This window comes from Candidatus Ruminimicrobiellum ovillum (genome assembly GCF_002392975.1).
GTDB classification, from domain to species: domain Bacteria; phylum Elusimicrobiota; class Endomicrobiia; order Endomicrobiales; family Endomicrobiaceae; genus Ruminimicrobiellum; species Ruminimicrobiellum ovillum.
Window position 1 is genome coordinate 57672 of the sequence record NZ_DGIC01000012.1, and the last position, 44599, is coordinate 102270.

General features: G+C 32.9%; 24 protein-coding genes and 1 other RNA gene (1 of these 25 running past the window's edge). 6 read left to right on the forward strand and 19 right to left on the reverse strand.

Going from position 1 to position 44599, the window contains the following annotated elements; genetic code table 11:
* The 5 genes from B2Y85_RS06980 to B2Y85_RS07000 all read right to left on the reverse strand — a co-directional run.
* Positions 1–13973: the start of a hypothetical protein gene (locus B2Y85_RS06980; RefSeq protein ID WP_372519763.1), read on the reverse strand. Its footprint begins 17620 nt before the window's first position; the window shows 13973 of its 31593 coding nt (coding positions 1–13973); the start codon lies at positions 13971–13973; its stop codon lies beyond the left edge, outside the window.
* 48 nt (positions 13974–14021) lie between these two features.
* A complete protein-coding gene (locus tag B2Y85_RS06985; protein ID WP_372519764.1) occupies positions 14022–14600 on the reverse strand; it encodes a hypothetical protein in 579 nt (192 codons plus the stop codon).
* A 22-nt stretch (positions 14601–14622) separates the two neighbouring features.
* The gene (locus B2Y85_RS06990) at positions 14623–16332 is read right to left on the reverse strand and encodes a hypothetical protein (protein ID WP_372519765.1); all 1710 of its coding nucleotides are present in this window, start codon (positions 16330–16332) and stop codon (positions 14623–14625) included.
* Positions 16333–16416: 84 nt separating this feature from the next.
* The gene (locus tag B2Y85_RS06995) at positions 16417–17193 is read right to left on the reverse strand and encodes a hypothetical protein (protein WP_372519766.1); all 777 of its coding nucleotides are present in this window, start codon (positions 17191–17193) and stop codon (positions 16417–16419) included.
* Positions 17194–17549: 356 nt separating this feature from the next.
* Complete coding sequence (locus tag B2Y85_RS07000; protein WP_372519767.1) at positions 17550–19859, reverse strand: hypothetical protein; 2310 nt, start codon at positions 19857–19859, stop codon at positions 17550–17552.
* A 182-nt stretch (positions 19860–20041) separates the two neighbouring features.
* Between B2Y85_RS07000 and B2Y85_RS07005 the strand changes: the two genes are divergently transcribed.
* From B2Y85_RS07005 to B2Y85_RS07030, 6 genes are all read left to right on the forward strand, one after another.
* Entirely contained in the window at positions 20042–21286 is a 1245-nt protein-coding gene (locus B2Y85_RS07005; protein WP_372519768.1) for a hypothetical protein, read from the forward strand.
* Between the two features lie 218 nt (positions 21287–21504).
* Positions 21505–22803, forward strand: a complete 1299-nt coding sequence (locus B2Y85_RS07010) for a hypothetical protein (protein ID WP_372519769.1) — start codon at positions 21505–21507, stop codon at positions 22801–22803.
* Positions 22804–22851: 48 nt separating this feature from the next.
* Complete coding sequence (locus B2Y85_RS07015) at positions 22852–23256, forward strand: acyl-CoA thioesterase (RefSeq protein ID WP_372519770.1); 405 nt, start codon at positions 22852–22854, stop codon at positions 23254–23256.
* Positions 23257–23317: 61 nt separating this feature from the next.
* Positions 23318–23797 carry a tRNA adenosine(34) deaminase TadA gene (gene tadA, locus B2Y85_RS07020; RefSeq protein ID WP_372519771.1) on the forward strand — a complete coding sequence of 160 codons (480 nt, stop codon included), beginning with the start codon at positions 23318–23320 and terminating at the stop codon, positions 23795–23797.
* A gap of 5 nt (positions 23798–23802) precedes the next feature.
* Positions 23803–24194: a transfer-messenger RNA gene (gene ssrA / locus B2Y85_RS07025) on the forward strand.
* Positions 24195–24424: 230 nt separating this feature from the next.
* Positions 24425–26809, forward strand: coding sequence for a sodium-translocating pyrophosphatase (locus tag B2Y85_RS07030; RefSeq protein WP_372519772.1), 2385 nt, complete (start codon positions 24425–24427; stop codon positions 26807–26809).
* Between the two features lie 159 nt (positions 26810–26968).
* Here B2Y85_RS07030 and mutL read toward each other — a convergent pair whose 3' ends face one another.
* The 14 genes from mutL to B2Y85_RS07100 all read right to left on the reverse strand — a co-directional run bounded on the left by mutL (position 26969) and on the right by B2Y85_RS07100 (position 44578).
* Entirely contained in the window at positions 26969–28771 is a 1803-nt protein-coding gene (mutL, locus tag B2Y85_RS07035) for a DNA mismatch repair endonuclease MutL (RefSeq protein WP_372519773.1), read from the reverse strand.
* 1 nt (position 28772) lies between these two features.
* Complete coding sequence (locus tag B2Y85_RS07040; RefSeq protein WP_372519774.1) at positions 28773–29195, reverse strand: PilZ domain-containing protein; 423 nt, start codon at positions 29193–29195, stop codon at positions 28773–28775.
* A 13-nt stretch (positions 29196–29208) separates the two neighbouring features.
* Positions 29209–31797, reverse strand: coding sequence for a DNA mismatch repair protein MutS (gene mutS, locus B2Y85_RS07045; RefSeq protein WP_372519775.1), 2589 nt, complete (start codon positions 31795–31797; stop codon positions 29209–29211).
* A 3-nt stretch (positions 31798–31800) separates the two neighbouring features.
* Positions 31801–32343, reverse strand: coding sequence for a lytic transglycosylase domain-containing protein (locus B2Y85_RS07050; protein ID WP_372519776.1), 543 nt, complete (start codon positions 32341–32343; stop codon positions 31801–31803).
* Entirely contained in the window at positions 32343–33605 is a 1263-nt protein-coding gene (gene miaB, locus B2Y85_RS07055; RefSeq protein WP_372519777.1) for a tRNA (N6-isopentenyl adenosine(37)-C2)-methylthiotransferase MiaB, read from the reverse strand. Before miaB ends, B2Y85_RS07050 begins: the two co-directional genes overlap by 1 nt.
* Positions 33592–34467, reverse strand: a complete 876-nt coding sequence (rfbA, locus tag B2Y85_RS07060) for a glucose-1-phosphate thymidylyltransferase RfbA (RefSeq protein ID WP_372519778.1) — start codon at positions 34465–34467, stop codon at positions 33592–33594. Before rfbA ends, miaB begins: the two co-directional genes overlap by 14 nt.
* Entirely contained in the window at positions 34464–35396 is a 933-nt protein-coding gene (locus B2Y85_RS07065; protein WP_372519779.1) for a UDP-glucuronic acid decarboxylase family protein, read from the reverse strand. Before B2Y85_RS07065 ends, rfbA begins: the two co-directional genes overlap by 4 nt.
* Positions 35397–35477: 81 nt before the next feature.
* The gene (locus B2Y85_RS07070) at positions 35478–37502 is read right to left on the reverse strand and encodes a Na/Pi symporter (RefSeq protein WP_372519780.1); all 2025 of its coding nucleotides are present in this window, start codon (positions 37500–37502) and stop codon (positions 35478–35480) included.
* Positions 37499–37903: a cytidine deaminase gene (cdd, locus tag B2Y85_RS07075; RefSeq protein WP_372519781.1), complete on the reverse strand. Its 405-nt coding sequence runs from the start codon at positions 37901–37903 to the stop codon at positions 37499–37501. Before cdd ends, B2Y85_RS07070 begins: the two co-directional genes overlap by 4 nt.
* A 15-nt stretch (positions 37904–37918) precedes the next feature.
* Positions 37919–38803: an S-methyl-5'-thioadenosine phosphorylase gene (gene mtnP, locus B2Y85_RS07080; RefSeq protein WP_372519782.1), complete on the reverse strand. Its 885-nt coding sequence runs from the start codon at positions 38801–38803 to the stop codon at positions 37919–37921.
* A gap of 66 nt (positions 38804–38869) precedes the next feature.
* The gene (recJ, locus tag B2Y85_RS07085) at positions 38870–40843 is read right to left on the reverse strand and encodes a single-stranded-DNA-specific exonuclease RecJ (protein ID WP_372519783.1); all 1974 of its coding nucleotides are present in this window, start codon (positions 40841–40843) and stop codon (positions 38870–38872) included.
* A gap of 11 nt (positions 40844–40854) precedes the next feature.
* Positions 40855–42156, reverse strand: coding sequence for a thymidine phosphorylase (locus B2Y85_RS07090; RefSeq protein WP_372519784.1), 1302 nt, complete (start codon positions 42154–42156; stop codon positions 40855–40857).
* Entirely contained in the window at positions 42156–42971 is an 816-nt protein-coding gene (locus B2Y85_RS07095; RefSeq protein WP_372519785.1) for a purine-nucleoside phosphorylase, read from the reverse strand. Before B2Y85_RS07095 ends, B2Y85_RS07090 begins: the two co-directional genes overlap by 1 nt.
* A gap of 389 nt (positions 42972–43360) precedes the next feature.
* Positions 43361–44578, reverse strand: coding sequence for a phosphopentomutase (locus B2Y85_RS07100; protein WP_372519786.1), 1218 nt, complete (start codon positions 44576–44578; stop codon positions 43361–43363).
* Between the last annotated feature and the right edge of the window lie 21 nt (positions 44579–44599).

The window sequence follows — 44599 nt, forward strand, 5'->3', positions numbered from 1 at the left end:
TCATAGAAAAGTCTGTTTAATGCTTTTGTTGCCCAAGTTTTTTGTGTGTCCGAAGCACTAACGGTAACTTCGGCAATCATTTGATCTATAGCTTCATCACTTAAAATTTGTTCGGAAGAAATACCGAGAAGAGTTTCAAGTTGTTTGCGAACTTCAACTCTAAGATTTTGTTGTACGGTAGCTTCCAAATTATTTTCTGCTATATAATTATTTATTCTCGTAATGTAAGGATCTGCGGATTCCAATACACCGGTTTCTCTGTTAACTTTCGGATAATCGCCCGCATCTCTCATTTCAAGCATTGCTGTTTTTGTAATAACACCGTTATAAGCCACACCTTTTCTTACATAACTTCCGTTTGAAATATCCAAAGAAAATACTCTTGTTTCAATAGCATCAAACAAATCATTTAACATCTCTTGCGTCAAAATTTCTACACCCAAATTAGTGTTTTGTTTATTTTTTGAAGCATCGAACATCTCTTTGCTAAGACTTCTGATGTTTGCTCTATTTGTTTCTTTGTTCATTCTTGTAATATATATTTCTTTTAATCTGTTCTGGGCGGCAGTAATCAAAGTTTCTTTTGTTGCGTCGCTCAAATTTGAATCTTGTATATCTCTTACTCTTCCGTATATATTATCAAAAGTTGTTGATACTTCTATTTCTTTCAAATATGCTTGCTCCAACAAAGAAGCTTTTGTTTGTTCATCCAAAGTTGATTTATTTATATTGGAAATTATATCTTTCAACTGATTAATTGTTGTTGAAATCGATATTTCTTTTTCATAAGATTGTCTTAACAAATCCGACTTTTGAGAATCTGTCAATATACTTGAATCCGTATTGTTTATATATCTTATTATTTTATCTACATCAGTTAAGGAACCGGCCAAACTTATTTGCTTTTCGTATGCCAAGTTTAATAATTCTTGTTTTTGTGCATCATCCAAATCCTTTGAATTTTTAATATTATTTATCAAGTTTGCAATAGTATTTGTATTTGCAAAATTTATAAGTTTTGTCAATAATTCCGTCTGCTGTTCTTTGTTCATATCGGAAAGACCGGCAAAAATATCATCAAAGTTTTTAGCCGTTGAGAAATAGTTTTTAACCGCTCTTGTAGACCAAGTGGAAATATCATCTGTTTTTTGATATGCTTCGTTTCCGATAATTTTATTTACCAATTTTCCTACAAGGTCTCCGGTTAAGAAGTTTACTCCCAACAATTTATTAAGCTCGTCAACAATGGCATCAAACATCTTCTGTGCTACCGATTCTTGGAAAGTTGTATCCGTAGCTAAAGCATTAACTCTACCCAAATATGAACTTTTATCTGATGTAGAACCTGTTTTTTCTAACTCAAATTTTCCGTCGGTTATGGTATATTGTCTATATCCTACTTCTCTTATTGCCTCCTGAGTTCTTACCGCATTAGCATTTACAGGCTGTCTTACACTGCTTCCCGCATACAAATCTATATCCATGGCTTTCTGTTGAACAAAGCCGTACAATTGATCTCTTTGAGCTTCCGTCAAATTCCCCGCTTCATAATAGTCGTATATAGTTTGTCCGACAGCTTCTACCTCTAACAAAGCATCTTCGGTAGCTTTCTTAGCATCAATCGATGTATTTATCGTTATACCGTTCAATGTAGTTACTATAGAATCTATTGTTTCTATGTTTTGAGCATTTATTGTTCCGACATTTCCATTATTTGCTATTGTAAAGATATTGGTTGAACCGCCATTAAGGTTAGACTGAAGTTCTTCCATACCAAATTTCATCCAAGCTGTTGCGGCTGCCGATCTGTCAGCATAAACAGGATAATTTTCGTTGTCTCTTGTTTTTCCGCTGTCGGCATCCGTTGTATATTTAACATATACATTCCCGTCTTCCATTACAACTAAACCGGATTTTATAGCAGATTGCAATACTGCATTTGCATCATCTTCTCTTCCGGCTGCAGCCAATGCGGCATAAGCTTGCATTGTAAATTCGCCGCTTACCACACCGTTTTGTATATTTGAAAAACCGAATGTACCATCTGCTTTTTGGTAAGACATCATTTTATCCAGTAAACCATCTACGAAATTTTCACCAAACATTGAATCAATGTCAACACCTTCCAAGTTCATATCTTTTATTGAAGACAACATCATATATCCCCAAGTATACGTATCTAAAGCTTGGTTGTTGTTGTTTAATCCTTGTTTCAAACTTCCGTCAGGATTTACTAAATTTGTTTTTATGTATTTTAAAACTTTATTTAATGAAGCCGTATCTCCTTTCAATGCATAATACATTGCCGCATCCAACATATGTTCCGTAGAAACCCAATGAGTTTGATCTTCATTAAATTTCATACCTTCAAATCCGAGTGTTCCGTTTTTATCTATATCTACTGTTCCCAAATAACTATCAACATCGCTCAATATTGTATCTATAGCATCATTAGCTCTTGCATTTGCTTCATCACTGCCGAAATCAATTCCGGAATTTCTGCAGTACATAGCAAATATTCCCGCCCATAATGCTTCACCGGTCTTAACATAATTTTCGTCATCTCTATCTGACAATCTTAGATGTTGCGAAGCAACCTTTTCCAACAAAGTTAGAACTTCTTCAGAAGATTCCGTATCACCTCTAAGCACAGCTTCCTGTAAGATTTCTATTCCTACCAAAGAATTATCGTATAACTGTGTTGTGTCTCCGTTTTGTTTAGGATCCAAGAAGGAGAAATACGGATAAAGTGTATCCGAATTTGTTGCAAAAGAAGACATTGATGTTGATAAATTTCCGACACCTAAAGATTTGTATATCTGCTCTGCTTCTGTTACGTCAATTGTTTCTTTGTATACTTTATTTCCTTTCTTGTCATAAGTTGTTTTTGTATATACTTGTTCCGTGGAATCCGCACATTCAACCACACTATCTAAAACACCGTTTTCATCGTAACTTGTAACGGTATAACTTACAGGCAAACCTTCTTCGGAAGAAGAAGTAACTGTTATTTCGGCAACCATATTACCGTTAGCGGCTTTGATTGTTTTAGTATAAGTATATGAAACAATTCCCGCTTTATTTTTTGTAGCTTTTCCGGTAATTACAACAGTATAATCACCATCTTGAACTTCTGTGTAAGAACGTGCTTCCGTTCTCTTAGTTACAACTTCTTCTTGTTTTGCTTGGAATAAAGGAAGTGACACTGATGGATTTTGAGATGCAACATAAACATATATTCCGCCAAGTGCCGCACCTGCAACAAGTCCTCCCAATACAACAAAAGCAGAAAACGTAAGAGCCGGCACTGCAAGAAATACCACTGTTGCAATAGCTGCAACTGCAAGAGCGGCAGCTACTATCGTACCTATAACAACATTATCATTCCAAAACTGTTTGAAAGCAGATAATTGTTCCGTTCTTGTTTCTACGGAATCCGTATTCATTTGTTCGGTTAAGTTTGCAACCATTGTATTAAATTGCCCTTCTTCCGAAGTGAAGAAGTTATGTGCTCTGTATAAATCGGAATCATATTTTTCAAAATCAAAATTATATTTATATGAATATGTCTCTCCGGGTCTTAAAACATCCGATGCTCTGAATTTTGTTCCGGATATCGGTGCTGCTTGTTCTTCTACACCGGTTTGCTGACCTTGTTGTTCCTGACTTACTTGTTGTGTCCAACCTGAAGCACCGGTATATCCTGAATAATCTCCACTTTGACCGCTTTGACTGCTTTGAGATATTATACTTTCTATTAAAGCTCTTTCGTCTTCCGTAAAGTAGGCATTCTTTTGTTCCTTAGTTAGCTGGTTATACCAATATGCCAAGTCTCCGGCAGCAGAAGAATTTCCGCTTTGATATTGTTCCAACCAATATTTTACGGTACCGATAGTATCATTTATTTTTCCTTGTTCTATTGCTTTGTTAACCGCATCCATATAGTTATCTTTCAAAGTACCGTCTTCGTTCAATATTAACGAATATATATAATCATCACTCCAATCTTTTGCTGCTTCCAATCCTTTTACTTCAGATAAAGCCGATGCTATTCTTGCTTGTTCTCTTACATTGTTTAATATACCCTCTACATACGATAAATAATTTTCTTTTAAAATTCCTTTTCCGTCGGCTACTAAAGAATAAATATATTCATCACTCCAACTTTCCGTTCCCGGCATATTTCTTACTTGATTAAATGCTTCTTGCACTTTTACCGCATTATCTATAGCATCTTTATAATCATCTCTTAATTTTCCGTCTTCAAATAACAATTCATCTATTTGGTCATCAGTAAAACCGTATTTGGATAAAGCTTCCATTGCCTCGGATCTTGCTGTATCTGCTGCTTGCTCCGCTGCTGCTTCTGCCGCGGTTCTTGCTTCTTCTTGAGCTATTTTTTCCTTTGCTGCATTTATTGCCGCTTGTTCCGCTTCGGTAAATTCATATCCGTTTTCTTCCAACTGTTTTAACCAGAATAAAATATCCCCATAAGAATTTTTACTTACTGCATCTGCCAATGATCCTAATGCATCTTGTTTCTGTCCTTCCTTTATTGCCGCTGCTTGCTCTGCTGCTAATCTTGCTTCTTCTTGAGCCAATTTTTCTCTTGCTGCATTTATTGCCGCTTGTTCCGCTTCGGTAAATTCATATCCGCTCTCTTCCAATTGTTTTAACCAGAATGCTATATCTCCGTAAGAATCTTTGCTTACTGCATCCGCTAATGATCCTAATGCATCTTGCTTTTTGCCGTCTTCCGTTGCTTCCGCTTGTTCCGCGGCTATTCTTGCTTCTTCCTGAGCCAATTTTTCTCTTGCTGCACTTATTGCTGCTTGTTCTGCTTCGGTAAATTCATATCCGTTTTCTTCCAACTGTTTTAACCAGAATGCTATATCTCCGTAAGAATCTTTGCTTACTGCATCCGCTAATGATCCTAATGCGTCTTGTTTCTGTCCCTCTTTTATTGCCTCTTCCTGTTCCGCAGCTAACCTTGCTTCTTCTTGAGCCAATTTCTCTCTTGCTGCATCTATTGCCGCTTGCTCCTCGGAACTGAATTTATATCCGCTTTCTTCCAATTTTTTCAACCAGAATGCTATATCTCCATAAGAATCCGTGTTTACTGCTTCCGCCAATGCTCCCAATACATCTTGTTTTTGGCCTTCTTCTACTGCTGCCGCTTGCTCTGCTGCTAATCTTGCTTCTTCTTGAGCTAATTTTTCTCTTGCCGCATTTATTGCCGCTTGTTCCGCTTCGGTAAATTCATATCCGTTTTCTTCTAATTGCTGTAATAAAAATGCTATATCTCCGTAAGAATCTTTGCTTACTGCATCTGCCAATGATCCTAATACATCTTGTTTTTGACCTTCTTTTGTTGCTGCTTCCTGTTCCGCGGCTATTCTTGCTTCTTCTTGAGCCAATTTTTCTCTTGCTGCACTTATTGCTGCTTGTTCCGCTTCGGTAAATTCATATCCGTTATCTTCCAATTGTTTCAACCAGAATGCTATATCTCCGTAAGAATCTTTGCTTACTGCATCCGCTAAAGACCCTAATGCGTCTTGTTTTTTACCTTCTTCCGTTGCCTCTGCCTGTTCCGCGGCTATTCTTGCTTCTTCTTGAGCCAATTTTTCTCTTGCCGCATTTATTGCCGCTTGCTCCTCGGAACTAAATTCATATCCGCTTTCTTCCAATTGTTTTAACCAAAATGCTATATCTCCGTAAGAATCTGTGCTTACTGCATCCGCTAACGATCCTAATGTATCTTGTTTCTGCCCTTCTTTTATTGCTGTATCCTGCTCTGCAGCTATTCTTGCTTCTTCTTGAGCAATTTTTTCTTTCGCTGCATCTATTGCTGCTTGTTCCTCAGAACTAAATTCATATCCGCTTTCTTCCAATTGTTGTAACCAGAATGCTATATCTCCGTAAGAATCTTTGCCTACTGCATCCGCTAAAGACCCTAATGCATCCTGTTTCTGACCTTCTTTTACAGCTTCTGCATCTTCTCCTTGCGCAGGTGTTTCTGCCTGTTCTTCTGCAGGAGTTTCTGCTTGTTCTTCTGCAGGAGTTTCTGCTTGTTCTTCTGTAGGAGTTTCTACTTGACCTTCTTGTGTAGCAGGTTCAGTTTCCTCTCCAGCAATAGTTTCACCCAATTCTGTTGAAATATCCTTTAATGCATCAACTCCCGGGAGTGCAGCATCTATAGCTGCATCTGCACCTGTTGATACCGCATCCTCAAGTGTTCCGGCTTGTTCTTCTGTTGCAGGAGTTTCTGCTTGTTCTTGCGCAGGTGTTTCTGCCTGTTCTTCCGTTGCAGACTGGTCTTCTGTTACTGCTTGTTCTTCTGTTTGAGAAACTTCTTCTGTTCCTGCTACTATTTCTACAGCTGTATCTGTTAAATTCAAAGGTTCTATAACATCCTGAACATCTGATTGAGGTGCAGTTTCTTCTTCTTTAACTTCAGCTACCGGTGCCACAGCAGGCTCTGCCTCTTGAGCTACCTCTTGTCCCTCGGTTCCACCACTACCACCATCTCCACCGGCGGCAACTTCCTCTGCAGGGGCTTCTGCCGGTGCTTCTGCAGGAGCTTCTTGTGCAGGAGTTTCCTCCTGTACAGGTGCTGCCTCTTCTACAGGTGCTTCTTGTGCAGGAGCTTCCTCTTGTACAGGTGCTGCCTCTTGTGCAGGTGCTTCTTGCACAGGAGCTTCCTCTTGTACGGGTGCTGCCTCTTGTACAGGTGCTTCTTGTGCAGGAGCTTCCTCCTGTATAGGTGCCGCTTCTTGTGCAGGTGCTTCTTGTGCAGGTGCTTCTGCTACTGCTTCCTCTGTTGCAGAAGTTTCTTCTTGTACATTATTTTCAATAACCGTTTCTGCTTCATTTTCTGCTGCAGAAGCAACAGTTGTTACTCCAAACATCGAAAATATAGCTGTTATTATAATTAATGTTGTTTTTTCAAGTGCCTTATTATCTGATCTTGAAACCAAAGCAATTACTATTACCGATACAATAGCAAGCGGTAATATAAGAGCTAAACTGCCGGAAAATAAACCGCCGGCTATCAATCCCAATGCAGAAAATAACACCATAGGATTTTCTGTAAACAAAGATTTTAATACCATAGCCGGAGCTTTTCTAATTAATCTTCTGTCACCATTGGCATTTCTTATTTCATCTCTAACTCTAAGTATTGCTCCATAAGAAGTAAACACAAACATTATTCCCATTATAGCAGTACCAAATGTACCTATAGATAAAGCAGCCGCAGCCATAGATGCAAATATTCCCACTGCTGCGCCAAAACCTATAAAAGATGGAGCTAAAGATCTAAACATTCCCTTTGTTTTCTGTTCTACCATTACCTTTCTCGAATATTTTGCAGGAAGAACATTATTAAAAAGATAAAACAATCCATACACTAATAAAGAGACGCCAACAAAAACAGCTATAGTTAATGGTGCAAAAATAGCTAAAGGAGCACCTATTAATGAAAGAATTCCGGCTGTAACAATTGTTGAAAGTCCTGCTACAACCAAACCGCTTAATATACCATCGGCCGTCTTTGTAGGAACATCTTTCATATCGGAAACAGCTTTAGAATCGATATCTATACCGCTTTTCTTTGCGCCTGCCTCTACTACTCTTATAACAAGTGCACTTGTTACAAGGCTTACAACAGACATTAAAAGTCCGGCTGCAAAAACTCCTGCAATAACAGGAGCGGCAAAACCACCTGTGATAAACATAGCAACACCTGCAATAAATGCAAATGCAGGAGCATAAATACCTATCTTACCCATTGTGGATGATAACTTGTATAATGAACCTTCTAAAACATTTCCTGCTAATTTAAAGTTTCCGGTATTTACAAATTCTGCAGAAACATCTTCAAATCCACCCATCTGCTGTTTATATGCTTCGTATCTGTCAACTTTAGATCTTCTTAAAAACATATTAAACAAGATAACACCCAAACTGATAACTGCCATAGCAATCAAACCTACAGGTGTTATACTTGCTATACCGAGCAAAGATACTAAACCTACGGCTCCCGCACCGACAAGAGTCGTGGTTACAATAACAGCCCCTTTATTGAGCATCAAATCAAAAACTCTTGCTAATATTTTTGATATTGAATTCTTTTCTTTATATAATTTTGTATCAACAACAACATCTTCTATACCTGCTTCTTTAAATAGCGCAGCTAAATCTCTTCTTATTTGTTGATCTCTTCCGGGAATATTATTAGTATATTTTGATGATATTCTGGCTATTGCCGCTTTTTGAGAAGATACCATAGATCTGAATCTTGATAATATTTTGTTGGAGTACATATCATTTATGGCTCTTTTCTCTGCTTCTATGGAATATTGAACAAAGGAATATTCATCATTAATAGCATCTATACTTTCGCCTCTTAATTTTTCTAAATATTCTCTACCGAGCTGTATATATTGTGCATTCGAAAGTTTTGCGGATTGTCCTTGTTTCTTTTGATACAATTTACCCAATTTTATAAAATCTTCATCCGAAAGAGTTCTGTTACCTCTTAACATATTTGAAATCCAATTATATTTATCCATATATCTGTCTTTAGTAATAACTCTTTGGGAATCTATACCGTTATAAACAGATGAAGATCTTTTTTCTCTATCAACACCCATATCTCTGTCATTTGCCTGAGAATCATCGTTTTGCGCTTTTTCATCTTCTATGAGAGACAATAAATTTACTAAACCGCTTGTTTCCGTATTGGAATTTCTGTCTCTTCTATAAAAACCTTTATTACTTCTTTTTGCTTCAACATCATTATATAAGTTAGATTGATTCAAATAAGATAAAATTTGCAGTACTTGTAAATCTTCCGAAGAATATTCAGATATATCTTCGAAATCTATTTTAAATGTTGCTTTATGTTGTTTTCTTTCACTCATTGCTCTGCTAACAAGAGCTTTCTTATAACTTTCTCTTTGTCCGGCTTCTAAATGCCTTACAAAATTCATAACATCAACTTCATCAGCAATATTTTCTATACTATCTTTTAATTCCTGCGTTTCCGGTATCTTTGCATCTTCCAAAAGATCTCTAACCAATTCCTGGAAGAATTTTTTTGTTGCATCCTTTCTTCCTTGTTGGAATTTAACATAAGATCTTAAATCTCTGTCATATTCACTAATTTTGTCTGCATCTAAATAATCAACATCCATGATTTGTTCTCTTGAACAAATTTTATCCGATGTTGACGGATTTTTAACGGATCTTGTTCCTCTACCTGCCGTTTGATAATCATTTTCTTTTGTTCTTTGATCATTTGCATCTATTGTAAATACACCTTTTATTCCTTTATACTTCACATCCATACCGGTAGAAGCAATATTTGTTGCTATAGCCAATAACGGTGCATCTGCCAATTTATCTTTTATCTCTTCAGCATATTCCGCAACATTTATAAGGTCTGCTACACTTACTCCGTTTGCAGCTACCAAATTTTTCGAAGAAGAAACGATTCTTACTATTTTTTCAGAATTTTCATCCAATAAACTTTCTATATCTTCTATATCACTTTCATTACCTTTTTTCTTTGCTTCTATTAATCTATTAATCAAATCGTTATTAGCATCTATTAATTGTTGCAATTCTTTACTGATTTTAGTGCCTTGTTGCATATAACCGTTGTTAACCATTTGAACAAACATTCTTGCATAATATTTGTTAACGGCACTTGGTTCCACAAAAATTATACCCGATTGTTCAGGCATTCCGTTTGCATCGGTAAATATTCCAAAATACTTACCAAGTGCTCTATGTATAGCAATATCCATTTGTTCTTCTCTTGTTTCAACAAAATCCATATTGTTATTTAGAGCTTTGGTACCACCTGCATTTGCATTATAGACTCCAATGCCTTGAGCTTGTGCTAAGTTTTCTGCAGCTTCTTCCGAACCTGTAAAACCATGTACACTTCTTGCTTTAGCTCTTAAGAAAGACACACCTGTATCACTTGCTGTTGTTTTTGTTGCTACGGTATACTTAAAATCCGAAGGAAGGAGGCCATTAGAAGAAGCAACTCTTTCTACGGCACCATGCATACCATTACCAAACTTAACACTCGGATTTATGTTATTGCTATTTTTTTCACGAACACCAATCTGAACGTTATACTCTACACCATTTATAACAACTTTTGTTTTATAATTTTTTCTGTCTATTGTTGCAACTATTTTCTTCGTATCCGTTTTATCACAGAAAAGAATCTTGTCACCATCTATTCTAACGACATAATAATCATTGGTTTTTTTATCTACGGCTATAACATCATAATCTGTTTCTAATCTTTGTTTATAACGGGCACTAACAGCATCTTCTACTCTTTCGCTAAATTCGTTGAAAGTTATATTTAAACCGGCAAATCTTTCATCTTTCATCAGCTCGGAATGTATTTTTACCAAGCCTCTTCTTTTGCTGTCTTTAATTTGTCCGCTTAATTTATCAAACCATGAACTGTCTATAACCTTATCTTCACCAACCAACTCATCCGCGATATAACTTACTAAAGGTTCCAATTCTATCGCTCTTTCGGATTCTCCCGAAGAAGTCGATAAGTTACTGTTTTCTCTAACCAACTGAGTTTCATCTATAAATATATCAAAAGGAACAGTTTTTCTTTTTCCGTTCTCCAATCTTTCCAACAAATATTCGGAAACATCCTTCGCGGTATTATTACCTTGTATATCCCAGGTAAATCCCGCAAATTCTCCGCAAATTATACCTGCTGTTGAATAAATCTCTTGCTTTGATACATTTCTTTTTTCAAACTGAACCTCACCGTCTTTTCTAACTATATTACCATTCTTATCTCTTTTAGCGGTAATAAAATATCCTGTCTTTTGGCTTTGATTTACAAAACCAATCAATGTTCCGTTTGCAGCTTTTTCTCTCAATTCTTGCGGCAATGTTGCTATAATTTCCGGCGCAGAGAAAAACATTGTCAACATTTCCATTGTTTCTTGTATAAGTTCAGGAGTTTTTGATGTGAATAATATCTTACCTAACTCTTCCAATGCTTTATTGTCTAACATTTCCTGATTATTTAGAATTTGTTTCCATATAGCTATTGCAGCACCTAACGTTTTACCTCCGGATGTACCCAATATCGCAACCATACCTTCCGGGTTAGCTAATTGTTCTGCAAATTTTATCTGAGCTAAAGATTGGTCGGTAGATTTTTTATATGCAGGAATAATATCTCTCTGAACAACTCTTTCCAAAATATTAAGCTGTTCTTCCGTAAACCTTTCCGTATATTTTTTTTCTTGTCCTTTTTTTGTTGCTCTTGCAGCTTTTTCTCTTGTTGTAAATATAGATTGTATATATCTTCTTAAATCGCCGAAACTTACTACAACTTCTTCTATCCACGGAACTTTATGAAGAATTTCTTTTACAAACTTCAAAGCTCCGCTGGGATATTCAAAATTTAAGTGAGCAATTTCATGTTTAACAAAGGTATCCAACATTCTTCTGTTTTTAACATTTCCATTTTCTAAAAATGCTTTCAACATAGAAACATTAACATGCAATATTTTTTCACCGGCATAAGCATCAAGCTCTTTTTCATCATTTACATTGTATATATCTAAATCTCTTTTGCCTGCATCTATTTCCGCTTCAGAAAGAGCTTGCCCGTTGGCTGCTCTTTCTGCTATTGAGAATAATTCTCCTTCCGTACCATCAAACTTAACTTTAGTTTCGGCTTCTTCAATACTTGCGCAACCCAAAGCTTCAAGTAATGCATTTTGAGTACTTTCCGGCAACTGATAAAACATTTTTTCAAATGTTTCAAAATCATCGGCATCGGATTCTGCAACTTTTGATTTAGCTATCTTTTCCAAAGCAGCTTTCTGATTAGCAAGATTTGCTGCATTAGCTGCTCCGAAAATGACACCTGCAATCGGTATAATAGGGAAAACACCTAACGGAATAAAGAAGAAAAGAGAAAGTGCACTTAAACCTGCTATTGCAGATGCCCAACCAAGTGCAAGTTTTACGCTTCCAATAGATTTCTGCATTCCTGTTGTAGGTTCACTTTCAACATCATTCCACTTGTCTGCATTAACGTCATAAATTAATGTTTTCTGATTAAGTGTTGCTATGAAAGTTTTTGTTGTTTCATCATATGTAATACTAAAAGGTTTGCCGGTTTCTTGATTGATATAATTCGATATTTCGCTTAAAACTTTTGACAAATCTTTAATATCTTTTAAAGCTTCTATCATGCCTTTTATAGCACCGAAATCATCTAAACCTAAGGCCTGAGACATATTTAATGCTGCCAATGCTTGGAAAGAAATTTTTGCCTGTTCCTGAGCGATTTTATAATATGTTTCTTCAGCTATTTTTGTATCACCCGTAACGTTAGGAGTAATAACGATGTTTGTTACCCCTGCTTTTGATAACATTTCGGACATTTCTTGTGTATGGAAACCACCGGTTATCGTAACATAAACTTCTTTTGCCTGTTGCAAAGAATTCATTGTTTTTTGAAGTTCGTCGTTACCTTCAACAACTTCGGTTATTCTATTTGTATCAAGAACTTCTTTCATATTATCCATAAAATAATTGTTTCTTTCGAAGTTTATTTTATAGAATGTATCGGATATAGCTTCATAATCTTCCAATGCAATTATTTCTCTGTTATCTATGTATTTTACCCATACATTTTTAAATCTGTCTATATTTTGTTGGTAGTATTTGCAATCATCGGTTGTTATTTTGCCTGTTAAATAATCTTTATAGTATCTGACAAAATTACTTAAAAATACAACTTCTTCTTCTGATTTATTTTCTGAAAATCTGCTGTTAATTTCATCTTTAAAATTCTGCTCTTCTTTAATCAATTCTAAAGGATTTATTGCTTGACTTAATTCTATGTATGCAAAGAATTTTTCCAATTCCTTAAAATTCTGAGATAAATCTAAATTGTATTGTCTTGAAAGTTTTATCATGTAGCCATACAATTTATCCATTTGTGAGAAATTTTTTGTTTCGTTTAACAACATTTTGTATGCATTGTACGGTAAGTTTTCTTTTAATTTTAAAACAAACAATTGCAATTCTTGTGTTGTTCTTTGATAGTTAATTTCTTTTTGTTTATCCAACAAAGACATATACATGGACAAGTTCGGATAATTATCTATATCTACCGCTAACTTTTCAGCATGTTTTTTCATCAAAGCAAAATATTTGTTAGACTCGATTGTTCCGGAAACATAACCCGCAGAAAGTTCTTCTACTTTTTTCTGCTGTCTGTTATAATATTGTTCTTGTAATTGTTTTACGGTATCTTTTATTGAATCAATGTGAAGTGATATTGTTTCTTGATTATCTATTAAAGTTCCGAATCTTTTTAAGTTATCGAAATAAGCTTCTTTATTTTCCAAACCTTTTATTATTTCTGTTTTTCCTTTTGACGCCGAGAAATATTCCGCACCCGTAAGTCTTCCGTTTTCCAACAATTTATTCATTACGGAATTTCTTATATTTTCATCTTTAGCTACAGTAAGCCATTTTGTGCTAACTTCTCCGTAGGCACCTTCAAGATAAATATTCTTAACTCCATACTTTTCATCAAACAACGATATTATGTTATTAATATTTCTTTGAACTTCCGCATGGCTGTGCAAATCTTGGATATTAACAACAACAGTATCACTACCTCTGTAATCTGCCGATGTTATCTTTCCGTAACTGTAAGGAAGATTAAAATCGCTAAAAACTTGTTTAAATTGCTCTGTGGCTCTGTTGTTTTCCAACAATCCGGCAACAGCCTGTCCGTAAACAGCCGTTAACAAAAAGCAGTTAACAACTATTATTGCCGTTACCTTCATAAAGTTCAACGAGACAATCCAATCTTTTGTTTTAAGATAGGAATCGACAATTCTTTCTTTGTTTATAAGCCCCTTAAAAAAGTTTTTAAGTATATTCATTTTTTCTCCTTGTTTTTGTGTTGTAAACACAAAAACAGCCCGGCTTACCTAAATAAGCCGAGCTAATTTATTATTTTTTATTGTTACGATATTATCGTTACCAACATTCCTTCTTGTAAGTAATATTGCTAATAATAACATCATTATAAAACCGAATAGTAATGCATTTTCTATACAGACAAACTTGTACACTTCAAAATGCATAAATGTTCTTGATTTTTTTACTTTATCCAATAATGTGAAAACTTTAACTGTTTTTGTTTTAATAGCTTGTGAAAGAGAAATCGTATTAGGTAAAATTGAATAACCGAAAGAAGCTTTTGCCGAAGTTGAATTTTGTGCGGTATTATTTTTATTTTGACTGCTTGCAGGTGCGGTTATCGGAGCTTTTTCTTCGGTATTTACAAACATCTTAGAAATAACATTTAACGGCAAAGTAGAGATATAAAAGAATTGAACCAACAATGTATCCGCGGAAATTTTAGCCGTTTCAACCAAAGAAATATCTGTTTTTATTTCCGCAACACAAATAGAGCTCATTAACATAAAAAAAACTATTACACAAGAAAAAAACTTGTGCAACAAACCGGCACTAGAAATAGAACCCTTCATTATGTTTTTTTTCATAATATCTCTTTTAAATTATAGGTTAAACACCACCTGTTGTCAATAATTTTGTGGCTGCACCGGCTTTCCAACCAAAGTTATCCATCAATTTATCCAACACTTTTTCTTCTTCATGTTTTGAAATTGCATTGTCTATTTCAGCTGAATGAGCAATCAAAGCCGTAACCATATCTGCCGTAGGTTCATAATCAGAAACTACAGATATCCAAGATCTTTCATTTATAAAAATAGTAGTCTCACCTTTTTGGGCATCCCACTTTCCAACCAATTGACCTTTACTATAAATATTTTTTGAGATTACTCTTTCATTTAAACTTTCATATACCAAATCTTTATCCATATTATACCACTGTGTAGTTTCGGTCTTTCTGTCAAAAGTATAAACCAAAGTATCTCCATTCCAACTAAAATCTTTAACAATATTTACAGATTTATCATCCGTTGGTCTTTCCGATGTTATCGTAACATACATAGGCTTACCGTTTTCATACCATGTATATGTTTGTTTATTACCGAATTCATTATCCGAATAATTAATTACATAATCTATAATTTTGTTACCGTCATTATCCTTAGTATAATGATATTCTTGCCAAACATCGTCTTCTTCATCCATAACTTTATTAATTGTTCCATCGTCGTTGTAATCTATATTTTTTAAAGTAGTATACAATTCTTTACCATCTATATCATATTTTGTTACTTCGGAATAAGCTCCATCCGACTGAACATTAACAGTATAACCATCAAAATATCTTGTAATAACAGCATTTTGATCATTAACCGTATATGAAGCTGTTCCATGTTCATCATAATAAGTTTTATTTTTTGTCAAATTATCCAAATGATAATCTATAATTTTGTTTCCTTTATCATCTTGTTTATAAAAATATTCTCTTGTAATATATCCGTCAGTATTTTTAATATACTGAGTTTTCCCTTCCAAATCAAAAAAAGTTTCATTAAAAGCCAAAGGATTAATATCAACTTTTCCATCATTTGTAGAATACATATTATGGTTATAATCTCTAACTGATGACAATAAACCGGTATTTGTCGGATTCTCTTTTGTTTTTGTGGTTTTCAAAGTTTTTCTTGTAACATCACTTTCATCTACCGTATATTCAACATCTGCATACAAATAAGTCCTTTGAATATATCCGTTGAAATCAACATCAACTTTATTTCTTCCATACTCGTCATAATAAGATCTTCCGCCGGTCATTTCATTCTGAACATAATCAAGCTTTGCTCCTTGACCTGTATAAACATATGTCGCAGTTAAATTTTTATCTTTATCGTAGGTTCTCGATACCTTTCCATCTCCATTTAATGTTTTATAACCTATAAGCCTCTCTTCTTTATCATAAACCTCTTGCAACAAACCACTTCCCTTAATAGTTTTCGACATACCTGAAAACTCTCCATCAGAATTATAACTTTTGTTTATTCCACCTAAAGAAAAAGACATCGAACCGTCTTTTCCAATACTCAATGCCAATTTACCATCGGGAGTATAATAAACTCTACTACCGCTGGAATCAGTTGCAACAACAGGTCTGTTAGGTAAAATTCTTGCCATTTGTTTGGGTTTTGCAAAATCTCTTAAGTCGGAAACTGTTCTTCCCTCAGGACCGAAGGAATATGGATTTGGTCCTTGTAAAAATGATGCTTGTATATTATTAGTTATAAGAAATAAAAGCGATATTATCAAAACTTGTATTTTCTTCATAAAATACCTCCTTTTTTTCCTATACTAATTATAGTAAATATATATAAAATTTCGTCGAAAAAATTGTAAAATTTTTGTAAAAAATTATATCAATTTATTAAAATCTAAATCATAAACTTCATAAATTTCAAAAGTTGTTTCATCAACAATCAGCGGGAAATTACTTGGAGGAATTATTTCTCTACCTAAAACTATAATTCTTTTATCCTGCAATGAAGACAAATCTTTACCTTTTTTATACAACATATAGCTGTCACCAAAATCATCTTTTAAAACAAGAGCAACAAAATCCTCACCTTTCATGTCTTTTCTGTTAACAGAGGATACATTTCCTTTTATTACATCAAACAATATTGATTTTTCAAGTCCCACATTTACTGCTAATCTTAATTTTGCCTTCTGCAAAGCTTTTTCTTTAGCTAAAGCTTCTTTATTTTCATCATTAGACTCTTCCTCTATATTTTCAACCTCAAGATTTTCATTGTCAGGGAAATCTATTTTTTGAACACTAATAAATAATCTTACAGGATTTCCATCCACAGTCTCATTATTTATTGCTTGTCTGAAACTTCCTATAACATCACATTGTGAATTTATTTTTTCGGAATAATCTTGTTCTATATTTTCTAAAACATAAAACAATCCATTATCACCTTTAACATAATATTTGTTATCATTAGAAATATTTAATTTACCGGATACATTCATTAACAAAGTTGAAACTTTATACCTAGGTCCATCTTGCCATTTTGCTCTCATATATTTCGTTACTAAAATCGGACAAACAGCAATAAGAATCGCCAAGATAAATATGATACTTCCAATGACAATCCACTTAGCATTTTTGTTAGTTTTTTCCATAGAACTTTCCCCTTTATATTTTAAAAATTTTTACACGTATTTACTTCGTTATATTATAACACTAAAAAAACTTTTTTTCAATAAAAAAATACTAATTTTATTCTCAAACAAAATACAATTATAATTCTATAAAATTTTAGAAACATAATTTTATTTTGAAATAATAATAATAATAATAATAATATAACGATATAAAACACTCTTTTTTATTACAACTATTAAAATTTTCTTAGTCTGCAACTAAATTGGTATATGCAGTCCTATATAATAAAACTCTTATTAATATATCAGCGGCATAAAAAATATCCTGCATATTTCTATGCAGGATATTTTTATAAATTACATCATAACATCAACTAAAACAACACTGGCATATCATCTGCAGGAATATGATCTTTCGGATCTTTTTTACCACCATTAACCAATATATTCCAACCAGATTTCCAATCTCCACCAATATTCTGATCACCTATCAAAGCTGAATTTATTGCAGTATTCTGTTTTACCCAATCTAAACTTTCATTCTGTATAGCTTCTCTCATCTTAGAAATATTATCACCCATAGCAACACCACCACTATATTCAGTATTTACTGCCATAGTGAAAGATTTTCCATCTGCAGATTGTCTAACATCACCCATAAACATTATTTCATCGCCTTCTTTCATATTCATTATTTGATTCTTTGTATCTTCATCTAAAGAATCGATATCAACCAATACGGTTTCACCATCAGCAGCTTGGAATCCGTTTCCATCCATAATATTCACTTCACTTGCACTAACTTTAACATAAGTTTTACCATTAATATCAACGGTTCCCTGATATGTTCCCCTAACGGCAGGATCCTGCTCATACCATTGTGTCGTACTTTCATAAACTTGTGTTACTACACAATGTTTCGTTTGATATGCCTGTGCACCACCGAAGTATATTGTATTATTATATGTAATACCAGCTGCCGTTGTCTTGGTATCTGTTTTATACAAACTCCCATAAGTATGAGAACCAAAACTTGATTTAGATTTTTGAGTTTTAGATGATGTAGTTGCTTGGCTATAATCAGATGATCCGGTTACACCATCTTTACCAGGTATATTGTCTCCATCCCAAGTAGAATGTTGAATTTGTGTAGATGCAATAGGAGAACTTCCGCCTTGAGCATATAGCAACATATTTTTCAAATCTTTAGTAGTATATCCAAAACCACTCAAATTGTTTTTAAGGATATTATTAAGATGTCCTTTCTTTATCTCATTACGAACATATTTCATATCAATAAAACCATTCTGTGTTCTAACAGAATCATTAAGTATTTGATCTGGATAAATATTTATACTCTGCACTCTTGTACCAGTACCTTCTTTAGCTTCATATCTACCCGTAGTAGAATTATATGTGTATTGGGCAGCTGTAGCAGAATTTCCACTTAAAATATTGTTCATTTCAGCTAAATCTTTTTTTCTTTGCGATGCATTTTTGAAAGGATTCTTACCATCATTTAAACCACCGAGCACTGTTCCAACTTGTCTTCCCCATTTATCACACAAGGTGGTAGATCCAACTTTATTGCCATTACCATCTAATCCTTCTGCATTAAAATATGCGGTCATAATACCATTTTTTGTATAACTATACAAACCTATAGTAACACCGCTTTCATTTTGAACATAACTTGGTTGCCCTCCAGCAAAATATGTTGTATTGTTTGTCGAGTAATCTATGGACAACAATCTAGAATTATTTGCAGAATATTTAGTTACACTTGTAATTTCACCAACACTTCCGGTTTTCTGAGCACCAGCTTTTTGTATTTCTCCACTTTTCAAGCCGGCATTGACGGTTGCAGATGGATTATTTGTCCAGTCAAACAATTTGTAAGTTGTTTCTGTCATGACACCATTTTTATTATATGTTATCGCAGTATAATTCATACGATCTTTATATGTAGTAGTGCCATCTTCACTCTTAACAGCTTCCGATGCATTTTCAGCATAACCAGTCATAAATCCATTACTATCATAATAATATTGAGCTATAGTCTTAATTCCACTGTTAGAATCAGCATTTGACTGAATAGTCTGCATTCTTTTCCCATTCTCTGAAATCGTTGCCATCGGACCAGTCACAGATGTTCCTGCAGAAATACTTACAGAATGATTTGCTCCTTTAGACAATGCATTTTTCACTGCAGACCACCACTCTTTTGTTATCGATGTACCTGTTCCTTTTGGTTGACCATTAGAATCAGTATCGTTCATATCAACCATAGAAACATCAAATCCCATTGTTGCAAAGAAAGCCTCAGCACTATCATATTTCTCCATTTCTGCAAGATCAGACGTTCTCAATTCAACACCTGTAACTTGCCAAATATCACCCTTGTTACTTGCAGAAAATCTCGGTCCATAACTATCATAGAGAGTAAAAGAACCATCTGCTCCTTTGATATCGACAATACTTCCAGCATAGTACCCAAAAACTGCTGTCAAATTTCCACCTAAAACATCATGTGCATCATTAATGTTAACGGTATAAGTATTACCGTTATGCTCTTCATTAAAACTATCTACATACGAAGAGTACGAATAACTGCCAAACACTGCACTGCCAAGACCTACACTTAAAACCATTGCCAAGACAAAAGACATAATTTTTTTGTTCATGGCCACACCTCCTAAAATAAATTTAACTCCAACTTTTCTGCTACTATTATAGTTTTTTATTTAAAAAAAGTTTAGAACAATTTGTGAAATTTTTGTAAAAATTGATTTTATTCTATTTCTATCCAACTTTTCTCTTTTTTTTTAGTATAATATAAAAACTAAAGATTTTCAATACAAAAAAAATGAAAAACTTAAAAAAACATCAAATATTATTATTTTTTTCTTTTATTTTTGCAACATTCCTTATTTTCATCCCTATATTAAATGCCGGATATGCCTTTACTGATGATTGGGTTATGTTGAAATCGTATTCCGGTGCTCTAAAAGAATTATCTTGCAAGTATATATATCAAAATTTCTTTTATATCAATGAAGGCTTGTATCATCCTTTAGTAACCTTATCTTATAGTTTTGAAATAACACTTTTTGGATTTGTTCCAGCCATTTTTCATTTTGACAATATTCTACTACACGTATTGAATATTATCCTTGTTTTTTTAATTCTCTTTAAATTGTCAAACTCTTTTTGGCTTTCTTTTCTAACCGCGGCTCTTTTTGCTATTCACCCAACAAGAACTGAAGTCGTATGTTGGATAAGTGCAAGAAAAGATTTACTATATGCTTTTTTTTATTTATCCTCTTTATTCTTTTATATAAAGGCACAATATGATAATAAAAAAACTTACCTTATCCTATCCATTTTACTTTTTTTTCTATCATGCTGTTCTAAAGCAATGGCCATAACATTGCCCGTCATATTAATGTTAGTAGACTCATATTTAAACGAAAGTATAAAAATAAAGAAAACTTATTCTATTTACATAATTATCGCAATATTTTTTAGTCTAATTGCATTAAAAACACATTATCCTCAAGAATTCGCAACAGAGTATTTTTTCAATTTGTTTGGTCACTTTACAAATTTTATAAATGCACATTTTAATATTTTATTTTATTTAGATAAATTTTTCTTACCAATAAAGTTATATTGCATGTATCCTTATTTTTATGATATGCAAACGGAAATCCCAAAGTATATTCTATACTCACCATCTATATTGTATATATTATTTTATTGTTGTATTTTATTGAGGAAACGAACTAAAATTTTTGCTTATGGATTTACTTTTTTTTTAGTATCTATGTTGCCAGCAAGTGGAATTTTCATAACGGGAGATTTTGCTGTAGCTGATAGATACACATATATTCCATACATAGGATTATTTTTTATTTGTGCAAAATGTATAATATACATCTATTGGCTTAAAATTAAAAATATTAAAACCATTGTTTTATTTCTTTGCTTGAGTCTTTTTTTGATTTTCGGTTACCTCTCATACCGCAGAGTTATAGATTGGCAAACAAACGAATATGGAGCCCCTATCGGCATGAAATACTATGAATTTGGTTTAAAAATTTTCAAATGAAACTTTTTTCTATTATTTTTCTTATCATTCTATTTTCAATACTAGCAAATCTTGTACCGAAGAAGGGAAATCTTTTTTTCTTTATCTCTTTATTTTTTGTCTTTTCTTCTTATTTTATGATAACAAAGCATTTTTACCACATAAACAATTTGTATCCAAGCGAGAAACTGTTATGCTACCACTCTTGTGTTAATTACTACAATCTCATTGTTAAATCATTGAAAAATTATAAATTATATATCTGCGAAGACAATGAAAACTTATTATCAAAAGATCCTAATCTATATAAAAATTATCAGATATCTTATAAAAATTTCAAAAACATTCCTTCTTTATTTGATACAAGTTACTACAAGGGGAAATTATATCTATATTTTGGAATTACTCCAGTACTTCTTTTTTATCTCCCTTTTAATTTAATTACTAATCTATATTTAACGGATAAATTGTTAGTTTTAATATTATCTTGCTTTATTTTTTTATTTTCATTAATTATTATTAAAAAGATTTCTGATAGAATAACTGTTATACAGAATATTCCACCGAACATTTTAGTTCTTTGTATATTTATTACTGGTTTTTGTAATTTATTGCCATTTTTAGTTATCAAGTCTTCTATTTATGAAGTTGCTATTACAACAGCAATATTCTTACTTTTATTGTCTATTTATATTTTTTATAATTACATGTATGCACAAACAAAGTCTAACAAATACATTCTTCTCTTCTGCTTATCTTTTACACTATGTCTTTCTGTTGGTGCAAGGCCTTACTATGTTTTATTTATTCCAATATTTTTTATTGCTATTATTTGGCTAACTTACAAAGAGACAGAAAGTATTAATCAAATTATTGTTTCTATTCTCTATTTTTTAATACCTTGTTTATTGTATGGAACAATAATTGCCTTATATAATTATCTGAGATTTGACTCCATTTTTGAATTTGGTTGGAAATATCAACTAAATCCATTGAATCAATATGATTATTTCATAAATTTACAAGATCTTTTGAAAGGATTATGTAATAACTTTTTCCATTTACCTCTAATAGATGATAAAACCTTTTTTTCTTTATCTCCAACAGTTGGACATAGTCTTGGAAATGATGAAATCGTTGGTTTTATTTGGTCTTATCCTCTTAGTTATATGTTAATTTTTTTACCTATTTTTCTTAAAAAACTTTATAAACATGATATTAAAATTTTTACCTTATTATTCATAATGATAATAATGATTATCATTAGTATCATTGTCACAAGTTTTATTGGAATGATAACAAGATATATGGTAGAATATTTATCTTTAATAAATATTTTATCTTTAATAATTTTTATATTTTATATCAATTATGTTGATGATAAAAATTTAAAAAAAACTCTCAATTTTTTGTTTATTATCTTTTTTGCATATTCGATGTTTATAAATATATCTTTATTATTTTGTAAAAAAGCAGCAGCTTTTTATGCCATAACAAGTGCAGATAATTACAAATTTTTAATAAATCTTTTATTTTAAAAATTTTAAATTATTGATTTGATAAATTATTTATATTGGAGTACTAAAATGAACAAATTTGATTACAGAATACCTTATGCAGACACCGATAAAATGGGTGTAGTTTACCACTCAAATTATTTAAAATATTTTGAGATGGGCAGAACGGAACTTATGAGACAAATAGGATACACTTATGATGAAATGGAAAAACAGGGTTTTTATTTTCCGGTAGTAAGCGCACAATGTAACTATCACGCTCCTGCACACTATGATGACTTTATAACGGTTGAAACAACAATATCGGAACTTAAGCACGTAACTGTCACTTTCAGTTATAAAGTAAAATGTAATGACAAGTTATTGGTTACAGGTTTTACAAAACATCCGTTGGTAAATTACGCTTTTAAGCCGACAAGAATTCCGCAAAACATAAGAGAATTGCTTATTCCACACATAGAAAGCAATTTATAATTAACGACAAACTACGAGATCTCGTATCAAGTACGGGATGACAACAAAACAGGACTTTACGATGAGTAATGATATAAAGTGGACAGAGCAAGATATTTATTTTATGCAGCAAGCATTAAAATGTGCCAAAACCGCACAAGAAAAAGATGAAGTGCCTGTAGGTGCCGTTATTGTAAAAGATAACAAAATTATTGCCAGAGGTTATAATAAAAGTATAACATTAAAAGATACCACCGCTCATGCCGAAATTGTTGCAATAAGAAAAGCCTGTAAAAAACTAAACAATTACAGATTAAATGATTGTTCCATATATGTTACCATAGAACCTTGTTCGATGTGTATGGGTGCATTAATTCTTGCAAGAATAAAAAATTTATATTTCGGTGCGAAAGATATTAAAGCAGGTGCTTGCGGAAGTATTGTAGATATTTCAAAAGCAAAAACAAATCACAAAATAAAAATATATAGTGGACTTTTAGAACAGGATTGTGCTAAAATAATAAAAGAGTTCTTTAAAAACAAACGAAACAACAACTCATAACATTTGGGGGTGAGTTGGGTTCGACGGGAATGAAAGATGTAAAGAGTGCAAGTCCGAGTTGGTCGATGGCTCGGTTACTAATCGACCGAAAAAGAAACGACAAACAAATCGTTCCTAACATGATGTTGAAACCTATGGTTCCGGCATTCATGCCTATAGCTGCTTAACTCAGCTACGGTTTACCTTTGACACCTGCTATTAGGATAAACCGACAAGAGCAGGTTAGTGTTAATTTGCTTGTTCCGTCAAGCTAGCATGAAATTCTAACGGGACTGGTTTATAAAACAATTCCGTCCGGTAATAGTTTTATAAACGAGATAAATCTTTCCGGACTAAACTTGTAGTACTCTTACTGAAACTTTTTCGGACGCGGGTTCAATTCCCGCCACCTCCACCAAGAATTAAAGAACTTTTATATAATTTATTTTTAAAACAGATGAAAATATTTCATCTGTTTTTATTTTTTACATAATATCGGGAGAAAGCCCGTAAAATCCAAATTGACAACAAATACTTAAAATAATATAATCTTTAGCAAAATTTTGTATTTTACATACGTATATTATGTAGTATATATATAAAATAGCGGAAATATTGAGTATTTCCCAAAAAAGGAGAGTAGCAAAGATGTTAGCCAAAGTAAGAAGTTTGTTGTTAGCAGTATTTGCAGTGGCTATGGCAAGTGTTCCAAGTTTTGCAAGTGAAGCAAATCTTGTATTGCCCGACTTGTCATCGGTTTCGTTTTTGGGCGGAATCAGCGGTTCGGCATTGTTAACCGTTGGTCTTTTAGTGTGTGTTTTCGGTTTGATTTTCGGTTTTGTTCAGTACAAATCAATCAAAAATTTACCGGTTCACAAATCTATGTTGGAAGTTTCTGAATTAATATATGAAACTTGCAAAACATACCTTATAACACAAGGTAAATTCATTATCATATTGGAATGTTTGCTTGCTATAATAATAGCTGTTTATTTTGCAAACACCGGTTTTACGTTTGCTAAAATCGCAATAATTATTCTTTGCAGTATTATAGGTATTTTGGGAAGTTATGCCGTTGCATGGTTTGGTATGAGAATTAACACATTCGCAAACTCAAGAGCAGCATTTGCAAGTTTAAAAGGTAAACCTTTCCCAACATTTGCAATTCCTTTAAAATCCGGTATGTCTATCGGTATGTTACTTATAAGTATAGAACTTTTTGTTATGCTTATAATCTTGGTATTTGTTCCGAGAGAATTAGCAGGACCTTGCTTTATCGGTTTTGCAATCGGTGAATCTTTGGGTGCTTCGGTTCTTAGAATTGCCGGCGGTATTTTTACAAAAATCGCAGATATCGGTTCGGATTTGATGAAAATCGTTTTCAATATTAAAGAAGATGATGCCAGAAACCCCGGAGTTATCGCAGATTGTACAGGTGATAACGCAGGTGATTCCGTAGGACCTACAGCAGACGGTTTCGAAACTTACGGTGTTACCGGTGTTGCTTTGGTAACATTTGTTATACTTGCAGTTAAAGATCCTGTAAACCAGGTTAAACTTCTTGTTTGGATATTCGTAATGAGACTTATAATGTTGATTGCAAGTGCTGTTTCTTATTGGATAAACGGAATAATTGCAAAATCAAAATACGGTAATGCAGATAAAATGAACTTTGAAGCTCCTTTAACTTCATTAGTTTGGATCACATCTTTCGTTTCCATAGCATTAACTTTTGTAGTTTCTAACCTCATAATCGGAGATTTGGCAAACGGACTTTGGTGGAAACTTTCAGTAATTATTACCTGCGGAACAATAGCAGGTGCCGTAATTCCCGAAGTTGTAAAAATATTTACATCAACGTCAAGTTCTTTTGTTAAGAATGTTGTTAATTCTTCAAAGAACGGCGGTGCTTCATTAAATATTTTGGCAGGTTTAACATCAGGTAATTTCAGCGGTTATTGGATGGGTATGGTTATAATATTCCTTATGGCAATAGCTTACGGAATAAGCTCTTTATCGGGATTTGATATTATGGGACACCCTGCAGTATTTGCTTTCGGTCTTGTAGCTTTCGGATTCTTAGGTATGGGACCTGTAACAATAGCTGTTGACTCTTACGGACCTGTTACAGATAATGCACAATCTGTTTATGAACTTTCTTTAATAGAAAATGTTCCTAACATTAAAGAAGAAATAAAGAAAGATTTCGGTTTCGAGCCGAATTTTGATAAATCCAAAATAACATTGGAAGAAAATGACGGTGCAGGAAACACATTTAAAGCAACAGCAAAACCCGTATTAATAGGTACTGCAGTTGTTGGTGCAACAACCATGATATTCTCCATTATATTTACATTGATGGCAGCAAACGGAGAAAGTGCAGTAGCTTCTTCATTATCATTGTTACATGCTCCTTTCTTGTTAGGTTTGATTGCAGGCGGTGCAGTAATTTACTGGTTTACCGGTGCATCCAACCATGCTGTTACAAGCGGGGCTTATAAAGCAGTTGAATATATTAAAGGTAACATTAAACTTGACGGAGTAACAAAAGCTTCTACAGAACAAAGTAAAGAAGTTGTTAAGATTTGTACACAATATGCTCAAAAAGGTATGTGGAACTTGTTCTTGGTTATATTCTTCTCAACAATAGCTTTTGCATTTATCGAACCTTACTTCTTTATAGGTTATTTGATATCCATAGCATTGTTCGGTTTGTTCCAAGCAATATTTATGGCAAATGCCGGCGGTGCATGGGATAATGCAAAGAAAATCGTTGAAGTTGATATGAGAGAAAAAGGTTCCGAACTTCACAAAGCAACAGTTGTAGGTGATACGGTCGGAGATCCTTTCAAAGATACTTCTTCAGTAGCTTTGAACCCGATTATTAAGTTTACAACTTTGTTCGGTTTGTTGGCTTTGGAACTTGCATTAACTTTAACAAACCCTGTAGCACATATCGTTTGTGCAGCAATATTCTTTGTAATTTCAATCATATTTGTAGTTAGATCATTTACAAGTATGTTGATAAAATAAAACGAAAGTTTTATTTTATAGATTAATAAAAAATAGCAGGTATTAAAAAAATACCTGCTATTTTTTTGCTTAAAGCTTATAGCTTATAGTTTAACGACAATAATTGCAGTTTTTTGTCGTTAATTATATATTGTACATTATAAATTATACATTGTCGTATTAAATTCTCTTAAAGAATTTTTCCAAATCGGACAGAGTTAATGTGTAAACGGTAGGTCTTCCGTGAGGACATGTCCAAGGCATTTTACAAGCAAAGAGTTCTCTTAATAAAGCTTTTGCCTGTTGTTCGTAAATTTTGTCCCCAGCTTTAATGCTTGTTCTGCAGGAAGCTCTTATAATTTTTTCTTTTATCTGTTCAACATCGGTAGTTTTTTCTTCTTCCAAAAAACCAACCAAAACATCTATTATTTCAATAAAGTTAACATTATTTCCCAATAGCGCCGGATATGCGGTTAACCTGAAACTGTTATCACCGAACTCTTCAACATCAAACCCCAATTTTTTAAATGTGTCCAAATTGTTTTTTAATAACATTGATTTTGATTTTTGTAATTCAAAAACATCCGGTATTAAAAGTTGTTGTATTTTCAAAGAGTTTTGTTCCAATTGATTTGAAAACATTTCATATCTCACTCTTTCCTGTGCGGCATGCTGGTCTATTATATAAAAACTTTTTTCTTTTTCCACCAAAATATATGTTTCGAAAATTTGCCCTATAAACTTAAAATTGTCTTGTTGCAATAAATCCGTTTGTGTAAGTTTTACCGGTTCCGAAACAGAAGTAATTCCTGTTTCTTCTTTATTTATAACCGGCGTTTGATATACATTCTGATAATCTTTAACACTAAATTGTCTTGAAGGATACTTTATACCGCCATAACCGCCGCTGTGTTTATATTCGGGCGGAATAAAATTATTTTTTATATCATTTGAAGAGACAGAATCATTTTGAACGTTTATTATATTTGCCGGAGCATCCGATTCCAAAGAGTTTTTAATAAAAGAGTAAAAAAGTTCATACATTTGGTTTTCCTGCACAAACTTTATTTCTCTTTTTGTAGGATGAACATTTATATCAATATCGGACGGATTGGTTTTCAAGAACAATATTATTCCGGGATGTCTTCCTATAGGTATTGCTTCTTTGGATGCCTGATATATTGCATGTATTAACCATTTAGGATAATTTACACATCTTCCGTTAACAAATAAATATTGCATATTTTTTTGCGGAAAAGAATTTTGTCTTGTTGTAATATATCCGTCTATTTCAACTTTCGGATGACCGAAAGAAATATGTTTCAACTTTTGAGAAATATTTTTACCTAAAACATCTTCTATTCTTTGAAGTTTTGAATCTGTTTTATGATAATCGGATACAACTTTACCGTCTGATACTATTTTTAAATTTACATCGTTTCTTACAAGAGCAATTTCATCCAAGCAGCTTATAATTTTAGCTTTTTCGGTTATATCGCTTTTTAAAAACTTTTCTCTTGCAGGGGTATTGAAGAACAAATTTCTTACTTCAACTGTTGTTCCGTAAGCTCCCGCCCAAGGCTGAATTTCAGGTTTTGATTCCCCGTTCATGGAAAGCTGCCAACCGGAATTTTGACCTTGTTGCTGAGTCTTTATTGTAAACATTGAAATTGAAGCAATGGAAGGCAGAGCTTCTCCTCTAAAGCCCAACGAAAAAGTGTTTGAAAGGTCATCAAAGTTTGTTATTTTGTTTGTTGCATGACGACAAACAGACATCTGTAAATCGTCTTTATTCATTCCGCAACCGTTATCGCAAACTGAAATAAACTTTTTACCTGACTTTTCTATTTCTACCGATACCGTTGTAGCGTTTGCATCAAGAGCATTTTCCACCAACTCTTTTACGACATTTAAAGGTCTTTCCACCACTTCTCCGGCGGAAATTTTGTTTATAGTATTCTCATCTAAAATCTTTATTGCCATTTTATTTTATCTTTAACTTTTTTTCGCATAAATTATAATAACTGCATTCCTTTCTGCAAACATCCAAAGCACCGAGCATTATCTTATTTTCACAGTCTATATAATCAATTGCAAGTCTGTTTATTTTTTTTGCATCTATCGTGGTAATACTTGTAAATTTTATTGCAACTTCTCTTACAAGAGCTTTTGTTTTTGTTGATCTTATAACTTCACCGAAAATGGGTTCGGTTTCCAAAGGAGGATAGTCAAACAAAAGACAAACATTTGTGCCTACCGCTAAATCGGCATACATCAATAACAATAAACCGCCTGCCGACAAATTAATTATTAAACCTTGAAAATAGCCTTTATCCGTAGATATGAAAATTTCTTTTGCTACATTTTTTATTACAGGAAGTCTTGAATATTTTCTTCTATTCAACATATAGCCTCCGGTACTACTTTTTATATTTTTCTTTCCATTCGGACAACAACTTCAATGCATCTATCGGTCTTAAACTATCTACATCTAACTTACTTAATTCTATCAAAATTTCAGGCTCAATTGAAGTAAAAAGGGTCGGCTGCTGAATTTCATTTTCGAATTTAGAAAAATTTTTGTGAAGATTTTTTTCCAAACCGTTCAATATTTCGTAAGCTCTTTTTGTTACTTTGTACGGAAGTCCCGCAATTTTTGCAACGTGTATTCCGTAAGATTTGTCCGCAGCACCATCAACTATTTTATGCAAAAATATAACATTACCGTTCCACTCTTTAACATCCACACTTTTGTTTATTATACCGTTTTTATTTGCAAGCGATGTAAGTTCAAAATAATGTGTTGCAAACAAAACTTTTGCACCTGCATTATTTTTGTTGGACATATCCGAAAATGATTCTATTATTGCCCAAGCAATAGACATACCGTCGTAAGTGGATGTTCCCCTGCCGACTTCATCAAGTATTATTAAACTTCTGTCCGTATATTGATTCAAAATATTTGCTGTTTCAGACATTTCCACCATAAACGTAGATTCCCCGCCCGCCAAATTGTCACCTGCACCGATTCTTGTAAATATTCTGTCTACTATACCTATTTCGGCATAACTGCAAGGTACAAAAGAACCTATTTGAGCCATTATCACTATTAATGCCGTTTGTCTTAAATATGTCGATTTACCTGACATATTAGGACCGGTTATAATCATAACACGTTCACTTGTATCGTTTAAATTTACATCGTTTGCAACAAAGTTACCACTTTTTAAAATTTGTTCAACTACCGGATGTCTTGCATCTTTTAAGATCAAATTTTTGCTGTCCGAAACTTTAGGACAACAATAGTTGAACCTTATTGCATTATCGGCAAAAGACAAGAATATATCAAGTTCGGCTATCATTGCCGACAAGTTCAATATGTAGTTGGAATATGTCGCTATTTCCTGCCTTAACGAAACAAAAATTTCCGTTTCCAATTTTATAATTTTGTCTTGTGCGGAAATTATTTTTTCTTCAAGAGTTTTTAGTTCTTGGGTTATGTATCTTTCCGAATTTGTAAGTGTCTGTTTTCTTATATATTCGGCAGGCACCAAATGAACATTGGATTTCGTTACATCTATGTAATAACCGAAAACGGAAGTGTAACCGATTTTCAAAGTGTTTATTCCTGTTTTTTCTTTTTCCTTTACTTCCAAATCGGATATATATTTTTTTGCATCTTTACTTAAAAGTCTGTAATCGTCTAAATCTTTCGATACTCCGCTTTTTATTACGTTACCGTCTTTTAAAAGTATTGGCGCTTCCGGATTTATATAACTTTCTATTTTGTTTATAATGTTTAAAGCAACACTTGTATCAATATTGGTCTTAAAAGAGGCTTCTTTTTCCAACTTTTGTAAGATATTATTTATTATTACCAAAGAATCTTTTAAAGCCAACATTTCTTTGGGATGAGCACCGCCGCTAACAATTCTTGATACAATCCTGTCCAAATCACAAACAGATTTTAAATCTTGTCTGAGTTCTTCTTTTAACGATGTATTTTCAACAAACACTTTTGTGTTATTTTGCCTGTTTTCGATTTCCGAAATATTCAATAACGGTTTTATCAACCAATTTCTTAACAGTCTTGCGCCCATCGGCGTAACAGTAGAATCTATAGCATCAAGCAACGAACCTTCTTGTTTTAGAGTAGACAACGATCTTAATATTTCCAAATTTCTTATAGCTACGGAATCCAATACCATAAAATCGTTATTTTCTATATATTTTATATTCTGTAATATGGAAATTGTTTGCGGTTGATTTTCTTGAATATAAACAAAAACAGTTCCTACAGCCGAAATAATGTCGGGTTTATCCGCAATGTTAAAGTGTGCCAATGATTGAACATTTAAAGTTTTCTTTATAAAGCTTTCACAATAACCGCTATCAGTATAAATATCTTTTACCGGTGAAGCTAATATTTCAAATTTTTGTAATATTGTTTGAAGTTTTTCGTTTGCGCAATCTTTTTGAGGTATAATTATTTCGTTGGGTTTATATTTTGTAATTTCGTTTTCCAAATTAGATAACGTTGACCTGTATGTAAAAAAGTCTCCGGTAGAAATATCGCTTACTGCAATTGCTACATTTTTGTCTAAAGCATCCACAATTACAGACATCAAAAAGTTGTTCTGTTTGGAATCCAACAAATTATCTTCCAAAATTGTTCCGGGGGTTATAACTCTAACAACTCCCCTTTTTACAATACCTTTTACCGATGCCGGATCTTCAAGCTGTTCGCAAATCGCTATTTTAAAACCTGCTTTTACAAGTTTTCTGATATAATTATTTACTGAGTGGTAAGGCACCCCGCACATCGGAGTTGTTTGTCTTTTTGTAAGTATAACTTCCAATATTTTGTGAGCCTTTATCGCATCATCGCCAAACATTTCATAAAAGTCACCCAATCTGAAAAACAGTATCACATCCGGATAATTTGCCTTAATATCCAAATACTGTTGCATTAGAGGAGTAACTTGATTTGCATCTTTTTTTGTTGCCATATTCTACCTTTTGTTAAAATATTTAAGCACACCATACATTTTACTGATTTTTGAAACATAGTGTTTGGTTTCATTAAAAGGCATTTCTTCGGAATCATATTCGATAATAGGATTTTCCTGTTGCCACTTTTGAACATTTCCCAGTCCGGCATTATAAGAAGCCAGCACTAAATTTGCATTATTGTTAAACATATCCGACAATATTTTCACATAACAAACACCGATTTTTATATTAAAGTCGGCATCATATAATTGTTGTTCATTGAAATCAGTGACACCGAAATATTTCCCTGCAATTTCTTTTGCTGTCGGCGGCATTATTTGCATTAAACCGATTGCTCCTTTTTTAGATTTTGCCTCGGGATTAAAATTCGATTCCACTTTTATAATTGATGTTATAAACAACGGATCCACTTTATATTCAACAGCATATTTTTCGATTATCGGATAATATTTCAATGCTTTATTTACATTAAAAAGAATGTAAGAAACCATTGCTAAAACACATACCAAACATAATCCCAAAACCAATTTAAAAATTCTCATTATTGTAAAATTCCCGACATACTGTTAGGCAAAACTTTTGTTATTTTTACATTAACCGTCTTACCTTTTAAATTTTCTTTCGTATCAAAAAATACTTTTATATTTTGACTGTTTCTTGCTTCCGCAACATTATTGTTAACTCTTTCAACCAACACTTCTATAGTCTTATCTATATATTTTTCATTTATTTTTTTAGAAATAATGTTAGAATCTTCAAGTAAAAGGCTGTGTCTTTCTTTTATTGTTTCCAAAGAAACCGTATTTTTTAATTTTGCTGCAAGAGTCTTGGGCCTCGGTGAATATTTAAATATAAAAAGTCCTCCGAATTGTAATTGTCTTGAAGCATTAAAAGTATCTTGAAAATCTTTATCCGTTTCTCCCGGAAAACCTATTATAATATCACTAGTAATATTTATATCAGGTATTTTATTTTTTATTTTTTCGTACAAAGTTTTATATTGTTCATAAGTATATTTTCTGTTCATTGCTTTTAAAATATTGTTAGAACCCGACTGCAACGGCAAATGAATATGTCTGCAAATTTTTGTGTTTGTTGCTATCTCATCTATAAGTTCATCCGACAAATCTTTCGGATGATTTGTCATAAATCTTATTCTTTTAACTTTGTCTATCTCGGATATTTTTTGTAACAATTGAGTAAAATTTACACCGTTATAGTTGTAGGAATTAACATTTTGTCCCAACAAAATTATTTCTTTTATACCGTCATCACAAGCTTTCTTTACTTCTTTCAATATCTCGTTATAATCTATACTTACTTCCGGACCTCTGACATAAGGGACTATACAATAAGAACAAAAATTGCTGCATCCTCTCATTATCGTTATATATCTGAACACTTCACTATTTTCGTTTCTGTTTTGATTTATTTCTTTATTATCGGGAACATATTTACTTATAGTTTCGCAAAATAAATCTATATCTCTTGCACCTAAAACAAAATCTACAAATTTACATCTTGTTTTTATTTCTTTTGCGGCATATTGAGCCATACAACCCGCAACACCTATAATCAAATTAGGATTTACATCTTTTTGTTCTTTTAGTCTTCCAAGCAACGAATATGCTTTATGTTCCGCGGAAAATCTTACCGAACAAGTATTAACAATAACAATATCGGCTTGCGACATATCTTCCGTGCGAAAACAACCTCTTTTCGATAAAATCTCCGCCATTTTATCGGAATCGTTCACATTCATTTGACAACCGATAGTTTCTATATAAAATTTAATATTTTTCATTTGCAACTTTTACCAAATATTTTGTGTATACGGAATTTAATTGTTTTGCTCTTTCCAACAATTGTTTTTTGTTTATAAAACCTCTTTTATATGCTATTTCTTCCAAACAACCTACCATTATTCCCTGTCTTTGTTCTATGGTTCTTATAAATAAAGAAGAATCTAACAACGAATCGTATGTACCCGCATCAAGCCAAGCAAAACCTCTGTCCAAAAGTTCTACGGATAACTTTTTATTTTTTAAATAAATTTTGTTTACATCCGTTATTTCAAGTTCCCCTCTTGCCGAAGGTTTTATACTTTTGGCTATTTTTATTACGGAATTATCATAAAAATATAATCCCGGAACAGCCCAATTGGATTTAGGATTTTTAGGCTTTTCTATGATAGATATGGGCTTTTTATTTTTATCAAGTTCCACTATTCCGTATCTGCAGGGATCTTCAACATAATAACCGAAAATTGTTGCACCGTTCTTTCTGTTTTTTGCTTTATCTAAAATATCCGAAAATCCGTGACCGAAAAATATGTTATCACCCAATATTAAAGCGACATTATCCTTACCGATAAACTTTTCACCGATAATAAATGCTTCGGCAAGTCCGTTGGGCTTTTCTTGTTCGGCATAAGAAATATTTATACCTAAATTGTTACCGTTACCGAATAAATCTTTTAGTCTGGGTAACGTGGAAGAATTTGAAATTATTAAAATATCTTTTATTCCCGCAAGCATCAATACGGATAGAGGGTAATATATCATGGGTTTATTATAAACAGGCAACAACTGTTTTGAAATTGTTGAAGTTATAGGGTAAAGTCTTGTAGCTTTTCCGCCGGCAAGGATAATACCTTTTGTTTTCATATTTTACTCCTTTTAAAGTAATCTATGGCTTTTAATAAACCTTGATTTAAATCCACTTTCGGTTCCCACTTTAATATCTTTTTTGCTTTTGAAATATCCGGTCTTCTTTTTTTAGGATCGTCTTCCGGCAACGGCTTATATATTATTTTGGATTTGCTGTTTGTTAATTTTATTATTGTTTTGGCTATCTCTTTTACCGTCAATTCATGAGGGTTACCGATATTTACCGGAGTATGTTCTTTAGATATTAACAACTTATATATACCGGCAATTAAGTCAGACACATAACAAAGGCTTCTTGTTTGTGTTCCTTTACCGAAAACGGTAATAGGTTTATTGTTTAATGCCTGATTTATAAATTGCGGAACAACTCTGCCGTCATTCATGTTCATTCTCGGCCCGTAAGTATTAAAAATTCTTACCATTTTTGTATCAAGGTCGTAAACTCTGTGATAATTCATAATCAATGCTTCGGAAAATCTTTTTGATTCATCATACATACTTCTTTTACCTATAGGGTTAACATTTCCCCAATAAGTTTCTTTCTGCGGATTACAAGCCGGATCACCGTAAACTTCACTTGTGGATGCCATTAAAAACTTTGCTTTATTTTTTCTTGCAAGTTCCAACAAATTGTATGTTCCGTAAGAACCTACAAGCAATGTTTCTATTTTATATTTATAGTAAAATACAGGGCTTGCTATAGAAGCAAAATTAATTACACAATCAAACTTTTCTTTTATGGAAAATTTTTTTGTTATATCTATTTTTTTGAATTTAAATTTCTTATTATTCAAAAGATGTTTTATGTTTTCCTTTTTACCGGTAATAAAATTATCTATGCAGTAAACACTGTGTCCTTTTTCCAACAAAAAATCACAAAAATGAGAGCCTAAAAAACCTGCTCCGCCGGCTAATAAAATATTCATTTTATATCTCCTAAGAATATCTTATTATTATATAAATTTGTTGTGTGTATTTACAAATTGCGGGAAGAGAAAAGTTAAAGATTAAACATCGTAAATATTTATTGCAATATCAAGCAATGTTTCATTGATTTTCATATACTGATCCAATACATCCAAATGAAGGCTGGAAGTATCGATGGATTCCTGCAAACCGGCATGCAACCTTGCAATATGATTTCTTTTTAATTCATGCATTATTTCGTTTAATTTATCTATATCGTCGCTTACTTCTCTTGCCAAGACCTCATCTTCTTTAATAAAAGCATCTATAATTTTTGAACAATTGGTATAAACAATATTGTGCATATGCTTTAAATCTTTTAATCCTTCATCGGAAAATCTTAAATGTCTTCTCATCTTTTCTTGTGATATGTAAATAATATTTCTGTTAATAATATCTGCTATCTGCTCAAAATCCGCGACTATATATAAAAGCATAGTTTCTCTTTGAGATTGATTTTCGGTAAGTTCGTTTTGCCCCACTTTTGTTAAATAAGGAATTATTTCATCTGCCAAATTAGAAATTTGTAAACATTTATATTTTATTTTTTCTATAACTATTTCATGTCTTGTTTTTAATGCATTTATCGAATCTTTCATTACATCCGACACAATTTCGGACAATCTTTCTATTTCCTGTTTAGATAATTTGAGCGCTTTTTCAGGTTCTTCAATATATTTTTCGTCTATAAATGCAGTCCCGAAATGTTTTTCAACCGCGGAACTCGGATAAACAAACATTATTAATTTATGAAGCAGAGGAACTATCGGTAAAATTATAAATGCGGTAAACAAAGTTACCAATGTATGAGACATAGCTATTTGTCTTGCTATATCGTTCGAAAATATAAAAGTTGAAGTAAAATATTTAACGAAATATGTCCAACACAGTTCCCCTTTATAATAAACAAAAGATATAAAAGGGTAAACCAAAACCACACCTAAAATTTGGTATCCCAAATGCCAAAGCATAACTCTTTTGCCGCTCCTGGGTTGAGTGAGTGAAGCAACCATCGCAGTGGAACATGTTCCTATTTGTGCTCCCAAACAAATACAAATACCTTGAAGTAAAGATAAAATACCCGATGATGCAAGCACTATAATTATGCCCACGGTTGCACCGCTGCTTTGCGTAAAAATTGTAAAAATTATACCGATAACTATTAACCAAAACGGTGATTGTAAGTCGGCAATCGTAGCCAAAAGTTCATTATTCAATGTTATCGGAAGCATTGAATCAGACATTAGTTTCATACCGAAAAACAAAAGACCGAACCCGAAAATAGCATCACCGATTTCTATTATTTTTCTTTTTTTTGAAAAGAAAGATAAGAAGTATCCGACAGCTGTAATTATTAATGCATAGTCAACAAGTTTAAAAGCTACAAGTTGTCCCGTAACGGTAGAACCAACAGAAGCACCTATTGTAACAGACATCGCCTGAAAGAATGTCATTACACCGGCACTTGTGAGTGTAATTTGCAGTAACAGTGTTGCAGTACTCGACTGATTTATTCCCGTTACAATAAAACCTGTAAAAAAACCTTTTAATCTCGTGTTGGTAAACTTTGTAAGAATTGCTCTGATATTTTGTCCTGCAATCTGTTGAAAAGCGGAATTAACTTTAAACATTCCGAAAAGAAGAAGAGCCGCTCCGCCCAACATTGTTGCAACCATTATGAATATCCAACTTTTACTTAATATTGAAACGTTAAAATAAACAGGGACAGATAAAAAATCAGCAACATCAGCAACAATCGTCAGCTTATCTTCTGTTTTTTTATTTATAAAAATTTTTGATTTTGCATATCCGCGTTCATCTGTAAGAACTTGTCTTTTTTGAATTGTTTCGGAACTGCCGTCTGCTATTATAAAATCAACTTTTGCATTAGCAACCGGATTTTGTTCGTTGTCCGTTAAACGAACAACAAGCTCATTTTTTATTTCGGTTCCTCTAACGGCAAGTTGTTTATCACCGGAAACTTTGGTTAAAACAAAATTTTGTCCTAAACAAATCGCAGGCAAAAGCATTAAAAACAAACAAAACAATATGTTTTTTATTTTCATTTTTTTAATGTTTTTCCACTAAAAGATTTAGGTAACAAACTTGATATTTTTACTGTTTTAAAACTGTTTTTTCCCGTATTATAAACAACATCCGCCGTCTTTGAAAATTCCGACAAAACCTGTCTGCATGCTCCGCACGGAGTAACATTACCTTTCTCCGAATATATCGCAATGGCTTTTATTTTCTTACAACCGTTGGCAACCGCAGTAAATACGGCAACTCTTTCGGCACACATACTTAAACCGTAAGACGCGTTTTCGACATTCGTTCCGCAAAAAACTTTATTATTTTCGCATAGAACGGCCGCACCGACTGCAAATTTTGAATACGGGCTGTAAGAATTTCCAGCTATCTGTTTGGCAAACTCCAACAATTGCTTATATGCTTGTTTTTTATTCATAAATTTAATTCCGAATTATTTCTTAAAATATTTATCTAAAAACAAACTTAGATCTTTGTATGCCGGAGCTTTCGTTACCGTTTCCGGCGCAGACTGAACGGCATCTTTTAAAGCATGTTGACAATTGCATTTAAGTTCTCTTTTTGCCATTTTCGGTATGAGATTTTTGATAAGTTTTTTACATGTATTTGCATTTGCTTCCATAACTTCCAACACTTTCTCAACATCAACTTCTTCACCTATTTTTAACACATCGTAATCCGTAACCAAAGAAACATTTGCATAACAAATTTCAGCTTCTCTGGCAAGTTTGGCTTCGGGAATTGCAGTCATTCCTACAATTGAAAATCCGTTTGCTCTGTTCACTTTAGATTCCGCTCTTGTTGAAAATTGAGGACCTTCTATACAAACATAAGTTGTGTTACTGAAATGATGTTCTATTCCAAGTTCGGTAACCGCTTTATGAACAATATCTCTTAAATCGTTACAAAAAGGATCGGCAAAACTTACATGTGCAACTATACCGTTACCGAAAAAAGTATTAACTCTGTTTTTTGTTCTGTCGAAAATTTGTTCCGGAATAACAAAATCTTTAGGTTTTATTTTATCTTGCAAAGAACCTACTGCCGTTAATGCTATTATCTGTTCTACGCCCAAAGATTTTAAAGCATATATATTTGCTCTTACATTTATTTCGGAAGGCAAAATAGTGTGACCTTTACCATGTCTGGGTAAAAAAGCAACTCTAACATCGTCAACGGTTCCTATAGTTATCGGTGCCGACGGTTTTCCGAACGGTGTATCTATTTCAAAATCTTTCACATTTTCAATTCCGCTTATTTCACTTATTCCGCTACCGCCGATTACTGCAATTTTTACAGGTTCGATTTGTTTTGCCATTTTCCCCCCTAAACTTATTATTTATACTTAAATTTTAGTGCATTATATTAAAAACTTCAACCGTTTCTAAACAATTTTTACATCCATTATTATCAACTGAACAGCATCCCTGTTAAAATCCATATTAAATAAAATATCGTATTTTTGTTTATAGCCGAAATCGTCTATATACTTTGCCGCACCCCAAAAAACGGCCGGTATACTCATTCCATCTTTACAAACTTTTAATTTTAAATGTTCTTGAGTTTGCCCTATAACGGAAATTTCTTCAAAGCCTACATTTCTTAACATAAAAATAGGAACGGAATTCGATGCACCAAACGGTTCCAAAAGTGTCAAATCGTTGTATGTTCTTTTGTTCACTTCCGTAATTTTAAGTTCACAATCCACATTTATTTTCTTTGCAACCATTTCGGTTGAAATATAATCTTTTGCTATTTTTTTTATTCTTTTTCTAAACTCGTCTATTTTACTATTTTCTATAGTTAATCCCGCTGCTTGATTATGTCCTCCGAATTTAATAAGTAAATCTTTTGTTTTATCCAATGCACCGACAATATCAAACCCGTCTATTGAACGGCACGCACCCGTTGCTTCCCCTTTTTGTAAATCTTCTATAAACAAAATTACGGGCTTTCCGTACAATTTTACCATTTGCGAAGCAACTATACCGGTAACTCCATGCATTAAATTTTTAGCGGAAACAACGAGAATATTATCATTTTCCGTATCACATTGCTGTTTCAACAAAACATTAAATTGTTTTATATTTTCATTTTGCAATTCTTTTCTATCATTATTCAGTTTTTTCAGTTCCACAAAAAAATTATTTGCATTATAGTTATCATCGGCAAGAATAAGATTAGCCGCAACCGAAGCCTTACCCATTCTTCCGGCTGCATTTAAAATGGGTGCTATTTTCCAAGATATTGCTTTTGCCGATACAGGACTGTTTTTTAAATATTCTTCAAATATGTATCCCAACCCTAATCTTTTTGAATAATTATCATTAAGTATCGACAAACCGCTTTTAACCAATATTCTGTTTTCGTTTGTAAGAGGAACTATATCGGCGACAGTTCCCAATGCAACCAAATCAATGTTGTTTTCAAAAAACTCCAACATTCTTCCGTCATCGTCAAAACATTTGTTTCTGTACCGTTTCAAAATATCATAAGCAACTTGTTTTATATCTTTATCTTCTTCAATTTCTATTATTTCAATATCTTTATTTTCCGTATCTTCAACATACTTTTTTGAATTTGTAACAATTTTTGAAAATTTTGTTAAATCGGTTTTATTTAAAAGTTCTTTTTCTTTAACAATTACATCGTTAACAAGAACTATTAGATATATTCGTTCATTCTTAACGGCTAAAATCGCAATTTCTTTGTCGAAATATTTTCCGTATGTTTGCATTAATGCTTGCGAAACTTTAAAAGATACCCCGCAACCGGCAAGTTCTTTAAAAGGATAATTGCATGTAACAACTTTGGGATCGACTACACAACACGCTTTAGGTAATCCGTCTTGCGGCGGTTCATGATGATCGGTAACCACAACTTCCATTCCCAAACTGTTTGCATAATCTATTTCCGCAACGGCAGATATCCCGCAATCCACCGTTATTATAAGTTTTACATTTTCGGTTTTATATTTATCCAACACACTGCAAGACAGGCCATAACCTTCATCGGAAGGGATATACCAAACAACATCTCCGCCTAAAGTAAAAATCGTGTTATACAATACGGCCAAAGATGTAATACCGTCAACATCTCTGTCGGCATATATAAGAATTTTTTCTTTATTTTCTATAGCTTGTTTTATTCTCGTTACGGCTTTATACATATCACCGAGAAGATACGGGTTAAACAACTCTTCTTTTTTAGGAAAAATAAAATCTTTTATTTCGCAAGGAGATTTAACACCTCTTGCCAATAATACTTTCAAAACAACTTCCGGCAAGTTCAATTCTTGTTGTAAAGTATGTAAATATTCTTTATCTATATCCTGAAGTATCCATTTGTTCTTTTGCAATTTTTCTCCTTTTAATTTACTATATATTTAATTTTTTTATTTTGTTCTGTTTTTTCATCACTTACATTGTATGAAGAATTCAAAAGTTCAACTGTGTTATCAACATCTGTTTTATTATGATGCAACTCGAATATCACATCGTTTTTATTAACAAAATCGCCCGATTTTTTATGAATAATTATACCGCTCACAAAATCTATTTTATCTTCAACTTTTAATCTTCCGGCACCCAACAGGCAAGAAGCTATTCCTATATTCCTTGTATTTATAAATTTTAAATAACCGTTTTCTTTAGCTTTTATATAAGAAACATTTTTTGCTTTACCGAAAACGGAATAATCATCTACAACCTTTGTATTTCCTTTCTGTAATTCTATCATTTTTATAAATTTATTTAATGCTTGCCCCGAAGTAATTTTTCCTTTAGCTAAACTTTGTGCCTGCTCGAAAGTTTTTGTTAATCCTACCTGCAAAATAGAAAAAGCAGCCAAATCTATACTTAGCTGAACGAAATCATTATCTGTTTTATTTTTCAGTGCTTCTATTGTTTGTATAACTTCCAAACTGTTACCTACGGCAGTTCCCAACGGTTCATCCATATCGGTAATAACTGCGGTCATATTTCTTCCGAACTTTTTTCCTACACTAACCATCTTTTCTGCCAACATTTTAGATTTTTCATATTCTTGTATAAAAGCCGCATTACCTGTTTTTACGTCAAGCAATATATTTTGTGCACCTTCCGCAATTTTTTTTGACATTATACTCGAACAAATTAACGGTATAGATTCCACGGTTGCCGTAACATCTCTTAATGCATATGTTCTTTTGTCTACCGGTGCAACTTCTTTTGTTTGACCTATCATTGCAAACTTATTTTGTTTTAGCACGGAAATAAATTCTTTTATATCAAGATTAACATTAAATCCGGGAATAGATTCCAATTTATCAAGTGTTCCGCCGGTATGTCCCAATGCTCTTCCCGACATCATAGGAACATAAATATCGCAACTTGCAAGTATCGGAGCTATAAGCAATGATGTCCCGTCTCCTACTCCGCCTGTGGAATGTTTATCCGCCGTAGGTCCGTCCAAAAAACTTAAATCCAAAATTTCGCCGGAATTTGCCATTGCCTTTGTAAGATAAAAAGTTTCTTCGTCATCAAGATTTTGAAAATAAACGGACATCAAAAAAGCAGACATTTGATAGTCTGCAATTTCACGGTTAATATATCCGTCTATCATAAAAGATATTTCTTCTTTTGATAACTTTTGTCCGTTTCTTTTTTTGTAAATTACATCATAAGCTCTCATTAAAGTTCCTTTACAAAACTTGTTATTATTTTCTCCATTGAAACAGCAGCTTTTTTGCCTGCCTGTAAAACCTCTTCATGTGTTAAACTTTTTTTTGATAGTCCGCTTGCTTTATTTGACGCATAAGTTAAAGCAGACACTTTAATACCCATTTGATTTGCAACTATTGCTTCGGGAACTAAAGACATTCCCACAACATCTCCGCCTAACTTTCCGTAAGCATTAATTTCCGCAGGAGTTTCATACGAAGGTCCGCTGACGGCAAAATATATTCCTTTGTGAACGGATATTTTCTTGTTTTTTGCTATTTTTAATATTTTATCTATTGCATTGTTATCATATATGTTTGTCATATCCGGAAATCTATCGCCGAACTCATCGTAATGTTTTCCTATCAAAGGATTGTTACCCATAAAATTTATATGATCTTTTACAACAACTATATCACCCAAATTATATTTTTTGTTGATTGCGCCAACCGCACAAGTTATAATCAATTTTTCTATTCCCAAAAGTTTCATAAGTCTTACGGGATATGTTATATCCTGCATGGTATAACCTTCGTAGTAATGAAATCTGCCGCTCATTACCATAACATCAACGGAATTAAGTTTACCGAAAATTAATTGACCGTTATGTCCTTTAACCGTTGATTGTTTAAAGTAAGGAATCTTATTGTAAGGTATGCTTATTGAATTTTTTAGTTGGTTTTGAATATTGCCTAATCCGGATCCTAAAATTAAAGCAATTTTGGGATTAGTTTTTATTTTCTTTCTTATAAAATTTTTAGTTTTTTGCAGTTGATTTAATAACATAAATTTTATAACAAATTTTTATTTAGATTTACTACCAATAATTATAGCATAATTAAAAATTTGTGTCACAAATTTTTAGGTTATTAGGTGAAAGGGTTATGGGGTGAAAAATTGCCTTCGGCAATTTTGAGGTATAGAGGGATGGAAGTATGGAGGGATGGGAACGGCAACGGCGGAAAAACAAAGACAATTAGAAATTAGTAATTACCAATTTTGGAATATTTTTTTCTTTTTCTTGACACTCAAAGACTTTTAAGATTTTGAATTAGAACGAAGTATTTGACGAATGAAGTGTACGTAAAATAAAAGCGATAGCGATTGGTATTCGATTGAGCAAAATACAAAGTTGTAATTCAAAAGATGAAGTCGCTTCGCTAAAATAAAAAAAACTATATTATTTCGTTCTTGAAACTTGTGCCGTTTTTCATCGGTTCCAATTCAAAAATGTCGGCTATAGTTTGAGCAACATCCGATAACGATTTTCTTGTTCCCAAATTTATATTTTGTTTTATTTTTTTACCGTAAACCATTAAAGGAACATATTCTCTCGTATGATCCGTATGTTTTGTGCATGTAGGGTCACATCCGTGATCTGCGGTAATTATCAACAAGTCCGTTTCTTTCATTGAACGTATTATCTCGGGAAGTTTTCCGTCAAAAAAATCCAAAGCTTGAGCATAAGCAATAACATTTCTTCTATGTCCCCAAAGCATATCAAAATCAACCAAATTTGTAAAAATTAATTGTTTATTAAATTTTTTATTATCCGTATTTTCAATATCTTTTACAGAATCTATAGTAAGTTGAATTCCGTGCGGATTTCCTACAGTATGGTAAGAAGTAACTATCCCTTTATTATTGAATATATCTTTTATTTTACCTATAGCGACAACATTTCCGCCAACATTTTTAATTTTGTCCAATACTGTTGTTTGAGGAGGTGTTAACGAATAATCTTTTCTGTTGGTAGTTCTTTTAAGTGTTCCGTCTTCCATACGAATAAAAGGTCTTGCTATAACCCTGCCGACAGCATGTTCCCCTTGCAATAAATTTCTTGCAATTTCGCATATTTCGTAAAGTCTTGTAAGTCCGCCGAATTTTTCACCATCTTCGGCTGCAGCAATTTGAAAAACGGAATCTGCCGATGTATAAACAATAGGATATCCTGTTTTGTAATGTTCTTGTCCTAAACGTTTTATTATTTCCGTTCCGGAAGCAACACAATTACCTAAAATTTTTGTTCCGATTTGTTTTTCGAATTCTTCTATTAAATCTTTAGGAAATCCGTTAGGATAAGTAGGAAAAGGTTTATCTAAAACAATACCGGAAAGTTCCCAATGACCTGCGGTCGTATCTTTTGCAGGTGACAATGTAGCCATTTTACCGTAACAACCGACTATATTTTCGGGATTATAACCATAAGGAGAAGGGACTATGTTGTATAACCCGAGTTTACCCATATTTTCAAGAACAAAATTTTCATCTTTTTGTTCAAAAATGTGTTTCAATGTGTTTGTACCAACATCACCATACTTTGCAGCATCGGGAAGTTCTCCCGCCCCGACACTATCTAATACTATAAGAATTATTCTGTTAATGTTTACCATGATAAGACTATTTATAATTTA

Coding starts and splice junctions, on each gene's coding strand:
- mutL (WP_372519773.1), bottom strand. CDS start 28,771: ATGGCAATAAAGATTTTAGATGAGAATACTATAAACAAAATTTCCGCC.
- B2Y85_RS06990 (WP_372519765.1), bottom strand. CDS start 16,332: ATGAAGAAAATACAAGTTTTGATAATATCGCTTTTATTTCTTATAACT.
- B2Y85_RS07005 (WP_372519768.1), top strand. CDS start 20,042: ATGAAAAACTTAAAAAAACATCAAATATTATTATTTTTTTCTTTTATT.
- B2Y85_RS07065 (WP_372519779.1), bottom strand. CDS start 35,396: ATGAATATTTTATTAGCCGGCGGAGCAGGTTTTTTAGGCTCTCATTTT.
- B2Y85_RS06995 (WP_372519766.1), bottom strand. CDS start 17,193: ATGGAAAAAACTAACAAAAATGCTAAGTGGATTGTCATTGGAAGTATC.
- rfbA (WP_372519778.1), bottom strand. CDS start 34,467: ATGAAAACAAAAGGTATTATCCTTGCCGGCGGAAAAGCTACAAGACTT.
- B2Y85_RS07030 (WP_372519772.1), top strand. CDS start 24,425: ATGTTAGCCAAAGTAAGAAGTTTGTTGTTAGCAGTATTTGCAGTGGCT.
- B2Y85_RS07000 (WP_372519767.1), bottom strand. CDS start 19,859: ATGAACAAAAAAATTATGTCTTTTGTCTTGGCAATGGTTTTAAGTGTA.
- tadA (WP_372519771.1), top strand. CDS start 23,318: ATGAGTAATGATATAAAGTGGACAGAGCAAGATATTTATTTTATGCAG.
- B2Y85_RS07050 (WP_372519776.1), bottom strand. CDS start 32,343: ATGAGAATTTTTAAATTGGTTTTGGGATTATGTTTGGTATGTGTTTTA.
- B2Y85_RS07070 (WP_372519780.1), bottom strand. CDS start 37,502: ATGAAAATAAAAAACATATTGTTTTGTTTGTTTTTAATGCTTTTGCCT.
- mutS (WP_372519775.1), bottom strand. CDS start 31,797: ATGGCAACAAAAAAAGATGCAAATCAAGTTACTCCTCTAATGCAACAG.
- B2Y85_RS07095 (WP_372519785.1), bottom strand. CDS start 42,971: ATGTTATTAAATCAACTGCAAAAAACTAAAAATTTTATAAGAAAGAAA.
- B2Y85_RS07090 (WP_372519784.1), bottom strand. CDS start 42,156: ATGAGAGCTTATGATGTAATTTACAAAAAAAGAAACGGACAAAAGTTA.
- mtnP (WP_372519782.1), bottom strand. CDS start 38,803: ATGGCAAAACAAATCGAACCTGTAAAAATTGCAGTAATCGGCGGTAGC.
- B2Y85_RS06985 (WP_372519764.1), bottom strand. CDS start 14,600: ATGAAAAAAAACATAATGAAGGGTTCTATTTCTAGTGCCGGTTTGTTG.
- B2Y85_RS07015 (WP_372519770.1), top strand. CDS start 22,852: ATGAACAAATTTGATTACAGAATACCTTATGCAGACACCGATAAAATG.
- B2Y85_RS07040 (WP_372519774.1), bottom strand. CDS start 29,195: ATGTTGAATAGAAGAAAATATTCAAGACTTCCTGTAATAAAAAATGTA.
- cdd (WP_372519781.1), bottom strand. CDS start 37,903: ATGAATAAAAAACAAGCATATAAGCAATTGTTGGAGTTTGCCAAACAG.
- miaB (WP_372519777.1), bottom strand. CDS start 33,605: ATGAAAAATATTAAATTTTATATAGAAACTATCGGTTGTCAAATGAAT.
- B2Y85_RS07100 (WP_372519786.1), bottom strand. CDS start 44,578: ATGGTAAACATTAACAGAATAATTCTTATAGTATTAGATAGTGTCGGG.